Source organism: Paraburkholderia sediminicola, from assembly GCF_046026895.1.
GTDB classification, from domain to species: Bacteria; Pseudomonadota; Gammaproteobacteria; order Burkholderiales; family Burkholderiaceae; genus Paraburkholderia; species Paraburkholderia sediminicola_C.
Genome location: NZ_JAQQEU010000020.1, coordinates 57672 through 113580, shown reverse-complemented (window position 1 = coordinate 113580; position 55909 = coordinate 57672). Strand labels below are relative to the sequence as shown.

At 65.4% G+C, this 55909-nt stretch carries 51 protein-coding genes, 1 other RNA gene and 1 riboswitch (1 of these 53 running past the window's edge); of the genes, 28 read left to right on the top strand and 24 right to left on the bottom strand.

What is annotated here, in order from left to right; all coding sequences use genetic code 11:
- The 5 genes from PQR02_RS16705 to PQR02_RS16685 all read left to right on the top strand — a co-directional run.
- Positions 1-1155, top strand: the 3' portion of a protein-coding gene (locus tag PQR02_RS16705) for a sugar ABC transporter ATP-binding protein (RefSeq protein ID WP_408232816.1). 333 nt of this gene lie to the left of the window's left edge; the window shows 1155 of its 1488 coding nt (coding positions 334-1488); its start codon lies off the left edge, out of view; its stop codon occupies positions 1153-1155.
- Positions 1136-2149 carry an ABC transporter permease gene (locus PQR02_RS16700; protein ID WP_408232813.1) on the top strand — a complete coding sequence of 338 codons (1014 nt, stop codon included), beginning with the start codon at positions 1136-1138 and terminating at the stop codon, positions 2147-2149. The genes PQR02_RS16705 and PQR02_RS16700 overlap by 20 nt, the downstream gene beginning before the upstream one ends.
- Before the next feature lie 77 nt (positions 2150-2226).
- On the top strand, positions 2227-3189 hold the full coding sequence (locus tag PQR02_RS16695; protein WP_408232810.1) for a substrate-binding domain-containing protein: 963 nt from the start codon (positions 2227-2229) through the stop codon (positions 3187-3189).
- 88 nt (positions 3190-3277) lie between these two features.
- Entirely contained in the window at positions 3278-4327 is a 1050-nt protein-coding gene (locus PQR02_RS16690; protein ID WP_408232807.1) for a sugar phosphate isomerase/epimerase family protein, read from the top strand.
- Between the two features lie 108 nt (positions 4328-4435).
- Positions 4436-5587, top strand: coding sequence for a Gfo/Idh/MocA family protein (locus PQR02_RS16685; protein WP_408232804.1), 1152 nt, complete (start codon positions 4436-4438; stop codon positions 5585-5587).
- Between the two features lie 75 nt (positions 5588-5662).
- Here the strand turns inward: PQR02_RS16685 and PQR02_RS16680 are convergent, their stop codons facing one another.
- From PQR02_RS16680 to PQR02_RS16670, 3 genes are all read right to left on the bottom strand, one after another.
- Complete coding sequence (locus PQR02_RS16680) at positions 5663-5923, bottom strand: hypothetical protein (protein ID WP_149671581.1); 261 nt, start codon at positions 5921-5923, stop codon at positions 5663-5665.
- 109 nt (positions 5924-6032) lie between these two features.
- On the bottom strand, positions 6033-7193 hold the full coding sequence (locus PQR02_RS16675) for an ABC transporter substrate-binding protein (RefSeq protein WP_408232800.1): 1161 nt from the start codon (positions 7191-7193) through the stop codon (positions 6033-6035).
- Positions 7194-7228: 35 nt separating this feature from the next.
- Positions 7229-8170 carry a CysB family HTH-type transcriptional regulator gene (locus PQR02_RS16670; protein WP_408232797.1) on the bottom strand — a complete coding sequence of 314 codons (942 nt, stop codon included), beginning with the start codon at positions 8168-8170 and terminating at the stop codon, positions 7229-7231.
- Between the two features lie 220 nt (positions 8171-8390).
- Here PQR02_RS16670 and PQR02_RS16665 point away from each other — a divergent pair, with 220 nt between their 5' ends.
- From PQR02_RS16665 to PQR02_RS16635, 7 genes are all read left to right on the top strand, one after another.
- Positions 8391-10070 (top strand): nitrite/sulfite reductase, encoded by a 1680-nt coding sequence (locus PQR02_RS16665; RefSeq protein WP_408232794.1) that lies wholly within the window; start codon positions 8391-8393, stop codon positions 10068-10070.
- Positions 10071-10092: 22 nt separating this feature from the next.
- A complete protein-coding gene (locus tag PQR02_RS16660; protein WP_408232792.1) occupies positions 10093-10632 on the top strand; it encodes a DUF934 domain-containing protein in 540 nt (179 codons plus the stop codon).
- A complete protein-coding gene (locus PQR02_RS16655) occupies positions 10629-11375 on the top strand; it encodes a phosphoadenylyl-sulfate reductase (protein WP_408232790.1) in 747 nt (248 codons plus the stop codon). Before PQR02_RS16660 ends, PQR02_RS16655 begins: the two co-directional genes overlap by 4 nt.
- A 112-nt stretch (positions 11376-11487) precedes the next feature.
- Entirely contained in the window at positions 11488-12450 is a 963-nt protein-coding gene (gene cysD / locus PQR02_RS16650) for a sulfate adenylyltransferase subunit CysD (RefSeq protein WP_408232787.1), read from the top strand.
- Between the two features lie 117 nt (positions 12451-12567).
- Positions 12568-13884, top strand: a complete 1317-nt coding sequence (locus tag PQR02_RS16645; RefSeq protein ID WP_408232784.1) for a sulfate adenylyltransferase subunit 1 — start codon at positions 12568-12570, stop codon at positions 13882-13884.
- Between the two features lie 64 nt (positions 13885-13948).
- Positions 13949-14704, top strand: coding sequence for a uroporphyrinogen-III C-methyltransferase (gene cobA, locus PQR02_RS16640; RefSeq protein WP_408232840.1), 756 nt, complete (start codon positions 13949-13951; stop codon positions 14702-14704).
- A gap of 197 nt (positions 14705-14901) precedes the next feature.
- Entirely contained in the window at positions 14902-16077 is a 1176-nt protein-coding gene (locus tag PQR02_RS16635; RefSeq protein WP_408232781.1) for a GGDEF domain-containing protein, read from the top strand.
- 54 nt (positions 16078-16131) lie between these two features.
- Here the strand turns inward: PQR02_RS16635 and PQR02_RS16630 are convergent, their stop codons facing one another.
- From PQR02_RS16630 to lptF, 3 genes are read right to left on the bottom strand one after another with little or no spacing between them, the layout of a single operon-like run.
- The gene (locus PQR02_RS16630; RefSeq protein WP_408232778.1) at positions 16132-16512 is read right to left on the bottom strand and encodes a sirohydrochlorin chelatase; all 381 of its coding nucleotides are present in this window, start codon (positions 16510-16512) and stop codon (positions 16132-16134) included.
- Positions 16513-16523: 11 nt separating this feature from the next.
- Entirely contained in the window at positions 16524-17672 is a 1149-nt protein-coding gene (gene lptG / locus PQR02_RS16625; RefSeq protein WP_408232775.1) for an LPS export ABC transporter permease LptG, read from the bottom strand.
- Between the two features lie 3 nt (positions 17673-17675).
- Positions 17676-18773, bottom strand: coding sequence for an LPS export ABC transporter permease LptF (gene lptF, locus PQR02_RS16620; RefSeq protein ID WP_408232772.1), 1098 nt, complete (start codon positions 18771-18773; stop codon positions 17676-17678).
- Between the two features lie 137 nt (positions 18774-18910).
- On the opposite strand from lptF, the gene PQR02_RS16615 reads away from it, so the two are divergent.
- The 3 genes from PQR02_RS16615 (at position 18911) to PQR02_RS16605 (ending at position 21735) form a co-directional block, all read left to right on the top strand.
- Entirely contained in the window at positions 18911-20437 is a 1527-nt protein-coding gene (locus PQR02_RS16615) for a leucyl aminopeptidase (protein ID WP_408232769.1), read from the top strand.
- A gap of 70 nt (positions 20438-20507) precedes the next feature.
- A complete protein-coding gene (locus tag PQR02_RS16610) occupies positions 20508-20924 on the top strand; it encodes a DNA polymerase III subunit chi (protein WP_408232766.1) in 417 nt (138 codons plus the stop codon).
- A gap of 106 nt (positions 20925-21030) precedes the next feature.
- Entirely contained in the window at positions 21031-21735 is a 705-nt protein-coding gene (locus PQR02_RS16605; protein ID WP_408232763.1) for a DUF2486 family protein, read from the top strand.
- A 66-nt stretch (positions 21736-21801) separates the two neighbouring features.
- Here PQR02_RS16605 and PQR02_RS16600 read toward each other — a convergent pair whose 3' ends face one another.
- The gene (locus PQR02_RS16600; RefSeq protein ID WP_408232760.1) at positions 21802-22140 is read right to left on the bottom strand and encodes a c-type cytochrome; all 339 of its coding nucleotides are present in this window, start codon (positions 22138-22140) and stop codon (positions 21802-21804) included.
- A 122-nt stretch (positions 22141-22262) separates the two neighbouring features.
- Positions 22263-23936, bottom strand: a complete 1674-nt coding sequence (ilvD, locus tag PQR02_RS16595) for a dihydroxy-acid dehydratase (RefSeq protein WP_408232757.1) — start codon at positions 23934-23936, stop codon at positions 22263-22265.
- 179 nt (positions 23937-24115) lie between these two features.
- Between ilvD and PQR02_RS16590 the strand changes: the two genes are divergently transcribed.
- Entirely contained in the window at positions 24116-25102 is a 987-nt protein-coding gene (locus tag PQR02_RS16590; RefSeq protein WP_408232754.1) for a LysR family transcriptional regulator, read from the top strand.
- Between the two features lie 130 nt (positions 25103-25232).
- Positions 25233-26138 (top strand): prolipoprotein diacylglyceryl transferase, encoded by a 906-nt coding sequence (gene lgt / locus PQR02_RS16585; RefSeq protein WP_408232751.1) that lies wholly within the window; start codon positions 25233-25235, stop codon positions 26136-26138.
- A 121-nt stretch (positions 26139-26259) separates the two neighbouring features.
- Here lgt and PQR02_RS16580 read toward each other — a convergent pair whose 3' ends face one another.
- The 5 genes from PQR02_RS16580 to PQR02_RS16560 form a co-directional block, all read right to left on the bottom strand.
- The gene (locus PQR02_RS16580) at positions 26260-26991 is read right to left on the bottom strand and encodes an SIMPL domain-containing protein (RefSeq protein ID WP_408232748.1); all 732 of its coding nucleotides are present in this window, start codon (positions 26989-26991) and stop codon (positions 26260-26262) included.
- Between the two features lie 222 nt (positions 26992-27213).
- Positions 27214-27675 (bottom strand): EVE domain-containing protein, encoded by a 462-nt coding sequence (locus PQR02_RS16575; RefSeq protein ID WP_408232745.1) that lies wholly within the window; start codon positions 27673-27675, stop codon positions 27214-27216.
- A gap of 133 nt (positions 27676-27808) precedes the next feature.
- Positions 27809-27990: non-coding RNA, 6S RNA (ssrS, locus tag PQR02_RS16570), on the bottom strand.
- A gap of 102 nt (positions 27991-28092) precedes the next feature.
- Complete coding sequence (locus tag PQR02_RS16565) at positions 28093-28407, bottom strand: cell division protein ZapA (RefSeq protein WP_408232742.1); 315 nt, start codon at positions 28405-28407, stop codon at positions 28093-28095.
- Positions 28404-28760, bottom strand: coding sequence for an ATPase (locus tag PQR02_RS16560; protein WP_408232739.1), 357 nt, complete (start codon positions 28758-28760; stop codon positions 28404-28406). Before PQR02_RS16560 ends, PQR02_RS16565 begins: the two co-directional genes overlap by 4 nt.
- Positions 28761-28968: 208 nt before the next feature.
- A riboswitch (cobalamin riboswitch) is annotated at positions 28969-29229 on the top strand.
- A gap of 91 nt (positions 29230-29320) precedes the next feature.
- Here PQR02_RS16560 and PQR02_RS16555 point away from each other — a divergent pair.
- The 6 genes from PQR02_RS16555 to cobC are packed head-to-tail and all read left to right on the top strand — an operon-like array spanning position 29321 to position 35694.
- Positions 29321-31279: a TonB-dependent receptor domain-containing protein gene (locus PQR02_RS16555; RefSeq protein ID WP_408232736.1), complete on the top strand. Its 1959-nt coding sequence runs from the start codon at positions 29321-29323 to the stop codon at positions 31277-31279.
- Positions 31280-31306: 27 nt separating this feature from the next.
- Positions 31307-32368 carry a FecCD family ABC transporter permease gene (locus PQR02_RS16550; RefSeq protein WP_408232733.1) on the top strand — a complete coding sequence of 354 codons (1062 nt, stop codon included), beginning with the start codon at positions 31307-31309 and terminating at the stop codon, positions 32366-32368.
- Positions 32368-33207, top strand: a complete 840-nt coding sequence (locus PQR02_RS16545; RefSeq protein WP_408232730.1) for an ABC transporter ATP-binding protein — start codon at positions 32368-32370, stop codon at positions 33205-33207. Before PQR02_RS16550 ends, PQR02_RS16545 begins: the two co-directional genes overlap by 1 nt.
- 37 nt (positions 33208-33244) lie before the next feature.
- Positions 33245-34306 (top strand): nicotinate-nucleotide--dimethylbenzimidazole phosphoribosyltransferase, encoded by a 1062-nt coding sequence (cobT, locus tag PQR02_RS16540; protein WP_408232727.1) that lies wholly within the window; start codon positions 33245-33247, stop codon positions 34304-34306.
- Between the two features lie 36 nt (positions 34307-34342).
- Entirely contained in the window at positions 34343-35119 is a 777-nt protein-coding gene (locus PQR02_RS16535; RefSeq protein ID WP_408232724.1) for an adenosylcobinamide-GDP ribazoletransferase, read from the top strand.
- On the top strand, positions 35104-35694 hold the full coding sequence (cobC, locus tag PQR02_RS16530; RefSeq protein WP_408232721.1) for an alpha-ribazole phosphatase: 591 nt from the start codon (positions 35104-35106) through the stop codon (positions 35692-35694). Before PQR02_RS16535 ends, cobC begins: the two co-directional genes overlap by 16 nt.
- A 6-nt stretch (positions 35695-35700) precedes the next feature.
- Here the strand turns inward: cobC and PQR02_RS16525 are convergent, their stop codons facing one another.
- The 4 genes from PQR02_RS16525 to cobU form a co-directional block, all read right to left on the bottom strand.
- Positions 35701-36621, bottom strand: coding sequence for a cobalamin-binding protein (locus tag PQR02_RS16525; protein ID WP_408232718.1), 921 nt, complete (start codon positions 36619-36621; stop codon positions 35701-35703).
- Positions 36622-36708: 87 nt separating this feature from the next.
- Positions 36709-37740, bottom strand: a complete 1032-nt coding sequence (cobD, locus tag PQR02_RS16520; protein ID WP_408232715.1) for a threonine-phosphate decarboxylase CobD — start codon at positions 37738-37740, stop codon at positions 36709-36711.
- A gap of 16 nt (positions 37741-37756) precedes the next feature.
- Complete coding sequence (cbiB, locus tag PQR02_RS16515) at positions 37757-38692, bottom strand: adenosylcobinamide-phosphate synthase CbiB (protein WP_408232712.1); 936 nt, start codon at positions 38690-38692, stop codon at positions 37757-37759.
- The gene (cobU, locus tag PQR02_RS16510; RefSeq protein ID WP_408232709.1) at positions 38692-39246 is read right to left on the bottom strand and encodes a bifunctional adenosylcobinamide kinase/adenosylcobinamide-phosphate guanylyltransferase; all 555 of its coding nucleotides are present in this window, start codon (positions 39244-39246) and stop codon (positions 38692-38694) included. Before cobU ends, cbiB begins: the two co-directional genes overlap by 1 nt.
- A 412-nt stretch (positions 39247-39658) precedes the next feature.
- On the opposite strand from cobU, the gene PQR02_RS16505 reads away from it, so the two are divergent.
- Positions 39659-41128, top strand: a complete 1470-nt coding sequence (locus PQR02_RS16505) for a cobyric acid synthase (protein ID WP_408232837.1) — start codon at positions 39659-39661, stop codon at positions 41126-41128.
- 138 nt (positions 41129-41266) lie between these two features.
- On the top strand, positions 41267-41683 hold the full coding sequence (locus tag PQR02_RS16500; protein WP_408232706.1) for a DoxX family protein: 417 nt from the start codon (positions 41267-41269) through the stop codon (positions 41681-41683).
- A gap of 220 nt (positions 41684-41903) precedes the next feature.
- Here PQR02_RS16500 and PQR02_RS16495 read toward each other — a convergent pair whose 3' ends face one another.
- The gene (locus tag PQR02_RS16495; RefSeq protein WP_408232703.1) at positions 41904-42323 is read right to left on the bottom strand and encodes a PaaI family thioesterase; all 420 of its coding nucleotides are present in this window, start codon (positions 42321-42323) and stop codon (positions 41904-41906) included.
- 207 nt (positions 42324-42530) lie between these two features.
- Between PQR02_RS16495 and PQR02_RS16490 the strand changes: the two genes are divergently transcribed.
- Positions 42531-43169 carry a ParA family protein gene (locus tag PQR02_RS16490; protein ID WP_408232700.1) on the top strand — a complete coding sequence of 213 codons (639 nt, stop codon included), beginning with the start codon at positions 42531-42533 and terminating at the stop codon, positions 43167-43169.
- A gap of 154 nt (positions 43170-43323) precedes the next feature.
- Here PQR02_RS16490 and panD read toward each other — a convergent pair whose 3' ends face one another.
- The 4 genes from panD to PQR02_RS16470 form a co-directional block, all read right to left on the bottom strand.
- Positions 43324-43710 (bottom strand): aspartate 1-decarboxylase, encoded by a 387-nt coding sequence (gene panD, locus PQR02_RS16485; RefSeq protein ID WP_094783245.1) that lies wholly within the window; start codon positions 43708-43710, stop codon positions 43324-43326.
- Between the two features lie 42 nt (positions 43711-43752).
- The gene (panC, locus tag PQR02_RS16480; RefSeq protein WP_408232695.1) at positions 43753-44586 is read right to left on the bottom strand and encodes a pantoate--beta-alanine ligase; all 834 of its coding nucleotides are present in this window, start codon (positions 44584-44586) and stop codon (positions 43753-43755) included.
- A 196-nt stretch (positions 44587-44782) separates the two neighbouring features.
- Positions 44783-45658 carry a segregation and condensation protein A gene (locus PQR02_RS16475; RefSeq protein ID WP_408232692.1) on the bottom strand — a complete coding sequence of 292 codons (876 nt, stop codon included), beginning with the start codon at positions 45656-45658 and terminating at the stop codon, positions 44783-44785.
- Positions 45659-45662: 4 nt separating this feature from the next.
- Positions 45663-45848 (bottom strand): DUF3460 family protein, encoded by a 186-nt coding sequence (locus PQR02_RS16470; protein ID WP_007175923.1) that lies wholly within the window; start codon positions 45846-45848, stop codon positions 45663-45665.
- 228 nt (positions 45849-46076) lie between these two features.
- On the opposite strand from PQR02_RS16470, the gene PQR02_RS16465 reads away from it, so the two are divergent.
- Both PQR02_RS16465 and PQR02_RS16460 read left to right on the top strand, forming a co-directional pair.
- A complete protein-coding gene (locus tag PQR02_RS16465; protein WP_408232688.1) occupies positions 46077-47921 on the top strand; it encodes an autotransporter assembly complex protein TamA in 1845 nt (614 codons plus the stop codon).
- A 28-nt stretch (positions 47922-47949) separates the two neighbouring features.
- Complete coding sequence (locus PQR02_RS16460) at positions 47950-52338, top strand: translocation/assembly module TamB domain-containing protein (RefSeq protein WP_408232685.1); 4389 nt, start codon at positions 47950-47952, stop codon at positions 52336-52338.
- Positions 52339-52482: 144 nt separating this feature from the next.
- Here the strand turns inward: PQR02_RS16460 and metG are convergent, their stop codons facing one another.
- Both metG and PQR02_RS16450 read right to left on the bottom strand, forming a co-directional pair.
- A complete protein-coding gene (gene metG, locus PQR02_RS16455; protein ID WP_408232682.1) occupies positions 52483-54621 on the bottom strand; it encodes a methionine--tRNA ligase in 2139 nt (712 codons plus the stop codon).
- A 404-nt stretch (positions 54622-55025) separates the two neighbouring features.
- Positions 55026-55679 carry a YiaD family glycine zipper/OmpA-like lipoprotein gene (locus PQR02_RS16450; RefSeq protein WP_408232679.1) on the bottom strand — a complete coding sequence of 218 codons (654 nt, stop codon included), beginning with the start codon at positions 55677-55679 and terminating at the stop codon, positions 55026-55028.
- Positions 55680-55909 lie beyond the last annotated feature (230 nt).

Here is a 55909-nt window from a genome sequence, read left to right as displayed (position 1 = left end):
GTCGACGACGCCGCGATGCGCGCCGACGCCGCGCGTTATCTCGCGCAGGTCGGGCTGGAGAAAGCGCCGGACACGCGGGTGCGCGAGCTGATCGTCGCGGAAAAGCAGATGGTGGAGATCGCGAAGGCGCTGTCGCGCCGCGCGCGTCTGCTGATCATGGACGAGCCGACCGCCACGCTCACGCCGTCGGAGACCGAGCGGCTTTTCACGCTGATGGCGAAGCTCAAGGCCGACGGCGTGACGATCGTCTACATCTCGCACAAGCTCGACGAAGTGGAGCGCATCACCGACGAAGTGATCGTGATGCGCGACGGCCGCTTCGTCGCGCGCGGCGAGACGGCGGCGCTCGCGCGTCAGCAGATGGCGAACCTGATGGTCGGGCGCGAGCTGTCCGACATGTTTCCCGACAAGCTCACCGTGCCCGCCGACGCGCCGCTCGCGTTGAAGGTGGACGGGCTCGCGGTGCCCGAGTGGGTCGAGGACCTGAGCTTCGACGTGCGCGCGGGCGAAGTGCTCGGCTTCGCGGGCCTCGTCGGCGCGGGCCGCACCGAGGCGTTCGAAGCGATCCTCGGCTTGCGCAAGCGGACCGCGGGGCGCATCGAGATCGCCGGGCGGCGCGCCGATCTGAAGAGCCCGCGCGACGCGATGCGCCACGGTCTCACGTATCTCAGCGAGGACCGCAAAGGCAAGGGCCTGCACGTGGACCTGAGCCTGCAGGACAACGTCACGCTGATGACGCTCGAACGCTACGCGCATCCGCTGCTCGACATGAAGGCGGGGCGCGCCGCGTTGACGAAGGCGGTCGGCGAATTCGGCATCCGCACCGGCGACCTGTCGAGCCGCGCGCGCATGCTCTCCGGCGGCAATCAGCAGAAGCTCGCGCTCGCCAAGTTCCTGCAGCCCGAGCCGAACGTGATCGTGCTCGACGAGCCGACTCGCGGCGTCGATGTCGGCTCGAAACGCGACATCTATTTTTTGATTCATCGGCTCGCGGCGCAAGGCCGCGCGGTGATCGTCATTTCATCCGAACTGATCGAGCTGATCGGCTTGTGCCACCGCGTCGCCGTGATGCGCGCGGGACGCCTGCAAGCCACGCTGACGCTCGACCATCTCACCGAAGAGGAGTTGATCGCTCATGCGACCGGCACCCACTGAAGCCGTGCGATCCGGCCGCGCGCTGCGCTTCGCGCATCGACTGTATGCGCTCGGGCCGCTCGTCGGACTGATTTTGCTGTGCATCGTCGGCACGCTGCTGAACCGCGACTTCGCGACGCTCGACAACCTGATGAACGTGCTCACGCGCACGTCGTTCATCGGCATCATCGCGGTCGGCATGACCTTCGTGATCATCTCGGGCGGCATCGATCTGTCGGTCGGCTCGATGGCGGCGCTGATCGCGGGCAGCATGATCTGGCTGATGAACGGGCTCGCGGCGGGCGCGGCCGGTCACACGTTCGCGCCGCTCGTGATCGTGACGATCGGCATGGTCGCGGCGCTCGTGCTCGGCGGACTGTTCGGCTGCGCGCACGGCCTGTTGATTACCAAAGGACGCATCGAGCCGTTCATCGTCACGCTGGGCACGCTGGGCATCTTTCGCGCGGTGCTCACGTGGCTCGCCGACGGCGGCGCGCTGACGCTCGACAATTCGTTATCCGATCTATACGGGCCGGTCTACTACGCGAGCCTGTTCGGCGTGCCGGTGCCGATCTGGGTGTTCCTCGTGGTGGCGGCGGGCGGCGCGCTGATCCTCAATCGCACCACCTTCGGACGGCACGTCCAGGCGATCGGCTCGAACGAACAGGTCGCGCGCTATGCGGCGATTCGTGTCGACACGGTGAAGATCGTCACGTATGTGCTGCTCGGCATTTGCGTCGGCGTCGCGACCGTGCTGTACGTGCCGCGGCTCGGCTCGGCCACGCCGACCACCGGCCTCTTGTGGGAGCTGGAGGCGATCGCTTCGGTGGTGGTCGGCGGCACCGCGCTCAAGGGCGGCGAAGGACGCGTGATCGGCACGGTGATCGGCGCGATCCTGCTGTCGGTGATCGCCAACATTCTGAATCTGACCAGCATCATCAGCGTGTATCTGAACGCGGCGGTGCAGGGCGTGGTGATTATCTTCGTCGCGTTCGTGCAGCGCGGACGGCGATAGTGTTAGTGCTTCAAGTCGCAACAACGGCAAGTCCGGGAATCGGGGCGCCCGAACGCCTCACTAAAGGAGACACAACCATGAAGCAGGTCATTCGAGCGGTCGGCGCCGGCATGCTGGCGTTGGGGATACTGGGCACGGCGGGGCTCGCGCGTGCCGACGACAAGGTCACGCTGGGCGTCGCGATTCCGACAGCCGACCACGGCTTCACGGGCGGCATCGTCTGGTGGGCGAACAAGGCGAAAGCCGATCTGGAGAAAGCGCATCCCGACCTGAAGGTGATCGTGAAGACGGCAGCCGGCGCGCCCGAACAGGCGAACCAGTTGCAGGATCTCGTGACGGTCAACAAGATCAACGCGCTGGTGATCTTCCCGTTCGAATCGGCTTCGCTCACGCAGCCGGTCGCGCAGGTGAAGAAGAAGGGCGTGTACGTGACGGTGGTCGACCGCGGCCTGACCGACACGAGCGCGCAGGATGCGTACGTGGCGGGCGACAACACCGCGTTCGGCAAGATCCCCGCCGAGTATCTGGCCAAGGCGCTCGACGGCAAGGGCAACATCGTCGCGCTGCGCGGCATTCCGACCACGCTCGACAACGAACGCTGGGCCGCCTTCACCGGCGTGCTGAAGAACTATCCGGACATCAAGATTCTCGACGGCAAGTACGCGAACTGGAATCGCGACGACGCGTTCAAGGTGATGCAGGACTATCTGACGCGCTTCAAGCACATCGACGCCGTGTGGGCCGCCGACGACGACATGGCGGTCGGCGTGCTGAAGGCAATCGATCAGGCCAAGCGCGATGACATCAAGATCGTGTTCGGCGGCGCGGGCTCGAAGGGCATGGTGAAGAATGTGATGGACGGCGCGCCGATGATCAAGGCCGACGTGTCGTACTCGCCGAAGTTCATCTACGACGCGATCAAGCTGACCGCCGAGGCGCGCCTGAAGGGCGAGAAGCTGCCGCCGACCACGATCATTCCCTCGGTGCTGATCACGAAGGAAAACGCGCAGCAGTACTACTTCCCGGACTCGCCGTTCTGAGCCCGAGTCCTCGCGCGCGCGCCGTGCCGGCGCCGGACTTTGCGCCGGCCAAGCGCGGCGGGCGCGCGCCCGTACGAGGAACCTGACGATGAAAACCATCAAAGGGCCGGCAATTTTTCTCGCCCAGTTCATGGGCGACGAGGTGCCGTTCGACAATCTCGCGCATCTGGCGGAGTGGGCCGCGAGTCTCGGCTTCAAGGGCATTCAGGTGCCGTGCGACCCGCGCCTGATCGACCTGGAGCAGGCCGCCGCGAGCCAGAGCTATTGCGACCAGTTGCGCGAGACCGCGGACGACGAGGGGGTGACGATCACCGAACTCTCGACGCATCTGCAAGGCCAGCTGGTGGCCGTGCATCCGGCGTACGACGCGCTGTTCGACGGCTTCGCCGCGCAGCGGGTGCGGGGCGACCCCGCCGCGCGCACGCAGTGGGCGATCGGGCAGATGAAGCTCGCGGCGCAGGCGTCGCGACGTTTGGGCTTGAGCACGCACGTGTCGTTTTCCGGCGCGCTGGCATGGCCGTATCTGTACCCTTGGCCGCAGCGTCCGGCGGGACTCGTCGAAGCGGCGTTCGACGAGCTCGCGCGCCGCTGGACGCCGATTCTCGATGCGTTCGACGAGGCCGGCGTGGACGTGTGCTACGAATTGCATCCGGGCGAAGACCTGCACGACGGCGTGACCTTCGAGCGTTTTCTCGATGCGGTGAAGCAGCACGCGCGCGCCAACATCCTCTACGATCCGAGCCACTTCGTGCTGCAGCAGCTCGACTATCTTGCGTTCATCGACATCTATCACGAGCGCATCAAGGCGTTTCATGTGAAGGACGCGGAGTTCCGGCCGAATGGCAAGCAAGGTGTGTATGGCGGATATAGCGGCTGGGTCGAACGCGCGGGGCGCTTCAGATCACTCGGCGACGGACAGATCGACTTCGGCGCGATCTTCTCGAAGATGGCGCAATTCGATTTTCCCGGCTGGGCCGTGCTCGAATGGGAGTGTGCGCTCAAGCATCCGCACGACGGCGCGCGCGAAGGCGCGGAGTTCATTCGGCGGCACATCATTCGCGTCGCCGAGCATGCGTTCGACGATTTCGCGGGCAGCGGTGTCGACGACGCGCAGTTGAAGCGCGTGTTAGGTCTCTGACGGCAGTTTCGCGGGCGCGGTTTGCAGCGCTACGAGGCAGCACGCGGCGTGGCGGAGCGTGCTGCACACGCGAACTGCGCGGCGGTCAAACCCAAAGGAGTGAAGGCGATGCCACAAAGAAGGCTCAGGTTGGGTATGGTCGGCGGCGGCCAGGGCGCGTTCATCGGCGCGGTGCATCGGATCGCCGCGCGGCTCGACGATCGTTTCGAAGTGGTGGCGGGCGCATTATCGTCCGACCCGCAGCGTGCGCAAGCGAGCGCAGCCGAGGCCGGCATCGCGCGCAGCTACGCGGACTGGCGCGAGATGGCGCGCGCCGAAGCCGCCCGCGACGACGGCATCGACGCGGTCGCGATCGTCACGCCGAATCATCTGCATGCGCCGGTGGCGACGGCGTTTCTCGAAGCGGGCATCCACGTGGTGTGTGACAAGCCGCTGGCGATTTCGCTCGCCGAAGGCGAAGCGCTCGCGAAGCTCGCGCGCGAGAAGGGCAAGCTGTTTGCGCTCACGCATACGTATTCCGGCTACCCGCTGGTGCGTCATGCGCGCGAGCTGGTCGAGCGCGGCGAGCTGGGCGAGATCCGCGTGGTGCAGGTCGAATACGCACAGGACTGGCTGGCCGAACCGGTCGAGACGGGGGGCGCGAACAAGCAGGCCGGCTGGCGCACGGACCCCGCGCTGGCGGGGCCGGCGGGCTGTCTCGGCGATATCGGCACGCACGCGTATCAGCTCGCGGCCTTCGTCACGGGAATGACGCCTCGGGCGCTGGCGGCGGAGCTGCATACCTTCGTGCCCGGACGGCGCATCGACGATCACGTGCAGGCGATGCTGCGCTATGCGAACGGCGCGCGCGGCATGTTATGGGCGAGCCAGGTGGCGAGCGGCGCGGAGAATGGGTTGCGGCTGCGGGTCTATGGAACCAAGGCCGGCCTCGCTTTCGATCAGGAACAGCCGAACGAATTGTGGTTCACGCCGTTGGGCGGCTTGACCGAGCGGCTCACGCGCGGGCGCGTGAAAAGCGCGCTCGCCGCGCACGCGACGCGTGTGCCGCCCGGGCATCCCGAAGGTTATCTGGAAGCGTTCGCGCAGTTGTACAAGGACGCGGCGTTGCAGATCGAAGCATTGGACGAAGGCCGCGCGTTGCCTGCGGAAAGTCTTCTGCTCACGACAGTGGATGATGGTGTGGCGGGGCTGCGCTTCATCGATGCGGTGCTCGCGAGCAGCGCGGCGGACGGGCAGTGGCGCGAGATTGAAGGGGCTTGAGCCTAGGTGCGGAACGCTTTGTTCTCGCCGCTTGCGCGTCGCGCAGCGGCTGGCGCCGTGGTGCTCATCCCCGCGTCACCCGCCCTTGCTCTTCTTGATCTGCTCTTCAAACGCGATATCGAGCTTGCTCGCCTTGCGCGGTTTCTGCGGGCCGAACGCATCGACGAACTTGACGAAGTCGTCGAGCGTCAACGGATCGGAGACTTTCTTGTCCGTGCCGCTCGATTTATCGACCAGATAGAACAGGCCACCGGACAGGCTGATCGCGGCGAACTGCGGATTGCCGCTGCGCGTTTTCAGCCGTTCGACAGCGTGGATGGCTCGGGTGGTGCGCATGGTGGGGGACTGCTGATCGGGAACAGACTACTACTTTAACAATTTCGCCGCCGCCACGTCGCGCCCGGTGCCCGGCGTGGCGCGGCGGTGCGGCCCCCGGCTCGGCGGCCTATTGACTCAGATAGACGAACTTGCCGTTCCTGATCGTACCCATCACGCTCGCGCGCTGGTCCAGGCCCACGTGGTCCTTCGGGCTCGTGTTGACCACGCCGTTCGGCACGACCAGTTCGTGCGCGTGCTCCAGTTCGTCGCGCAACGCGACGCGGAATGCCGGCGTGCCCGGCTGCGCGGTCTTCAGTGCGCGCGCCACGGCGTCCTGCAAACGCGGATACACGCCCGCCGCATCGCCCGCGAACTGGGTCACGCTGCCCGCGCCGTACTTCGCCTCATACTCGTTGGTGAACGCGAGCGCCGCCTTCTTCGCCGGATGATCGGCCGGCAGCGAGCGCGCGACCACGACCGGCTGGGTCGGGAACAGCGTGCCTTCCACGTCCTTGCCGCCCAGCTTGATGAATTCCGGTGTGGCGATGCCGTGGGTCTGATAGATCGCCCCTTTGTAGCCGCGCTCGATCAGCGTGCGCTGCGGCAGCACGGTCGGCGTGCCGGCTCCGGCGATCAGGATCGCGTCGGGTTTGGCGGCCATCAGCTTCAGAATCTGGCCGGTCACGCTCGCATCCGTGCGGTTATAGCGCTCGGTCGCGACCAGCTGGACATGGCGCAGCGCCGCGAACTTGCTGAACTCGTTGAGCCAGCTCTCGCCGTAGCCGTCCGCGAAACCGATGAAGCCCACCGTCTTCACGTTGTGGTTCGACATGTAGCGCGTCATCACGTCGGCCATCGCGCTGTCGGTCTGCGCCATCTTGTAGGCCCAGACCTTCTTGCCTTCCTGCGGCTCCACCACGCTGGCCGAGCCGATCAGCGTGATCATCGGCGTCTGGCTTTCGGCGACCGGGTCGAGCGCGGCCATCGCGGCCGGCGTGATGTTCGGGCCGACGATCGCGTCGACGTGGTCCTCGTTGATCAGCTTGCGGATGTTGCGTACGGCCGCGCCGGGGTCGGACGCGTCGTCGAGGAAGATGTAGTCGGCTTTCTGGCCGGCGATCGTCGCGGGCCACATCAGCATCGCGTTCTTGCTGGTGATGCCGATCACGGCCGCCGGGCCGGTGCTCGACAGATCGATGCCGACTTTCAGGTCGGCATGGGCTGCGGTGGCGAGCAACAGCGCGCCGAGAGCGGCTACGCCGCGAAGTTTGTTGTTATGCGACTTCATCGATAAGGGTCTCCGTAGCAAGAAGCGTGGTGATATCAAAGTTCGTAGGTTTCGTGTTCGCCCTTGAGTGCCTGTTCGATCAGCTTGCGGTTCATGCTGGGCGACAGCAGTTCGACGAGCGTATACACGTAGCTGCGCAGATAGGCACCCTGTTTCAGCGCGACGCGCGTGACGTTGCTGCCGAACAGGTGGCCGACCGGCATCGCGCGCAAATGGCGGTCGCGCTCGGCGTTGAACGCGATATCCGCCATGATGCCGACGCCGAGGCCCAGTTCCACATAAGTCTTGATCACGTCGGCGTCGATCGCTTCCAGCACGATGTCCGGATGCAGCCCGCGCAGGCGGAACGCCTCGTTGATCTTGGTGCGGCCGGCGAACGCGTTGTCGTACGTGATCAGCGGATATTGAGTCAGATCATCCAGCGCCAACAGTTTGCGCTCGAGCAGCGGATGATCCGGCTGCATCACCGCGACGTGGTGCCACTGGAAGCAGGGCAGCGAAACCAGATCCTTGTAGTTGGCGATCGCCTCGGTGGCGATTGCCAGATCGGCCTGGTCGTGCAGCACCATCTCGGCGACCTGGGTCGGGCTGCCTTGCAGAATTGAAAGGTGGACTTTGGGAAAGCGTTTCTTGAACTCGGCGATCGCGGCCGGCAGCGAGTAGCGCGCCTGGGTGTGGGTGGCGGCGATCACCAGATTGCCCTGATCCTGGGCCGCGTAATCCTTACCGACGCGCTTGAGGCTCTCCACTTCCTGCAATATCTTCTCGACTGACTGCAAAATGATGCGTCCCGGTTCGGTCAGCGAACGCACGCGCTTGCCGTGCCGCGTGAAGATTTCGACCCCCAGCTCGTCCTCGAGCTCGATGATCGCTTTCGAAACGCCCGGCTGGCTGGTAAACAGCGCTTTGGCAGCTTCGGTGAGGTTAAAGTTCTGCCGCACTGCCTCGCGGACGAAGCGGAATTGATGCAGGTTCATATATAACCTCTCCGCATATAAAAAGAATTTTTTAGTCGTTTGAAATATAAGGGGAGTTTATTACGATCTGTCCATCTTTTTCAATATGGATATCTGTATTTGTCGTAAGCAAATGAGAGATCGGTCTGAACGCTCGTTTGCGGTTGCTGACCAAGACAGATGTTCAAGGCGCGGCGGAACCGGACTGCCGTGTATCAGCCAAAAAAATTGGGGTCCCCGAATGTACCAATACGATCAGTACGACCAGACCATCGTCGATGAACGAGTCGCGCAATACGCCGATCAGGTTCGCCGCCGCTTGTCGGGCGAATTGAGCGAAGAGGAGTTTCGTCCGCTGCGCTTGCAGAACGGCCTGTACTACCAGCGCCACGCGTACATGCACCGCATCGCGATTCCGTACGGCAACCTGCGCAGCGACCAGATGCGCGTGCTCGCGCAGATCGCGCGGGAACACGACCGCGGCTACGGCCATTTCTCGACGCGCTCGAACATCCAGTACAACTGGATCAAGCTCGAAGAAACGCCGGAAATCCTGCGCAAGCTCGCCGCCGTGCAGATGCACGGCATCCAGACCTCGGGCAACTGCATCCGCAACATCACGGCTGACCAGTTCGCCGGCGTGGCGCCGGACGAAGTGGTCGATCCGCGTCCGTGGGCGGAAGTCCTGCGTCAATGGTCGACCTTCCATCCGGAATTCGCGTGGCTGCCGCGCAAGTTCAAGATCGCCGTGTCGGGTTCGAAGGAAGACCGCGCGGCCGTGCAGATTCACGACATGGGCGTGTATCTGCGCAAGAACGAGCAGGGCGAGCTGGTGGCCGACATCCTCGCCGGCGGCGGCATGGGCCGCACGCCGATCATCGGCGCGGTGATTCGCCGCGATCTGCCGTGGCAGCATCTGCTGACGTACTGCGAAGCCGTGCTGCGCGTGTACAACCGCTATGGCCGCCGCGACAACATCTACAAGGCGCGCATCAAGATTCTCGTGAAGGCGTTGAGCCCGGAGAAGTTCTCGGCGCAGGTCGAAGAAGAATGGCAGCATCTGAAGGACGGCCCGTCCACGCTCACGCAGGCGGAAGTGGACCGCGTGGTCCAGTGCTTCCAGCCGCCCGTGTACGACAAGCTGCCGGACACGGACGCTTCGTTCGAAAACCATCTGCTGGAAAGCCGTGCATTCGCGCGCTGGGTCGAGCGTAACGTGCGGCCGCACAAGGTGTCGGGCTACGCGTCGGTGACGCTGTCGCTGAAGCCGACCACCATCGCTCCGGGCGACGCCACCGACACGCAAATGGAAGCGGTCGCCGATTGGGCCGACGAGTACTCGTTCGGCGAAATCCGCGTGTCGCACGAACAGAACCTGATTCTCGCCAACGTCAAGAAGCGCGACCTGTTCGCGCTGTGGGAAAAGGCCAAGGCGCAAGGTTTCGCGACGCCGAACATTGGCTTGCTGACCGACATCATCGCGTGCCCGGGCGGCGATTTCTGCTCGCTCGCGAATGCGAAGTCGATTCCGATCGCGCTCGCGATCCAGGAACGCTTCAACGATCTCGACTACGTGTACGACCTCGGCGACGTGTCGCTGAACATCTCGGGCTGTATCAACGCGTGCGGTCACCACCACGTCGGCAACATCGGCATTCTGGGCGTCGACAAGGACGGCTCGGAGTGGTACCAGGTGACGCTCGGCGGCGAGCAGGGCACGGGCGCCACCGGCGCGCACCTCGGCCGCGTGATCGGTCCGTCGTTCTCGGCGGAAGAAATGCCGGACGTGATGAGCAAGGTGATCGACACCTTCGTGGAGAACCGCCAGGAAGGCGAGCGCTTCATCGAAACGTACAACCGCATCGGCATCACCCCGTTCAAGGAACGCGTGTACGCCTCGCGTCAACCGGCTCACGCGTAACCGCGAAAAGGATACTGAACAGATGGCTTCTATCATCAAGAACCGCGCAATCGTCAACGATGACTGGACGCTCGTGCGTCCGGCGGAAGACGGCTCGCTGCCCGCGGTGAACGAGTTGCCGGCCGGCAAGCTGCTGGTGCCGCTCGCGTTGTGGCAAGCCGAACGCGACGCGTTGAGCGCGTCGCGCGGTGCGGCTGAGCTCGGCGTGTGGCTCGCGCCGGACAGCGAACCGGCGGACATCGCCGGCGACTTCGACAAGCTCGCGCTGATCGCCGTGGACTTCCCGGTGTTCCGCGACGGGCGTGGCTATAGCATTGGCCGCCTGTTGCGCGAGCGTTATGGCTACAAGGGCGAACTGCGCGCGATCGGCGACGTGCTGCGCGACCAGCTGACGTTCATGTTCCGTTGCGGCTTCGATTCGTATGCTCTGCGCGCGGACAAGGACTTCGACGACGCGCTCAAGGCGTTCGACGAATTCAGCTTCAACTATCAGGGAGCGGTGAATTCGTCGCCGCTGTTCCGTCGCCGCGCGGCGGGTGAACTGCAAAACGCGTCGGTATGAGCGACGTGCACACGCTCACGCCTGAACTCGCCGCGAAGGTGGAGCGCCTCGACGCGCTGCTCGACTCGATCGCCGCGCGTCACGCGAACGTGAAGCTCGCCAGCAGCCTCGCCGCGGAAGACATGCTGCTCACGCACGCCATCTTGTCGCGCGGCGTGAAGATCGGCATCTTCTCGCTGAACACGGGCCGCTTGCATGCGGAAACGCTCGGCATGCTCGATCGCGTGAAAGAGCGCTATGGCTACGAGATCGAACAGTTCCACCCGCAGACTGCGGCGGTCGAGGAATACATCGGCTCGCACGGTCTGAACGCGTTTTACGAAAGCGTCGATCTGCGCAAGCGTTGCTGCGAGATCCGCAAGGTCGAGCCGTTGAACCGCGCGCTGTCGGATGTCAGCGCATGGGTGACGGGCCAGCGCCGCGAGCAGTCGGTCACGCGCGCCGAACTGCACGAGGAAGAGCACGACGCCGCGCGCAACATCGCAAAGTTCAATCCGCTGACGGTCTGGACCGAGGCCGAGGTGTGGGATTACCTGAAAGCGTTCGACGTGCCGGTCAATCCGCTGCACGCACGCGGGTATCCGAGCATCGGCTGCGAGCCGTGCACGCGCGCGATCCGTCCTGGCGAGGACAGCCGCGCCGGGCGCTGGTGGTGGGAGTCGCGCGATACGAAGGAATGCGGACTGCACATCACGACGATTACCCCGATTGCGATCGAGCGCAGCGAAAACGCTTCGGTCTGAGGTTTCGTACACTGATGACCCGGCTGGCAGTCCGAACGCCGCATATACCGATTTGAATAGTTCCGCCAGGGCGAGCAACCGCTCGCCGGGCGAATCAACGAAGGACCCAGATATGAGCACCACGCTCGATTCCACTGTGAACGCTCCGCTTGCCAACACGGCAAACCGTATGGATCACCTTGATTGGCTCGAAGCCGAGTCGATTCACATCCTGCGCGAACTGGTCGCCGAATGCAGCAAGCCCGCGCTGCTGTTTTCGGGCGGCAAGGATTCGGTGGTGGTGCTGCACCTCGCGCTGAAGGCCTTCGGCATCGGCGCGAATCGCAAGACCGTGCTGCCGTTCCCGCTCGTGCATATCGACACCGGCCACAACTATGACGAAGTGATCGACTTCCGCGATCGTCGCGCGCAGGAAATCGGCGCGGAACTGGTGGTGGGCCACGTCGAAGATTCGATCAAGCGCGGTACCGTGCGTCTGCGCCGCGAAACGGATTCGCGCAACGCCGCGCAAGCCGTGACGCTGCTCGAAACCATCGAACAGCACGGCTATACCGCGCTGATCGGCGGCGCGCGCCGCGACGAAGAGAAGGCCCGTGCGAAAGAGCGCATCTTCTCGTTCCGCGACGAGTTCGGCCAATGGGACCCGAAGGCGCAACGCCCGGAACTGTGGAGCCTGTACAACGCGCGTCTGCATAACGGCGAACACCTGCGCGTGTTCCCGATCTCGAACTGGACCGAACTCGATGTGTGGCAGTACATCGCCCGCGAACAGCTCGAACTGCCGTCGATCTATTACGCGCATCAACGCGAGATCGTGCGCCGCAATGGCCTGCTCGTGCCGGTCACGCCGCTCACGCCGATGCGCGAAGGCGAGACCAGCGAAACCGCGCTGGTGCGTTTCCGCACCGTCGGCGATATCAGCTGCACGTGCCCGGTGGAAAGCGATGCGGACGATCTCGAGAAGATCATCGCCGAAACGGCCGTGACCGAAATCACGGAGCGCGGCGCGACGCGGATGGACGATCAGGTCTCCGAAGCCGCGATGGAACAGCGTAAGAAGCAAGGTTATTTCTAAGCGCACATGGGGACCGGAGTAAGTGCTTCGCTCTAAATCCGGTTGACCGCAACAAGTTGCATGGGACCAGAGTAAGCGCTGAAGCGCTAACTCTGGTCGACAGAGGGTAAGACAATTATGAGCAGTATTCATCATCCAGAAGACCTCGGCGTGCTGCGTTTCATCACCGCGGGCAGCGTCGACGACGGCAAGAGCACGTTGATCGGCCGCCTGCTGTACGACAGCAAGGCAGTCCTGAGCGACCAGCTCTCGGCGCTGTCGCGCGCGAAGAACAAGCGCACCGTCGGCGACGAAATCGATCTGTCGCTGCTGACCGACGGCCTCGAAGCCGAACGCGAGCAGGGCATCACGATCGACGTCGCGTACCGCTATTTCGCCACGGCCAAGCGCAAGTTCATCATCGCCGACACGCCGGGTCACGAGCAGTACACGCGCAACATGGTGACGGGCGCGTCGACCGCGCATGCGGCGATCATCCTGGTCGACGCGACGCGCGTGACGTTTGTCGACGGCGTCGCGCAACTGCTGCCGCAAACCAAGCGTCATAGCGCGATCGTCAAGCTGCTCGGCTTGCAGCACGTGATCGTCGCGATCAATAAGATGGATCTGGTCGAATACAGCGAAGCGCGTTTCGACGAGATTCGCGATGCGTATGTCGAACTCGCGCGTCAGCTGGGTCTGACCGACGTGCGTTTCGTGCCGGTGTCGGCGCTCAAGGGCGACAACATCGTGACGGCGAGCGAGAGCATGCCCTGGTACGCGGGCGAGCCGCTGCTGGACCTGCTCGAAGCGTTGCCGGTCGAGATTCCGACCGGCCAGGCGCTGCGTTTCCCGGTGCAATGGGTGGCGCGCCAGGACGGCAGCCAGGCCGACGATTTCCGCGGCTACATGGGCCGTGTCGAAGCCGGCGAAGTGAAGCTCGGCGACACGATCGTCGTGCTGCCGGCTAATCGCGAAGCGACGGTAGCCGAGATCATCGCGCCGGTGGTGGGCGGCACGGCCGCGGTGGATCGCGCGTTCGCGGGTCAGACCGTGACGATCCGTCTCGCGGAAGACGTCGACGTATCGCGCGGCGACACCTTCGTGCTGCGTGAAGCGGCGCCGGAGCCGGCGAAGAAGCTCGAAGCGGACCTGTGCTGGTTCGACGACACGCCGCTGTCGACGCAGCGCAAGTATCTGCTGAAGCAGACCACCAACACGGTGTTCGCGCGCATCGGTGCGATCAAGGAAGTGCTCGACGTGCATACGCTATCGCAGGCGACCGATCGCAAGGAGCTCGCGATGAACGACATCGGCCGCGTCGCGTTGACGTTGCAGAAGCCGCTGGTGTGCGACGTGTACGATTCGCATCCGGGCACGGGCGCATTCGTGCTGATCGACGAGGCGACGCACCACACCGTCGCGGCCGGGATGATCCGGGCGTTTTCGGCGTAAAACGGGCGATGGGCGCGCGGCGTGGCAGCGCGGCGCCGGCGCCCTAACCAAGAGGTTGATGCAAATGGGTAAGGTTTATCTGATCGGCGCGGGGCCGGGTGCCGCGGATCTGATTACGGTGCGTGGCGCACGGCTCCTCGCCGCCGCCGACGTGGTGCTGCACGACGCGCTGGTCGAGCCGGCCATGCTCGACTATGCGCCGGCGCGCGCGCGGCGCATTGCGGTGGGCAAGCGCTGCGGTCAACTGTCGACCGCGCAGCAGTTCATCAACAAGCAGATCGTGGATGCCGCTCTGGAACACGATGTGGTGGTGCGTCTGAAGGGCGGCGACCCGATGCTGTTCGGCCGCGCCGATGAAGAAATGCGGGCGCTGGAAGCGGCGGGCATCGAATATGAGGTCGTGCCCGGCATTACCGCAGCGCTCGCGAGCGCGGCCTCGCTGAAGCGTTCGTTGACGCTGCGGGGCGTCTCGCGCAGCGTGGCGCTGGCTACGTTCAGCCGCGCGCCCGGGTCTGATGAGATTCGCGAGCAGGTGAACGCGGATTCGCTGGTGTTTTACATGGGCCGCGATAGTGGCGTTGAGATTGCGCAGCAGTTGATCGACGCCGGCAAGCCCGTTTCCACGCCGGTGGCGATCGTCGAGGCTTGCAGCACGGAACGCGAACGCATGCTCACGCTCACGCTCGAGGCGCTTGCCGCGGGCGACGCGCAGCGTTGGGTCGATGCTTCGCAGCCTAGCTTGCTGATGATCGGTGAGGCATTCGCTGCCCGGCAGCTCGAGGTGGTTCGTTCGGCGGATGGAATGTTGGTGGCCGCCTGAGTTTTTGTGGTTGCCTGCGCGGTGGTCGAGCTTGTGTTTCCGCTGCGCCGGTTTCCTTTCCCATACGTGTTCCCGCGTTGCTGGGAGTTCGCGCGGCGGCGTGACCGCCGAACTCAGTCCGCGATCATGCTGTGATATTTTTCAGCGTAAAATGCAACGCCGCCGTTATATATCGGCGTAGAGCCCTTACGCCAGCAATGCACGTCGACCTTCTCACCCTCTACTTCCTTTCGATCGGAACTCTTCTCGCCAGCGCCGGCATGACGTTCTGGGAGCATCGCGTTCATCCCAAGCGCAGCAGGGAATTGAGAATACTGGCCGCGGGATATGCGACGCTTGCCATCGGCTGTGCGGCAGCGACTTTGCGTAGCGTGCTGCCCGGTGCGTCAGGCGCCGCCATTAGCAATCTCATCATCGTCGGCGGATATCTTCTGGTCCTGCATGGCGTCGCATCCTTGAGCGGCCGGCAACACCGTGCGGGTTCGATCGGGCTGCTGGTCCTGCTGGCGCTAACGTGGGTGGTGGGCGCGCGCTGGCAGGATACCGTCTGGAACTATGTCAGCTCGATACCCATCGCACTGGTTTCCGGCATGACGTCTCGCGAGCTGCTGCGAAGCGACGGGATCAAGTGGGTGCAGTCGCGGCATATCGTCGTGTGGGTGACGGGCATCCATGCGGTCTTCTATGCGTTCCGGGCCTTCATCCTGCCTTGGCTGGCGAGCGTGTATGGGCCGAACATGCTGTCGATCGCCGGCAAGATCACGATGTACGAGGGCGTCCTGTATTCGGTCATTCTGCCGATGACGCTGCTGCGGTTAATCCGCGAGGAAACGCACGGCCAGCTTTTGCGGGAATCCCAAACGGATTATCTGACCCATCTCGGCAATCGCAGGTGGTTCTTTGAAGAGGGCGCGCAGGTCATCCGCGACAGGGCAGGTCGCCGGCCCATTTCACTGCTCACGTTCGACCTCGATCACTTCAAATCGATCAATGATCGCTACGGTCACAAGGCTGGCGACGAGGTCCTGAAGTCGTTTGCGGAAGTCGTGCGCAGCGTGGTGGGGCCGCAAGCGCTGGTCGCGCGCATTGGGGGAGAGGAGTTCGTGGCTTTGTTGCCCGACCATGATGGTCCGCGCGCCAAAGAGGTGGGCGAAAACGTCGTCACGCATTTCGCCCGGACGGTTGCTCACAGGGTGGACGGCGTGGCGATCCAGGCCACGGTCAGCGTCGGCCTCGCTGAGTCCGAAAGCGAAGCGCCCGCGCTTGCCGACCTGCTGGCAGCCGCCGACGAGGCGCTATATCGCGCGAAATCGCTGGGTGGTAACCGGCTTGAATGGACGCAGACCGGGGCACGTTTGGCGGCCGCCTGTTGATGACGTGGCAGACCACGTCTGCCAAAGCCACAGTCTGAGAAAAGACGACCGGAATCAAACCTGCCGCAAGCAATATTGCGCGACCGCATCGAGAACCGCTTCATCCTCTCCGACCGCCACCGCGCACCTGATCTCGACGCCCGCGTGCAGCGCGCGACACCGCTCGATCGCATCAGGCAGATCCTTTCTGATATGCCCGCCTTGCCCGAAAAACACCGGCACGACGGTAATCACATCACAGCCCTGAGCAACAAGCCCACTCACCGCAGTGGGCAGATCCGGCTCCATCAACTCGAGAAACGCCAACGTCACCGGCCCGGCGGCAGCACCCGTCGCACGCACGGCCTTGAGCTTCTCCGCGAGCCGCTCGAACGGCTCGCGCCAGCGCACATCCCTCGCGCCATGCCCGAACAGCACCAGCCCGTGCGTTGTCATGACATCCGCTCCTAATGGCGGTCAACCCACTTCAGCCCGACCAGTCCGAGCACCAGATACACCAACCCCGGCGTCGCCGCGGTCAATGGCGCGGGCCACGTATTCAACGTGCCGATATGCGAGAACAGCGTATTGAACAGCTGGAAACTCATCCCCAGCATGATCCCGCCGAACACCTTCACACCGACCACGCCAGCCCGCGTATGAAGATACGCGAACGGCAGCGACAAGACCAGCATCACGAACACCGCGAACGGATACAGCAGCTTGCGCCACAGCGCGATTTCATAGCGCTGCGTGTCCTGGTGATTCTCGGTCAAATGCTGGATGTAGCGGAACAGGTTGAACATCGACATGCGGTCCGGTGACACCAGCAGCACCGACAGAATCTGCGGCGTCAGTTCGGAGCGCAGTGAATACTCCGGCAACGACACCTGCTTCGCGCGATACACCGGATTCAGTGCATCGGCCGGCGTGCCCGGAGGAGGGGGGACGTCGAGCAGTTGCGTATCGGTCACGCCCGTCAGTTGCCAATGGCCCGGCGGCTGATACCGGCCGCTTTCGGCGGTGCGCACGTTCGACAGACGGAACTTCGAATCGAACTCGTAAATGCGCACATTGGCGATCGTCGCGTCGGGCTTCAACTCGCCGACGTTGACGAAACGCGTCACCTGCTCGCCGTCCGCGCGCGCGGTCAGCGTGTCCTTGACCCACACGCCTGACTGGAAGTTGCTCGACACCGACGAACCCAGCGCCTCGAGCCGCACGCGCTCCGACAGTTGATCCGTGTACGGGCCGACCACTTCGCCGATCAGATACGTGAGGAACACGAGCGGAATGCCGATCTTCAGCAGCGAGCGCAACGACCGATTGGTGGCGAGGCCGGAGACGCGGAAGATCGTGTACTCGGAGTTCGCCGCCATCTGCGCGAACACGTAGATCGCGCTGATCAGCGCGGCGACCGGAATGATTTCATAGAAGCGCGACGGCGTTTGCAACGCGACGCGCAGCACCGCGTACTGGAATTTGTAGTTGCCGTGGCCGACCGAATTCAGTTCGTTGATCAGGTCGAAGAAGAAGAACAGACCCGAAAACGCGAACAGAATGAAGATGAACGTTAGATAGATCTGACGCGCGAAATATCGCTCATAGATGCGCATCGGTCAGGCTCCCTGCGAACGGCTGAACATGGCCCGCGTGAAGAGCGGACGGTTGCGCACGCGCATCCAGAAGATGAACGCGACGATCGCCGCCACGATGACGTGCAGGATCACGAGCCCCACCCCGAACGACATCTTGCCCTGCTCGATCCACGACTGCACCACGTTCAGCAGATTCGAATACGTCAGATAGATCAGCACGGCCATCACCAGATTGATAGTGCGGCTGCGGCGCGGATTCTGATGCGCGAGCGGAATGGCGAGCAGCATCAGGTTGATCGCGATCAGCGGCAGCCCCGCGCGCCATGCGAATTCGGCGAGGTTTTCGTTGGTGGGGTTGCGCAGCAATGCGAGCGTGGGCGTGCCGGTGGTGGTCGGCGTATTGACGACCGGCTGACTCTGGATCTTCACGCCGTAGCGCTCGAACTCCATGATGCGGAAGTCGGGGTGCCCAGGCTCGCCGTCATAGCGGCGGCCGTTTTCCAGCACGACGAAGCGGTCGCCGTTCTTGTGTGTTTCGGTATGGCCGTACTTCGACACCACCACGTTGACCTTGCCGCCTTCCGTGCTGGTCACGAACACGTTCTCCACGCGCCCCTGGTCGGGTGACATCTTTTCGATGAAGAACACCCGGTGGGTGGTGGCCGACTCGCGGAACTGGCCCGGCGCGAGCAGCGAAACTTCGTCGCGCTGCTGGAAGCGCGCGCGGATCAGCTTGCTCTGCTGGTTCGACCAGGGCCAGCCGACGAACACGAAGAACATGATGAGAATGATGATCGGCGTGGCAAAAATGCCGATCGGCTTGATGAACCGTGTCAGGCTGACACCCGAGGACAGCCACACGACCATCTCGGAGTCTTTGTACCAGCGCGTGAGGACGAACAGGATCGACACGAACAGCGTCGCGACGAGCATGATCGCCAGATAGCCGATCACGGTCAGGCCGATCAGGACCAGCACGTCGCGCGGGTCGATCTCGCCCGAGGCCGCGAAGCCGACGATACGGATCATCATCGTCGTCAGCACGAGCGTGAGGAGAACCAGGAACACGGCACCAGCCGTATACGCGAGTTCGCGCTGGAGGGAGCGTTCGAAGATCATTATTGATGAGGAGAGGGGGCGCTCTCGGCGATGTGCGGGTTGCTTCCCGTCACGCCTCCGGTGCAGCCGCCGCGGGAAAAATAGCGGATAATTGCGGCTTTCATCCTAAGCCCAGATTTTATCCGAGGACAAGCGCGATGGACTTTAGCATAAAAGCCTGTGATTGGACCAAGGGCTCGTCAAACGGTTTCCTGACCGGCAAATCCGATTGCATCGTTATCGGTGTGTTCGAGTCGCAAACGCTCTCGGGCGCCGCGCTTGAGATCGACGCCGCCACCAAGGGGCTCTTGACGCGCATCATCAAGGCCGGCGACATGGACGGCAAGGCCGGCACCACGCTGTTCCTGCATGAAGTGTCGGGCATCGGCGCGTCGCGCGTGCTGCTGGTCGGTCTCGGCAAGCAGGACGCCTTCAGCCAGAAAGCTTACGGCGACGCCGTGCGGGCCGCCTGGCGCGCGCTGCTCGGCACCAGGATCGTTCAGGTCACGTTCACGCTGGCCCAGTTGCCGGTGCTCGAACGCTCGGCCGATTGGGGCGTGCGCGCCGCGATCCTCGCGCTGCGCGAGCTGACCTACAAGTTCACGCAGATGAAGAGCAAGCCGGACAACTCGGCGCGCGCGTTGAAGCGCGTCGTCTTCAGCGTCGACACCGGTGACGAGAAAACCGCCAAGCTGGCCGCCAAGCAGGGCGCGGCGCTGGCCAACGGCATGGACCTCACGCGCGACCTCGGCAATCTACCGAGCAACGTTTGCACGCCGACCTACCTCGCCAACACCGCGAAGAAGCTCGCCAAAGACTGGAAGCTGAAGGTCGAGGTGCTCGGCGAGAAGCAGTGCGAGGCGCTCAAGATGGGCTCGTTCCTGTCCGTCACGGCCGGCTCGGTCGAGCCCGCGCAGTTCATCGTGCTGCAGTACCAGGGCGGCGCTGCGAAGGCCGCGCCGGTGGTGCTGGTCGGCAAGGGCGTCACGTTCGACACGGGCGGCATCTCGCTGAAGCCGGGCGAAGGCATGGACGAGATGAAGTACGACATGTGCGGCGCCGGTTCGGTGCTGGGCACGTTGCGCGCGGTCGCCGAAATGGGCCTGAAGATCAACGTGGTCGGCATCATCCCGGCGGTCGAGAACATGCCGTCGGGCACCGCCACCAAGCCGGGCGACATCGTCACCAGCATGAAGGGCCTGACGATCGAAGTGCTGAACACGGACGCCGAAGGCCGCCTGATCCTGTGCGACGCGCTCACATACGCCGAGCGCTTCAAGCCGGCCGCGGTGATCGACATCGCCACGCTGACGGGCGCGTGCATCATCGCGCTCGGCCATCACAACAGCGGGCTGTTCTCGAAAGACGACGCGCTGGCGGGCGAGTTGCTCGACGCGTCGCGCGAAGCGTCCGACCCGGCCTGGCGCCTGCCGCTCGACGACGAGTACCAGGACCAGCTGAAGTCGAACTTCGCGGATGTCGCGAACATCGGCGGCCGGCCGGCGGGCAGCGTGACGGCGGCGTGCTTCCTGTCGCGCTTCACCGACGCGTACCCGTGGGCGCATCTGGATATCGCCGGCACCGCGTGGAAGGGCGGCGCGGCGAAGGGCGCCACCGGCCGGCCGGTGCCGTTGCTCGCGCAGTTCCTGATCGACCGGGCCGCGGACGGTCGCGCCGCGCAATGACGCATTGCAGTAAGCCCGCGGGCGCGGCAAGCCTGGCAAGCGCGGCGACGGCAGCAGCGCGGAGCCGCCGATGACGAGAATCGATTTTCACTCGAACGTCGGCGATTCGCTGCTGTATGCGTGCCGCCTGATCCGCAAGGCGTATCAAGCGGACCAGCCGACCATCGTGCTGGCCGAGCCCGCACGCCTGCGGGAGTTCGACGAACAGTTGTGGACCTTCGCGCCGCTCGACTTCGTGCCGCACTGCATGGCGGGCACGCCGCTCGCCGCGCAAACGCCGATCGTGCTGGCCACGAGCCTCGACGACGTCCCGCATCACCAGGTGCTGCTCAATCTCGGCGCGACAGTACCCGCGCAATTCGCGCGTTTCGAAAGATTGCTGGAAGTGGTCGGTAACACACACGACGAACTGATTGCGGGTCGCGAGCGTTATCGCTTCTATCGCGATCGCGGCTATGCTTTGAACAACTACAAGCAAGGCAGCTAGGCTTCATTCCCTCTGCAGCGGGTCGTGTGCGCCGGGTTCGTCGTCTGACTGACGGATGCGGCGCGGGCAGCCTGCTGCGGCTTCGACTCACACACGGAGAGAGCACGTGTCCGATCCCAACGATAACTCGATTCCGGTTCTGCACGAGATTCTCGTCCCCGGCCGCGCGGCGCCGGCGCATCCGGAGCCGGAGGGCCAAACGGCAGCCGGACCCGAGGCGCTGCGCGGACCCGGCTTCAAGACCGAACCGGTGTTCGCGCCGCAGCCGGCGCATGCGGACGAACCTCGTCTGCCCGCGGATGCGGAGCCCGTGCTGGCTCCGCAGCCTGTGCTTGCGCCGCAGGAGCTGCGCTCGCCTGAGCCCGTTCTGTCGCCCGAGCCCGCTCACGACGACGCTCGCGGAACCCAGCCCGGCACCGCGCACGCGGTCGAGGCGGAACCGCTGACGGCCCCTGAAGCCGCGCCTGTCCTGGCGGACGTCTTCGATCGCGCCGAACCGGCGGCCCCGCTCGAAGCGGGCGCCACCGTGCCGCCGGATATCGCGCGCGACACGGACACCTCAGCGTTGTTGCAGGCGGATCTCGACGCCGACGCGATCGCGGAACGTCTGCGCAGACGCTTTGCCGGCTTCCTCACGGGCGATGGGCGCGGCATCGTCGAAGCGCGTTGCCGCGATGCGTTGCAGGAGCACACCACCTTGCTCGTCAGTCAAATCACGCGCGAAGTGGCGCTGACGCTCGAAAGCGAAATGACCGGCTGGGTGCGCGAAGCGGTGGAAGAGGAGCTTGCGCGGCGCTCGGGCCGCGCTTGATCGAGTGAGAGTGAGGCGGCGTCCTGATGGACGCCCGAAGCGGGCGCCTTCAGCGAGGCGCCCGTTTCATTTGAGGGTCAACACCCAGGCCGCCAGCGCGGCCGCCTGATCGGGTGTGAGCTGCGTATTCGCGGGCATCGGCACCGGACCCCATACCCCCGTGCTGCCGTCCAGGATCTTGTGCTTCAGATAAAGCGCGGCGTCTTCGCGTCCGGCATATCTGGCCGCGACCTCGTGCAGCGCCGGCCCCATGAACGAGCGCGTGACCGAATGGCAACTCATGCAGTTCTCCTGCTGGGCCAGCGCGAGGCCGGCGGAGGCCTCGGCATGCGCTGCCCGACTGCCGGCGCTCGATAGCGCGCCCAGCAGCACGGCCGCGAGCGCCGCATACGACATTGATTTCATTATGGTCTCCGTCGGTGCAGGGGCCCGACTCGTGGTGCGAGCATTATAGAAGGAAAGGGGCGCACGGTTTCCCGTGCGCCCCTTCGTGCTCCTACGCGCTTTTACGCAGCTTGCCGGCGCATTCAGCCCGTCACCGCGCCCTTGTTCGCCGGCAGCGCCAGCGCGAAGTACTTCGCCAGCACGCCGCGCGTGTAGCGCGGCTTCGGTTGCTGCCACGCGGCACGGCGGCGCTGCAGTTCGGCGTCGTCGACGTTCAGTTGCAGCAGCAGCTTGTGCGCGTCGATCGTGATCGAATCGCCTTCCTGCACGAGCGCGATCGTGCCGCCCGCGAACGCTTCCGGCGCGACGTGGCCGACCACCATGCCCCACGTGCCGCCCGAGAAGCGGCCGTCGGTGATCAGGCCGACGCTCTCGCCGAGACCCTTGCCGATGAGCGCCGAAGTCGGCGCGAGCATTTCCGGCATGCCGGGCCCGCCCTTCGGGCCGAGGTAGCGCAGCACCACCACGTCGCCGGCGACGATCCTGTCGGCCAGAATCGCTTCCATGGCGCTTTGCTCGTCGTCGAACACGCGGGCCGGGCCGGTGATCACCGGGTTCTTCAGGCCGCTGATCTTGGCGACCGCGCCGTCCTCGGCCAGGTTGCCCTTGAGGATCGCGAGATGGCCTTCGTCGTAGAGCGCCTGATCGATCGGGAAGATCACTTTCTGATCGGCGCGTGGCTTGCCTGGCACGTCCTTCAACTCTTCAGCGAGCGTCTTTCCGGTGATGGTGATGCAGTCGCCGTGCAGCAGCCCCGCGTCGAGCAGGATCTTCATGACTTGCGGGATGCCGCCTGCCTTGTGCAGATCGGTCGCCACGTACTGGCCGGACGGCTTCAGGTCGCAGATCACCGGCACTTTCTTGCGCATGCGCTCGAAGTCCTCGATGGTCCATTCCACTTCGGCCGCGTGCGCGATCGCCAGATAGTGCAGCACGGCATTGGTCGAGCCGCCGGTCGCCATGATCAGCGCCACGGCGTTCTCGATCGACTTCTTCGTGATGATGTCGCGCGGCTTCAGGTCCTGCTTGACCGCTTCGACCAGGACGCGGGCCGATTCGGCCGCCGAGTCGACCTTCTCCTCGTCCGGATTGGCCATCGTCGACGAATACAGCAGCGACATGCCGAGCGCCTCGAACGACGAACTCATCGTGTTGGCGGTGTACATGCCGCCGCACGAACCCGTGGACGGGCACGCGTTCTTTTCGATCCCTTCGAAATCTTCCTGCGACATCCGGCCCGCCGTGAATTCGCCGACCGCTTCGAACGACGACACGATGGTCAGGTCGGTGCCCTTCCAGTTGCCCGGACGGATCGTGCCGCCGTACACGTAGATGCCCGGCACGTTCATGCGCGCGAGGCCGATCATGCCGCCCGGCATGTTCTTGTCGCAACCGCCGATCACGACCACGCCGTCCATCCATTGGCCTTGCACGCAGGTCTCGATGCAATCGGCGATCACTTCGCGCGACACCAGCGAGTACTTCATGCCTTCGGTGCCCATCGACATGCCGTCCGAGATCGTCGGCGTGCCGAAAATCTGCGGATTGGCGTCGGCGCGCTTGACCGCCACCACGGCGGCGTCGGCGAGCCGCTGCAGGCCGGCGTTGCACGGCGTGATGGTCGAGTGGCCGTTGGCGATGCCGATCATCGGCTTGTCGAAATCTTCCTTCTGGTAGCCGAGCGCGTAGTACATCGAGCGGTTCGGCGAACGCGCCACACCTTGCGTGATGTTCTTCGAACGACGGTTGTATGCCATGGGGATCTCCAATCTGTTTTGTTTTGAGCCGGGCCGGGGCTGGCCGTATTGCGGAGGCTGGCGGATGGGTCAGCGCGTCAGTTCAGTGTAGTTCCGGCTCGTGGCGCAAGGATGGAGTTTTGCGAACCGTGTGTCCAATATATTATTCAGGCGCGATTAGGTCGTAAAATGTATTAATCATGCTGCCCGCCACTCCTGACCTGCGCCAGTTGCGCTATTTCGTCACCGTCGCCGAAGAGAAGCATTTCGGGCGCGCGGCCGCGCGCCTGTCAATGACGCAGCCGCCTTTGTCGCAAGCCATCCGCGCGCTGGAAGAGACGCTCGGCGTTGCGTTGTTCGCGCGCACCAAGCGTTCGGTCGAGCTCACGCCGGTCGGCGCCGCTCTGCTGCCCGAGGTCGAGCGCCTGCTGGCGAGCGCCGAGGGTCTGCGGCCGCTCGCGCAGAGCCTCGCGCGCGGCGAGGCGGGGGTCTTGTCGCTGGCGTTCGTGTCCACGGCGGACTACGGCTTGTTGCCGCCGCTGCTGCGCGATTTCGGCGCGCGTCATCCGCGGGTGCGGCTCGAACTGACCGAGGCCACCAGCGACGTGCAGGTGGGCGAACTGATGGCTGGGCGCATCGACGCCGGCCTCGCGATCGCGCCGCTACCCTCGCGCTACAGCGCGCAGCTCGCATGGCTGCCGATCGCGCGAGAGCCGCTGGTGATCGCGATGTCGACGGATATGGCCGCGCGCGTGAGCAGCGCCGCCGGGGCCGGCGGCTGCGAGCCGCGCGCCGAGTGGCTGGACGCGCCGGTCAGCCTGCGCGATGTCGCCGACGCGCCGCTCGTGATCTTCCCCAGACGTCTGGCGCCGGGCTTTTATGACATCATTATGGATTGCTACGGCGTGGCGGGCCTCGCACCCCGGGTCGGCCAGGAGGCGATCCAGATGCAAACCATCGTGAGCCTCGTATCGGCCGGCATGGGCGTCGCACTGGTGCCGCAATCTTTGCGTAATCTGCGCCGCACGGGCGTCGTGTACCGGCCGCTGTCCGAGTCGGTGCCCGCGATCGAAACGGGGCTGGTCTGGCGAACGGACGAGGTGAGTCCGGTGCTGGCCGGTTTCATCGACATCGTGCGCTCGCACGCCGCCACCGGTCACGCGCAGTCCGTCGCGCCGCGTGTCTAGCGGGCCGCCGTGAACGGATCGCCGGCCGCGCCGTCAAATGCATGCGCCGAACGGGCGCGCGCCGCAGGCCGCCCCCGGAAAATTCATTGGACAACTCCGCTTCTGAACCTGAACTGCCCATAACAACACGATGCTCATTCACCCCAATTTCGACCCCATTGCCATTCATCTGGGGCCGCTCGCCGTGCGCTGGTATGGACTGATGTACCTCGTCGCGTTCGTCGCGGCGATCGTCGTCGGCCGGCTGCGGCTGCGTTTGCCGTACGTCGCCGCGCAAGGCTGGACCGTCAAGGACATCGACGACATGCTGTTCTACGGCGTGCTCGGCACGATACTCGGCGGCCGGCTCGGCTATGTGCTGTTTTACAAGGCGAGCTTTTACTTCGCGCATCCGCTCGACATCTTCAAGGTGTGGGAGGGCGGCATGTCGTTTCATGGCGGCTTCCTCGGCGTGACGCTCGCGATGGTGCTGTTCGCGTATCAGCGCAAACGCTCGTGGCTGCAGGTCACCGACTTCGTCGCGCCGATGGTGCCCACCGGGCTCGCGGCGGGGCGCCTGGGCAATTTCATCAACGGCGAGTTGTGGGGCCGTGTGACCGATCCGTCCGCGCCGTGGGCGATGCTGTTTCCCGGTGCCGCGCCCGACGACGCCGCGTGGCTCGCCGCGCATCCGCAACTGGCCGCGCAATGGCATCTGAATGACGTGTTCGCGCAATATCACATGCTGCCGCGGCATCCGTCGGAGCTGTACGAGATTGCGCTCGAAGGCGTCGCGCTGTTTTTCGTGCTGTTCTTCTTCTCGCGCAAGCCCAAGCCGTTGGGCGCGATTTCCGCGGTGTTCCTGATCGGCTACGGCCTCGCACGCTTCACGGTCGAATTCGCGCGCGAGCCGGACGACTTCCTCGGCCTGTTGGCGATGGGCCTGTCGATGGGCCAATGGCTGTCGCTGCCGATGATTCTCGCGGGCATCGGCATGCTGGTGTGGTCGTATCGCCGTGCGCGCCGCGAACCGGCGCAAGCGGTCAGCGCGAGCTGAGGGCTACCTACGGTTTATCGTAGTCAGAGTGCTCGATGAAAAAACGCCACGGCATGCCGTGGCGTTTGCTTTTGCAGCAGCACAGCGGCGCATGCGAATGCCCGCCGCACCACCCCGCGCGTCACTTCATCTGCACCGAGCCCGATACGTTGACCGTCACCGTCGACGTGCCGCCTTCGAGCGGCATGGGTGCCATGCCCTTGGCGTCGGCGCCCATCGCGCGCGCGCTCATCATCATCATGGGACGCGGCATCACGCCGCTGTGATTGACGTTGACCTCGCGAATCGAATAGCCGCTGAAGCCGAACGCCTGCGCCGACGATGCAGCCTGGTCGCGGAACGATTTGATCGCTTCGCCGCTGAGCTTCTGTTCGGCGGCGCGCTGCGCTTCGGGCGATAGCGAGAACTGCACGTTGCCGACCTGCATGATCGAGGCCATCTGGCCCGCGAGCTTGGACGCCGCGCCGAAGTCGCGCGATTCGAGCACGACTTCCGTGCGGCCGCGCCACGTGGAAATGCGCCCGTCACGATCGGTGGACGGGAAGATCGAGAACGCACCCGTGCGGGCCGTGACGCCACTCACGCCGCGCGCTTTTTGCAGCGCCGAATCGGCGCGCTGGTTCAGCGTGGCGGTGAGCGTGGAAGGGTCGCTGGCTTCCTGCTCGTAGAACAGCGTGATATTGACGACGTCTTGCGGCACTTCCGCGCTGGCCTGCGCGTTGAGCGACAGTACGCCCGCGGGCTGCGCCTGCATCACGCCTTGGGCGCGCGCCATGGCCGGGAACAGTGCGAGCGCGACAGGCGTGGTGCACGCGAATGCGAGTGCGAGTGCCCGTGCGGTTGTTTTCGTCATGGCTGAACTCCTTGCTTGAACGGGGTTGTGCCCGAGGGGCGCAAACGCCGTGCAGTGGCACGACGTTTGCGGTTCGTTTCTTTAGGCGTGCGCAACCTGGGCTTGGTTCCTTGGGTCGGCGTCGCCGCCGACATGAGCGCTGCGTTTGCGCGTACTGTGTTCATTCGCGACACACGACCCAGCGCCAACGGCTCGTCCTCCACTAGTTCAACGTAATAGACGTCAAACGAGCCGCTTGGTAATGAAGCGCCATTCGGCCTCGGTCACGGGTGTGATCGACAGGCGATTGCCTTTGGCGAGCACGCGCATGTCCCGCAATTCTTCATGCTCGCGCAGTGCGGCAAGCGGAATCAGCGGAATCTTCTTCTTGAACACCACGTCGACGAGCAACCAGCGCGGCGTTGTTTCCTGCGACGACTTCGCGTCGTAGTACGGGCTCTTCTTATCGAACTGGGTCGGGTCCGGATAAGCGGTGGACGAGACTTCCGCCAGCCCGGCAATGCCGGGTTCAGGACAGCTCGAATGATAGAACAGCACGCCGTCGCCGACCTGCATCATGTCGCGCATGAAGTTGCGCGCCTGGTAATTGCGTACGCCGGTCCACGGCAACGTGTGATGCGGTGCATTGGCGAGATGGTCGATGCTTGCTTCGTCCGGTTCGGACTTCATTAGCCAGTAGCGCATGAATCGAATTGAACGTTAGAGGTTAGACGATGCACAAGAAAATCGCAGCCTAATGAAACGCCAACGAGACGCCCAGCAAAAGCGGCGCCCAAAGAAAAACGGCACCGGACCGAAGTCCGATGCCGTTCCAGATAAGGTCCCCGCCTTAGCCGCTAGGCCGGCATCCTGAACCGGGGGTTCAGAATTGGTCGCAGTTAGCAACACTTCGGGTACATCAGACAGAGTGACGCGCACACCCGTGCTACAAATTTCCGCAACCGTGCACATGGCATTGGTTCAAGGAATATATGACCTTGGCGAACCAGGCAGGGAAGCTAAACCGATGAAGCTTTAACGATTGAACTCAAACGTTTGCCGAGACTTGCTCGCGTACTTCGTTTGAATCCGCAGCCGATCTCGGGACCGGCCGGCAGATAGTTACTGCATGCTGTACTGCTCGATCACAGTACCCAGTTGTTCGTTCATTTGCTGCATTGTACGCCGGATTTCCTCAGCGGGAAATGCTTCTCCGTGTCGAACGCTGGATTGCAGCCTAAGCAGTTCCGATGCCAGCGACAGCGCAGCCATCACAGCAATGCGATCCGTGCCGCGCACGTTGCTGTTATTGCGGATCTTCGACATTTCGGCGTCGACGCGAGCGACTGCTTCGAGCAGCGCGCCTTCCGTTTCCGGTGAGCACGCGAGACGATAGGGCACGTCGAGGATCGAGACTTCGATCTGCTTGGTGGTCATGCGTTTTCTCCGTGGCGGGTAACGTCGCTCTCCGCTTCGACTGCGTGCTGAGCGGGCTCGAGCAGATCGAGCTGGTTATCCGGCTCGCTGCTCGCGCGCGCTCGCGGCAGTTTCTCGAGAATCGCATTCAGGCGCACCTGAGCGTCGTCGATCTTGGCGGACAGCGTGTCGCGTTCCGCTTGCAGCGCGTCGCGCTCCTCGCGCAACAGCGCAAGTTCCGTGCGCGTTGCTTCCGCTTCGGCACGCGACTGCGCGAGCTGCTCTTCGAGCGCGAGCCGCGCTTCATGGTGGCGCTGGCTGATCGCAATCAGCTTGCCGATATTCTGTGAGAGTGATTCGAGTTCGGTGAGCATGTGCTGCGTCCTCTAAAGACATCGCATTTTAGCGCGGAATATTGCAGGTTCCGACAATTGTCTCGTTTCGAGACGTAACAACATCGCTTTGTGCAGGCTTTTACCGACCATATGATGAAAAAGTACTCGCCCGTCGGACAATAACCTGCACTTTACAGAAACAGGGTGCGCGCGCATCGGCCTTTCTTGACGCACTTCGAGCCCGCTCATACACTGCGCGCACTCTGGTGCCCGCGCGCGCTTGTCTACAGTGCGCGCAGTTAAACGGGAAGCAGAACGCGCCGTTCATATGAACTGAACCCGCGAAACTGCGCTGCCCCCGCAACGGTAAGCGACCGCATTCGTCATGCAGGTCGATCCCAGCGCGTGTTCGAAGTTCAACATGCGAGTGTGCCACTGCGCGTTACGCGTGGGAAGGCGGGATCGATGTGTCGCCAGCCCGGATACCGGCCAGAGGGAGAGGTACGTCCCCGCGAAAATGTTGATGGCGTGGGTGGCCTCGTTATGCATCGGCCTGCGGGGAAGCGGGCCGCGCCCGCTATTCACAGGAATGCCATCCCATGCTGTGCCCCATCGCCCGCGCGACATTGCTCGCTTTCGCGGGCTTGCCGCTCGTCGCGCATGCTCAGGCTGCTGCGTCGTCCGCTGCTTCAGCGTCCGCTGCTGCGTTTGCGCCCGCAGTTTCTGCTGCATCTGCAACGCCGTCTTCATCTTTGTCCGCAACCGATGCGGATGCCGCCTCGGCGAATGCATCGTTCACCGTGTTGTCGCCGGTCGTCGTCACCGCGGAACGCGGGCCGCAAGCGCTCGCCGATGCGATTCCGCAGACCTCACTATTCGATCAGCAGGATATCGCCGACACCACCTCCACCGACTTGCCCGGGCTGCTGCAACTCGCACCCTGTGCGCAAATCTCGCGCACAGGGGGCTCAGGATCGACGGCGAGCCTCTATTTGCGCGGTGCTTCGTCGACCCAAACGCTGTTGCTGATCGACGGCGTGCGGGTCGATTCGGTGAGTCTCGGCGCGCCGCAACTCGGGCAGATTCCACTCGACCAGATCGGTCACGTCGAAGTGGTGAACGGCAACGTGTCCGCGTTATACGGGTCGGGCGCGATCGGCGGCGTGGTCCAGGTGTTCACGAAAGTCGGCGGCGACCATCCGCCGCGTTTCAACTTTTCGCTCGGCTACGGCAGCTATCACACGCAGACGCAGCAGGCGGGCGTGAATGGCGCGCTGGATCAAGACGGCCGCACGACCTTCAGCATCTCGCTCGCACGCACGAAGGACGACGGCTTTTCGTCGCTTGATCCGCAGCAGGCGCCCAACGCTAATCCGAACGCAAACGGCTATCTGAACGAGAGCGTCTCGGCTTCGTTGCGTCACAAGTTCAGCCACCGATGGGACGCCGGCATCAGCTACTTGCAGTCGAACGGCAACAACAGCTACGACAACGCCTACGGCATGCCCACCGATCTGAACAACCTGTACAGCAAGGTGCGCCAGGCGTCGGTGTTCGCGAACGGCAAGCTCACCGACTGGTGGACCACGCACTTCATCGTCGCCGAAGGCGATGACCGCAGCGTGTCGAACACTAACGGCGTATACAACGGCCGCTTCGATACCGACAATCGCCAGTACACATGGCAGAACGATTTCGCGTTCGCCGCGCAGCAGAAGTTGCAGGTCGGCTACGAGCATCTCGACCAGAGCCTCGACTCCGACACGTTCGCCGCGCCGGACCGTCGTGTGGATTCGGGCTTCGTCGGCTATACGGGACGCTTCGGGCGCAACCAGATCCAGGCCAACGTGCGCCACGATCAGTATTCCGATTTCGGCGGGGCGAACAGTTACTATCTCGGCTACGGTTTCGACATCACCGGGCACTGGAAGGCAACCGCAAGCTACGCGGATTCGTTTCGCGCGCCGAGCTTCGACGATCTGTACTATCCAATCAGCGGCAATCCGTCGATCCAGCCGGAGCGCAGCCACTCGATCGAAGCGGCGTTGCAGTTCGCGTCGAGCGCACTCGGCGTGATGCGTGTGAGCGCATTCCAGACCCGCTATTCGAATCTGATCGACTACGCGCAGGTGACGCCCAGCATCTATCTGGCCGAAAACGTCGGCCATGCGAAGGTGCAGGGGCTCGAAGGATCGTGGAGCGGGCAGGTCGGCAAGACGGACGTGCGCGCGTCGCTGACGCTGCAAAATCCCGTCGACCTCGACAACGATGCCGACCTCTTGCGGCGCGCGCGGCGTTTCGGTTCGCTGGCGGTGAATCGCAGCATCGCGGGATGGCGCGTCGGCGGCGAGTGGATCGTGAGCGGCCCGCGCGAGGACAGCAGCGGCAAGCTGGGCGGCTACGGCATCGTGAATGTGTCGGCGCGCTACAACATCACGAAAGCGTGGTACGTGGCCGCGCAAATCCAGAACCTGTTCAACAAGGACTATGAAACGGCCTACTCGTATAACTCGCCGGGACGCGGTGCGTATGTCACGGTCGGTTGGCAGCAGCAGTGATGGCTGCGCCGCGTTGAGGTCGCGCGGATGAGCCGTCATGCGAACTCGTTGCCCGCGACCCTGCGCGTGATGAGCGCGAGGCGCGCGGCCGCGATCTGGCTCGCGCTCGCGGTGATCGCGCTGGCCGTGCTGATGGCGTCACTCGCGCTGGGCAGTGTGCCGCTCGCGCCTGGGCGCGTGCTGGCGGCGCTGCTGCCGTCGCACGCGTTGCCGCCCGGGTCGGCCGCATCGTCCGATCTTGCCGGCGAGATCGTGCGCACGCTGCGTTTGCCACGCGCGGTGGCGGGCTTCGCGTGCGGCGCGTTGCTCGCGTTGGCGGGCGCGCTGTTACAGGTGCTGTTGCGCAACCCGCTCGCCGAACCGTATGTGCTGGGCGTGTCGGGCGGCGCGGCGACGTTCGCGCTCTTCGCGATGGTCGCCGGCTGCGCGTGGTGGCTCGTCGACGCCAGCGCGTTCGCTGGCGCTTTCGTATCGATCCTGCTGGTGCTCGGCCTCGCGCGCCGCGAGCTGTGGCGCGGCGAGCCGCAGGACACGTCGCCGCGTTTGCTGCTGACCGGCGCGGTGATCGCGGCGGGGTGGGGCGCGCTCATCACCCTGCTGCTCAACGTCGCGCCCGACAGCCGTTTGCGCGGCATGCTGTTCTGGCTGACCGGCGATCTGAACGGCGGCGCGATGCCGTGGACGGCGCTCGCCGCGCTCGTCGTGGCATTGCTGGCGATCGTACCGGCGGCGCCGCGTCTGAACGTGCTGCTGCGTGGCGACGCAGCCGCGCAGGCGTTGGGCGTCGCGGTGCTGCCGCTGCGCTTGCGCGTGTATCTGGTGGCGTCGCTCGCGGCGGCGGCTGCCGTGACGACGGCGGGCACCATCGGCTTTGTCGGCCTGGTGGTGCCGCATATGTTGCGGCTCGCGTTCGGCAACGATCAACGCATGCTGCTGCCGGCCACGGCGCTCGGCGGCGGCGTCGCGGTGATGGGCGCGGACCTGATCGCGCGGACCGTGATCGCGCCGGCGCAATTGCCGGTCGGCGTGATCACGTCGATCGTCGGCGTGCCGGTGTTCCTCTGGATGCTGTTGCGCAGGCGCCGATGATGCAATCACCCGCCACCGTGTCCCATCCTGCTCTGAGCGTGCAACATCTGACCTTGCGCGCCGGCGCGCGCACCTTGCTCGACGCGTTCACGCACACCTTCTATGCGGGCGAGATCTGGTGCGTCGCCGGGCCGAACGGCGCGGGCAAGACTACGTTGCTGTCGACGCTCGCGGGTCTGTCGCCGCCGGCGGCGGGCCATGTCGAACTGGACGGCGTGCGCGTGTCCGACTGGCGTGCGCTGCCGCTCGCGCAGCGCCGCGCGCTGATGCCGCAAAGCGCAGCCGACGCGTTCAGCGCGAGCGTGCTCGACATCGTGCTGCTGCATCGCTTTGCGCATCTGAGCGGCTGGGGCTGGGAGCGCGCGGCTGATCGCGCCGCCGCGCACGCCGCGCTGGATCTGTTGGGCCTCGGCGCATTCGCCGCACGCGACGTGCTGTCGTTGTCGGGCGGCGAGCGCCAACGCGTGGCGCTGGCGGCGGTGCTATGCCAGGACGCGCCGCTTTTGCTGCTCGACGAACCGTTGTCGCATCTCGATCTGCATCATCAGATCGACTGTCTCGAAGCGCTCGCCGCCTGGACACGCGAACCGGGGCGCACCGTGATGTTTTCCTGCCACGATCTGAATCTGGCGCGCCGCTTCGCAACGCACGCGCTGCTGCTCGACGGCGAGGGCGGCGCATATGCCGGAGCGGTGCACGACGTGCTCACGCCCACGTTGACGAGCCGGGCGTTCGGTTATCCATTGATCCTGATTCGCGACGGCGAACACGAGGCGCTGATTCCCGCGCCGCGTGCGCGTCACGAATCGCCTGCCGGCAATGACTTGCCAGCAGGCTAGCCGTTGCCTCCCTTCACTCTCTTTCCAGACCACGTCCATGACTTCTTTGCCACGCCCGGCCGGTTTGTCCGAAGTCGCCGCGCTCGATCAATCGCTGCGCGCCGAGTTGCAACACATCATCGATACCAAGACCAAGCCGCCCGGCAGTCTTGGCCGGCTTGAAACGCTCGCGCGTCAGATGGGCCTGATCCAGCGCACCACGCGGCCTACGGTGCAGCGCCCGGCGATGATCGTGTTCGCCGGCGACCACGGCATTGCCGCCGAAGGCGTGAGCCCGTATCCGCAAGCGGTGACCGCGCAGATGGTCGCCAATTTTCTCGCGGGCGGCGCGGCGATCAATGCGTTGAGCCGGGTCGCCGGGCTCGAACTCGAAGTGGTCAACGCGGGCATCGCGACGCCGCTTGCGTCGACGGATGGACTTGTCGACATGCCGGTGGCGCGCGGCACGCGCAACTTCGCGCATGAGCCCGCGATGACGTCCGGGGAGGCGCTCGCCGCGATGCAGGCGGGCGCGGCGCGCGTGCGGCATCACGCGGCGCTCGGCACCAACGTGATCGGCTTCGGTGAGATGGGGATCGCGAACACGTCGTCGGCCGCGTGCCTGATGAGCCGGTTGTGCGGCGTGCCGATCGACGAATGCGTCGGCCGAGGCACCGGTCTGGACGACGCGGGGCTCGCGAAAAAGCGCAATGTGCTCGCGGCGGCGCTCGCGCAGCATGCCGCGGCGATCCGTCCGCTCGACGTGCTCGCCACTTTCGGCGGCTTCGAGATCGCGATGATGGCGGGCGCGTATCTCGCGGCCGCCGAAGCGCGCATGACGATCCTGGTCGACGGCTTCATCGCGAGTTCGGCGCTGCTGGTCGCCGATGTACTCGCGCCGAACGTGCGCGAGTACTGTGTGTTCGCGCATGCGTCGAACGAGGCGGGGCACCGGCGCATGCTCGATCATTTCGGCGCGCTGCCGTTGCTCTCGCTCGACATGCGGCTCGGCGAAGGCACCGGCGCGGCGCTTGCCGTGCCGCTGCTGCGCGCGGCGGTGGCGTTCGTCAACGAGATGGCGAGCTTCGATTCGGCCGGCGTCGCGAATCGCGAAGCTTGACGCGCTTCACCACAACGAACCTGCATTCGGCCGCTCATGAACCCCCTCGCGGAACTGCGCTATTTCTTCACGGCGCTCGGTTATTTCACGCGCGTGCCCGTGCCGCGCTGGGTCGGCTTCGAGCCGCACTATCTGAATGCGGCAGCGCGATATTTTCCGTTGGTCGGCGGGCTGGTCGGCGCGTTCAGCGCGCTCGTATACCTGGCGGCGCTGCATGTGTTTCCGGCGGGCGTGGCGGTGCTGCTGTCGATGGCCGCATCGCTGCTGGTGACAGGCGCCTTTCACGAGGACGGTCTCGCCGATTGCGTCGATGCGTTCGGTGGCGCATATAAGCGCGACGATGCATTGCGCATCATGCATGACTCACGCATCGGCGCTTTCGGCGCCATCGCGCTGGTGATCGCGCTCGCATTGAAGTGGCAGACGCTAGCGGCGTTGCCGCCGCTGCGCTCCGCAAGTCTGATGATTGCCGCGCATGCGGCGAGCCGTGCTTGCGCGATCAGCTATCTGGCCACGCTCGACTACGTGCGCGCCGAAGGCAAAGCCAAGCCGGTCGCGCAGCGTCTGAGCGGTCCGTCGTTGCTGTGCGCGGCGCTGTTCGGTCTGCCGTGGTTGCTGTGGCCGAACGGACCAGGGGCGCCGGATTGGCGCTTCGCGGGCTCGATGCTCGCGGTGCTGATCGCGCTTCGTCTTGTGATGGGCCGTTACTTCGTTAGACGCATTGGCGGTTATACCGGCGACTGCCTTGGCTTCGCGCAGCAGATTTTCGAATTGAGCATCTACCTGGTGGGGCTTGCATGGATATCGTCCTGATTCGTCATCCCGCCGTCGCGCTCGATGCGGGCGTGTGCTACGGCCACAGCGATGTCGCGCTCGCCGACGCCGCCGAGATCTCGGCGAGCGTGCTCGCGCTGAAGCTCGCCAAACTGCAGGTGCCGGCGCCGCGCGTGTTGATGTCGAGTCCATTGACGCGTTGTTCGGCGCTCGCCGCCGAGATGGCGAACGATTTCGGCTGCGTGCTCAGTCACGACGACCGGCTAAAGGAAATGAACTTCGGCGATTGGGAGACGCAGCGCTGGGACCAGATTGATCGCGCGCTGCTCGACGAATGGGTCGCCAATTTCGAACACGCGCGCGTGCATGGCGGCGAGAGCGTCGCGCAATTCGTCGGGCGGGTGCGCGCGTGGCTCGATGCGTTCGCGCAAACGCGCGAGCTGTCGCCCGCGTATGTGGTCACGCATGCCGGCGTGATGCGGGTGATCGCGTCGCTGGTGCTGGACGTGGCGCTTGAGCGTTGCTTGAGATGGTCGCTCGATATGGCCGGGATCGTCTGGCTGCGTCGTGACGACGAGTCGCAGCAGTGGGTGCTGGCGCGCTGGAACGCGTGAGCCGCGTCACTGTGCGGCAGCTTTTCTGCGCGAGCGCGCCGTTTCCAGGTCTTCGCACAGCTGCTGCGCGCCCTGCGCGATGCGCGGCGCCGGCCGGTTGATGAGATCGCCGTCGATCGCGAACAGGTTGTGGTGCGCGACCGCGGTCAGCCCCGGCCATGCGCGCCATGTGTCGAGCTGCGGCAAGCGGGTGTCGGGCGGGGTCGCGCCCGGCGCCGCGGTGACGATCGCCTCGGGGTTGGCGGCGAGCACCGCTTCGGTCGAGACGGTCGGCACCAGGGGCTGAAGTCCTGCGAACACGTTGCGCCCGCCGCACAGCGTGATGACGTCGCTGACCATATGCTCGCCGTTGAGCGTCATCAACGGCTTGTCCCACACCTGATAGAACACGCTCACGGGCGGCCGGTTCGCATACTGCGTGCGCAGGCGCGCGATGTCGCGGCGATAGGCGGCAGCCGCCGTATCGGCGCTCGGCGACGTGCCGAGCAAGTGGCCGAGCTTCGTCAGCGACACGGCCACGTCGTCCAGATGATGCGGCTCGCTGAAGAACAGCGGCACGTGCAGTTCGCGCAGACGATCGAGTTGCCGCTGCGCATTGCCGTGCCGCCACACGACGATCAGATCGGGCCGCAACGCGACGATGCGCTCGAGGTCGAGCGCCTTGTTGTCGCCGACGCGCGGCAGTTGCTTCGCTTCGGGCGGGTAGTCGCTATACGACACCGCGCCGACTATTTTTGCGCCGCCGCCCGCCGCATACAGTAGTTCGGTGACGTGCGGCGCGAGGCTGATCACGCGTTGCGCCGGTGCCGACAGCGTGACGGTTGCGCCGGTGTCGTCGGTGACGGTGATCGCGGCGTGCGTGGGCAGCGCGGTCGTGCAGAACACAGCGGCGACGAGGTTCGGAACGAAGCGGGCGAGACGGGTCATCGGGCCGGGATGTTGAAATCGCGTTAGGCGTGTGGCGGACATGATGAGCGCGAGGGAGCGGGGCGAGGCCGCGTGTGCTGCGTCATCTCAAGCGGCTCGCGTGGGGTCGATGGCCTGCACCGCCGCGCGCAAGCTTTCGTCGAAGCGCGCCCATTCGCGACCGCTCGCGGGCAAGCCGAAACGCACGCTGCCCGACGCTGCGAAAAGCCGCGTCCACACGCCGCGTTGCGCCAACGCTTCGTGCAAGGCGGCGGCGCGCGCGTCGTCGGTCCACGCGAAGAGCGGGGTGCGGTGCGTAGCGAAACCCCGAGCATGGAGGAGGCCGGCCAGCCGCGCGCTTTCGCCGTCGAGCCGCACGAGCATGTGCCGTTGCCACGCTTCGTCGGCGAACGCGGCATTGACCGCGTGACGCGCGGGTCCGCTAACCGTCCACGCGCCCAGCGACCGGCGCAACGCGTCGAGCAACGCGGGCGCGCCGAGCACGAACCCCGCGCGCACACCGGCGAGTCCGAAGAATTTGCCCGGCGAGCGCAACACGATCAGGCCGTCGAGATGCGTGCTTGCCGCGAGCGAGGCCGTCGGCATCGTATCGGCGAAGGCTTCGTCGACCAGCAGCGTGCCGCCGCGCGCGCGCAACTGGGCATGCCAATGCAGCAGCTTCCCGGCGCTCAGATGCGCGGCCGTCGGATTGTTAGGATTCACGACGACCACGTGAGTGAGCGTGTCGGGCAAGCCGTCGCAGCGCACGTCGAGCGGCGCGACACGATGCCCGGCCCGTGCGAACGCGGGTGCATATTCGCTGTACGTGAGCGGCGCGATGCCGACCGTCGCGCGCGGCAGTAGCGCGGGCAGCGTGCGGATCGCCGCCTGGCTGCCGGCGACGGGCAGCACGTGCGCCGCATCCGGTGCGCCGTAGTAGCGCGCGGCGCAGGCAGCGAAGCCGTCGCCTTCGTCGGGCAGGCGGCGCCAGGCATCGGCGGGAACCGGCGGCACGGGATAGCCGTGCGGATTGATCCCGGTCGACAGGTCGAGCCACTGCGCGTACGGAATCCCGTAGCGCTCGGCCGCTTCGTGCAGATTGCCGCCGTGAACCACTCCGTCGTTTGCCGCGTTGCTCATCGGGTCTGCCATGCGATCAACCATGAAAGGGCACGCTCAGCAATGCGAGCACGATCAGCGCCGCCAGCCACAGAATGATCGTCCGCTCGACCAGCGCCAGCGCGGCCGTCACGTGACTCGCCTGCGCGGGATGTCCGAAGCCCAGCGTCGGCCGGTGTTCGAGCGCGCCGTGATACACCGCCGGGCCGCCGACCAGCACGTTCAGGCTGCCGGCGCCCGCCGCCATCACCGGGCCTGCATTCGGACTGTCCCAGCGCGGCGCCTGCTCGCGCCAGCAACGCCAGGCGGTGTGCGTGTCGCCGAGCAGCGCGTAGCTGGTGGCGGTCAGACGCGCGGGAATCCAGTTGAGCACATCGTCCAGACGCGCCGCGGCCCAGCCGAAGCGCAAATAGCGTGGTGTCCGGTAGCCCCACATCGCATCGAGCGTGTTGGCGAGGCGAAAGCCGAGCGCGCCGGGACCACCCGCGATCGCGAACCAGAACAGCGCGCCGAAGATCGCGTCGTTGCCGTTTTCGAGCGCCGATTCGACCGCTGCGCGCGACAGCGCGGCTTCATCGGCTTGCTCGGTGTCGCGCGACACGATCTGCGCGGTCAACTGGCGCGCTTGCACGAGATCGTGCTGGGTGAGAGCCCGCGCGATCGGCGCGATGTGATCGTGCAGGCTGCGCGCGCCGAGCGCGAACCACAGCAACGCGACATGCACCGCGCAAGCCGCGAAAAATGGCAGCACCGCGACCAGCCACCACGCGATCAGCACCGGCGGCAGCACCGCGAGCGCCCATGCGGCCAGCCCCTTGAGCCGCAAGCGGCGGCCGGTGTTGAAGCGCTTTTCCAGGCGCGCGGCCCAGCGGCCGAAGCCCACCAGCGGATGCGCGGCGCGCGGTTCACCGAACCAGCGGTCGATGGCCACGCCCGCGGTCGCCAGCGTCGCGATCAGAGGAAGTGACAGCATTACGCGCGGCCCGCTGTTTTCAATGCGAGCGGCAAGCCCGCGACCATCATCGTGGCTGTTGTGCTCAACTCGGCGATGCGCTGATTGAGGCGGCCGAGTTCGTCGACGTAAAGACGCGTGGCCGCGCCAAGCGGCACCACGCCCAGGCCGATTTCATTGCTGACCACGAGCACTTTGCCGCGCGCGCCGGTGAGCGCGGCTTCGAGCGCGGCGACCTGCGCGTGATATCGAGCGAGCGGCAGCGCCTCGCCTTCGGCCGGGCATAGCAGGTTGGCGAGCCACAGCGTCAGACAGTCGATCAGCAGGCAATGGCCGGGCGCGTCGCTTTGCATGACGGCGCCGGCGAGATCGACACCCGCTTCGACGAGGCGCCAATGCGCGGGACGCCGCGCGCGATGATGCGCGATGCGCGCGCTGAATTCGGCGTCGTCGGCGACGCGGGCGGTGGCGATGTAGGTGACGGGGAGGGCGCTGTCGCTGGCGAGCTGCTCGGCGTGCACGCTCTTGCCCGAACGGGCGCCGCCGAGAACGAAGGTGAGGTCGCGGGGAGTCATCGTGTGATTGTACCGGCGTGCAGTGCGGCCCGGCGCGATGGGATAATGCCGCGGGCTCGATGTTTTGTTGCTGCATGATGCGCGGCGGTGGGTTGCGGGGGCTGCTTTTTGCCGGCTCGCTGGCGCGCAAGCCGTTGCCGCATCTGCCGCGTTCAATCGAGTAGCGACGCGGCGATTCGCGACGCCGGAATAGACGCTGCGCTTAAGCGCCCTTGCTCAGTCGATCTCCTGCTGCGGCTGCGTTATTGCTTCGTCATGGTTGCATGGCCGCTCGCCGCTTCGCCCTCGTTCACTTCTTCTACTTGCCGCACCACCTTTTCACCGCCGACTCCCGACTCCCGTGACCACCACCCCGACTCCGCCCTCAACCCCGACCCCGCACGCAGCCACCCCCGTGCCGCGCGGCACGCTGATGATCCAGGGGACCACGTCCGACGCCGGCAAGAGCACGCTGGTCGCCGGTTTGTGCCGTCTCGCACGCCGCGCCGGCGTGCGGGTCGCGCCGTTCAAGCCGCAGAACATGGCGCTCAACAGCGCGGTGACGGTCGATGGCGGCGAGATCGGCCGCGCCCAGGCGTTGCAGGCGGTGGCCGCCGGGATTGCCGCGCATACCGATCTGAACCCGGTGCTGCTCAAGCCGACCAGCGATCGCGGCGCGCAGGTGATCATCCACGGCAAGGCGCGCATGAATCTCGACGCGCGCGCGTATCACGACTACAAACCCGTCGCGTTCGAGGCGGTGCTGGAATCGTATGCGCGTCTGCAAGCGGCCTACGACACGATCTTCGTCGAAGGCGCGGGCAGTCCGGCGGAGATCAATCTGCGCGAGCGCGATATCGCCAACATGGGTTTCGCAGAAGCCGTCGATTGCCCGGTCGTGCTGGTGGCCGATATCGATCGCGGCGGCGTGTTCGCGCATCTGACCGGCACGCTGGCGTGTCTGTCGGCGAGCGAGCAGGCGCGGGTGCGCGGTTTCATCATCAACCGTTTTCGCGGCGATATCGGTTTGCTGCAGCCGGGACTGGACTGGCTCGAAGCGAAAACCGGCAAACCGGTGCTCGGCGTCGTGCCTTATCTGCACGGGCTGACGCTCGACGCGGAAGACATGTTGCCGCCCGAGTTGCGCGCGGCGCACAGCGGCGGCCCGGGACGGATGTTGCGGGTGATCGTGCCGGTGCTGCCGCATATCAGTAATCACACGGATTTCGACGCATTGCGCGCGCATCCTCAGGTCGATTTTCACTACGTGCGCAGCGGCACACCGGCGCCGCCGGCCGACCTGATCATCCTGCCCGGGTCGAAAAACGTGCCCGGCGATCTGGCGTTTCTGCGCGCGCAAGGTTGGGACGCAGTGCTGCAAAGGCATCTGCGCTACGGCGGACGCGTGATCGGCATTTGCGGCGGCATGCAGATGCTCGGGCGCGAAGTGGCCGATCCGCATGGCGTGGAAGGCGCGCCGGGGACGTCGGCCGGGCTCGGCTGGCTCGACTACGCGACGGTGCTCACGCGCGAGAAGACGCTGAAGAACGTGACTGGGCGCCTTGCGTTGCCCGGTTCGCCCGAAGTGGCCGGCTACGAGATTCACATGGGCGAGACGCGCGGCCCGGCGCTCGACGCGCCCGCGTTGCAGTTGGAAAACGCGCAGGGGACGCGCGCCGCGCATCCGGACGGCGCGATCTCCGCCGACGGGCAGATTCTCGCCACCTACGTCCACGGCCTGTTCGACACACCGGCCGCGTGCGCCGCATTGCTCGCGTGGGCGGGGCTGAACGATGCCGAGAAAATCGACTACCCGGCGCTGCGTGAGGCGTCGCTGGATAGGGTGGCCGATACGCTTGCCGAGCATCTCGATCTCGCGAAGTTGTTTGCGGCGATCGGTTGATAGGAGTCGGCAAAATGTGGCGATTAACTCTTATAGGGAAATAATCAAACTATCGGAGAGGGTTTTTCGGCTCAGTTAGTTCGAATAAAGTTCATCCCATCGACGGCTGCCGGCCGTTCTCTCCATCAAGGACTCTCCATGAACTCGGACCGCTTTCCCGATCTGGCCGCGTTGCTGCTGCGCGTTGCCTTGGGTGTGCTGTATCTCGCCCACAGCCTGCAAAAGATTTTCGTCTTCACGCTGCCCGGCACCGCGCAGTTTTTCGTTTCGCTCGGCTTGCCGGGGTGGCTGGGCTATCTGACGGCGTTCGTCGAACTGCTCGGCGGCATCGCGCTGCTGCTCGGGGTGCAGGTGCGCTGGGTCGCGCTGGCGCTGCTGCCGTTCATGCTCGGCGCGATGTCGGCGCATATGCACAACGGTTGGGGTTTCGCGTCGCCGAACGGCGGCTGGGAATATCCGGCGTTCTGGGCGGTGACGCTGGTGGTGCAGGCGCTGCTCGGCGGCGGGGTGCTGGCGATGAGCAGCGTGAAGGCGTCGCGCGCGGCGGTTGTTTGAGAGTGGTATCGGTCGGGGCTCGCGGCGGGCGGATCAGTTGGAAAAGCCGCTGATCTTTGACCGGTCCAGCCGACGACCGCAGACCGCGAAGCCAAATATCCCCTACCGCCTGATCCCACCGCGCCAACAAAAAAAGCACGCGCCATCAGGCCGCGTGCTTTTCTACACTGAACGTTTCGTCACGTCTGCGGAGGAGGACGGCCCACGCCGTCCCCATCACTCAATACAACACCATCTGCGTGCAGCGAAACAGGGCCATCGTCTTGCCGTTCGGATCGGTCACCGTAGCGTCCCACACTTGCGTGCTGCGCCCCAGGTGCACGCCCTTCGCGACCGCGTGTATCGTCCCCTCGGTCGCCGTGCCGAGAAAATTGCTCTTCAGCTCGATGGTCGTGAAATTGCGCGCCGTTTCCGGCAGATGCGCAAGACATGCGTAGCCGCAGGCGGTGTCGGCGAGACCGATCACGGTGGCCGCGTGCAGGAAGCCGTTCGGGGCGAGCAATTCGTCGCGCACGGTCAACTCCGCGCTCAGCATGCCTTCTTCCAGCGACAGCACGCGCAGGCCCAGCAAGCCAGGCAGCCTGCCTCGCTGGCGTTCGTGCAGGCGTTCGATGGTGTATTCCGGGCGCAGCTTGGTCATGAGATGGGGGTCCTTGATGAAAAAACCGGCAGGGTAAAGCGGTCGATTCGCCGCCGGGGGCTTCGCCGCGCTGCATTTGTCGATATTATCAACGGCTGGATCGGCGGGTGAACATGAAAGGTACGGATCGGAACCCGCCGGCGCAAGTCAGAGTAAACAGCGCGGCAAACCGGCTGGCGGTGCCCAGCCTTCTTTCCGGGAGAATTCATGACGGTGATCGTGGTGGCGAATCCGAAGGGCGGCGTGGGCAAAAGCACGCTATCGACCAATCTGGCCGGTTATTTCGCCGCGGCCGGCGAATGGGTCGCGCTGGCCGACCTCGACAAGCAGCAGTCCGCACACGCGTGGCTGGCGTTGCGGCCGGCTACGCTGCCCGCCATCGAAAACTGGGAAGTCAATCAGGACGCGCCCGCCAAACCGCCCAAGGGTCTGGAGCACGCAGTCGTCGACACGCCGGCCGGCTTGCACGGCAACCGCCTGACCATCGCGCTGGATCTCGCCGACAAGGTGATCGTGCCGCTCCAGCCATCCATGTTCGACATTCTTGCCACCCAAGACTTTCTCGAGCGCCTGGCGAAGGAAAAAGCAGTCAGGAAAGGCGCGATCGAAATCGGTGTGGTCGGCATGCGCGTCGATGCGCGCACGCGCTCGGCGGAGCAACTGCACCGCTTCGTCGAAGGATTGAAGCTGCCGGTGCTAGGCTTTTTGCGCGACACGCAGAACTATGTACAACTGGCGGCCCACGGCCTGACGTTGTGGGACGTCGCGAAAAGCCGCGTGGAGAAGGATCTGGAGCAATGGCAGCCGATCCTCGACTGGACCAACGGCAGCAGCAAGAAGGGCTGAAGCGGGGCAGCAGGCGGCTGTGGCCGCCCGCGCCAGCCGCTAGCCGCGCGGGCGCCCGCGTGGCGAACCGGGTGAACGCGCAGATCCGGTGTGTAAAACAAGAGTGCCGGGCGAACGCGAAGAGCCAGTCTGAACCGGCGAACTCCCGCCTGGCTCAGGTCCAGTTCTGCGTCGGCACGTGATCGCGGCTGCCCTTGATCCTGTTGTTCTCGTCGACGAACACCAGGTCCGGCTTCCAGCCCGCCTTCAATTCCGCTTCATCCACCACCGCGAACGCCGCGATGATCACCAGATCGCCCAGTTGCGCGCGCCGCGCGGCCGAGCCGTTCAGCGAAATCATGCCGCTGCCGCGTTCGCCCTTGATCGCGTAGGTCGAGAAGCGCTCGCCGTTGTTGATGTTCCAGATGTCGATCCGTTCGTTTTCGACGATGTTCGCCGCTTCCAGCAAGTCTTCGTCGATCGCGCACGAACCTTCGTAGTGCAGCTCGCAGTGCGTGACCGCGACGCGGTGGATCTTCGACTTCAGCATGTTGCGTTGCATGACCAATCCTGTGTGGCTTCGGTTACGGCTTCAGTGACCGCTTCAGATTTCGAGGTTGTCGATCAGACGGGTCGCGCCCAGTTTGGCCGCGGCCAGCACGACCAGTTGCGCGTCGGCGTCCTGCGCGCCGGGCGGGAGCAGGTCCGAGCGCCTGCGCACCGCGACGTAGTCGGGCTGCCAGCCGCGCGCGGCCAGCGAGGCCATCGCCGCCTGTTCGACCTTGGCGAAGTCACGCTCGCCGGACAGCACCGCATCGCGCACGCGATTGAGTTCGGCGGCCAGCGTCGGCGCCTCGGCGCGCTCGGCGGCCTGCAGGTAGCGGTTGCGCGAGCTGAGCGCGAGGCCGTCGGCGTCGCGCACGGTTTCGGCGGCGATGATGTCGGTCGGCAGCGCGAACTGGTGGCACATGCGGCGCACGATCATCAGCTGCTGGTAGTCCTTCTTGCCGAACACGGCGACGCGCGGCTGCACGCACGACATCAGCTTCATCACCACCGTGCACACGCCCTGGAAGAAGCCGGGACGGAATTCGCCTTCGAGGATGTCGCCGAGATCATGCGGCGGATACACGCGGTATTCCTGCGGCTCCGGATACAGATCCTTCTCGGTCGGCGCGAACAGCACGTAGACGTTTTCCTTCTGGAGCTTTTCGATGTCCGCTTCCATCGTGCGCGGGTATTTGTCGAAATCCTCGTTCGGACCGAACTGCAGGCGGTTGACGAAGATGCTCGCCACCACCGGGTCGCCGTGCTGGCGCGCGAGGCGCATCAGCGACAGATGGCCCTCGTGCAGATTGCCCATGGTCGGCACGAAGGCCGTGCGATTCTGGCCGCGCAACTGGTCGCGTAATTCATGGATCGAGCTGATGACTTTCATGATCGGACTGGGATTTCCTCGCGCGGCGCGCGACTCGGTTGGCGCAAGACTTCAAGGAATCGCGCGGGCCGCCGTCTCGTGACGGATGACGGGTTTGGAGCGCGGGATTGTAGTGGATTTGTGCACGCGGCGCACCAGATCGAGGCAACCCGGCGCGGCGCGTGCCGCCGCGCCGGTGCCGGATGCCGCGCCGGTTTCAGGCCGGCAGGTAGGCGAGGCGCACATACATCGGCGCGAACGGCTCGGCCTGGGTGATTTCGACGAGCGACTCGCGGCACAGTTCGAGCACGGCGATGAAATTCACCACCACGACCGGCACGCCCCTGGTGGTGTCGAACAGGTCGGAGAACTCGATGAAGCGCGCGTTCTGCAACTGCCGCAGGATCGAACTCATGTGCTCGCGCACCGACAGCTCCTCGCGCGAAATCCTGTGATGCTGCACGAGCTTTGCGCGCTTGATCACGTCGGCCCACGCGGCGCGCAGGTCTTCGCTGTTCACGTCGGGAAAGCGCGGGGTGATGCTTTGCTCGATGTAGACCTCGGCGCGCAGGAAGTCGCGCCCGAGTTGCGGCAACTGGTCGATGCGCTGCGCGGCGAGTTTCATCTGCTCGTATTCGAGCAGGCGGCGCACCAGTTCCGCACGCGGATCTTCGGCCTCTTCGCCGCTGTCGGCCTTTTTCACCGGCAGCAGCATGCGCGACTTGATCTCGATCAGCATCGCGGCCATCAGCAGATATTCGGATGCGAGTTCGAGATTGGTCTGGCGCAACTGGTCGACGTAACCGAGGTATTGCACCGTGACATCCGCCATCGGGATGTCGAGCACGTTGAAGTTCTGCTTGCGGATCAGGTACAGCAGCAGATCCAGTGGTCCTTCGAACGTTTCGAGAAACACCTCGAGCGCGTCGGGCGGGATGTACAGGTCCGTCGGCAGCTTGAAGAGCGGCTCGCCGTACAGGCGCGCAAACGCGATGCCGTCGACGGTGTCGGGCGTCGAATCAGTGGCGGGCGTGGCCAGCGCGGCGTCGGCGGGGGCCGCCGGCGCGCCGTGTGCCTCGTCGGCGCGGCTCACGCTCTTAGAAGTTTTGATAGTACGAGTAAGGCGTCTGTTCTACGCGCGACGCCTTCTGCTCGGCGCGTTCTTCCAGATCGATCGGCTGCTTGTCCCACAGCAGCGCGCGGCCGCGGCGTTGCTCGGCTTCCAGATTGGGCTTCTGTTGCTTGAGCTGGTTCAGGAACTGGGTGATGTCCGATTGATACATGGCTCGACGTCCGTGGGTGGGTGAGGTGGCTGCTGCCCGGTGGAAACCCGGGGGCGCGGCGCCGTTATTCCGGAATTTTACCGCATGCGCCGCGCGCGGTCGAAAAACGACGGCGGCGCCTCGTTTAGAGGGTTCGCGGCGCGCCGATGTGGTCAAATAGCATGCCTTGCCCGCCGCCGCGCGGACGGGCGCGAGAAAGAATTCATCAACCAAGGCCGGAGGTCCTGCTTGGCGGGGTGTGCGATCGACAAGCCGCATTTGCGGCGCGGCAACGCCGGTTCGGGGCGCGGGCGGGTTGCGCCCCTGTCGCACGTATTGCGTTGCTTGCGCGCGTGGCTGGCCTTCGGCATCGTCGTGCTGACGCTGGCCGCCGGCACCGCGCAGGCCGCGCGCACGCCGGCCAGCTACAAGGTCGACGTGGTGGCCACGCCGCGCTCGCTGCGCAAACTGCTCGAGCAGCATCTGGATATTGCGCGCTTCGCCAAACGCCCCGACATCAGCGACGACCAGTTCGCTTTCCTGATTACCGCCACGCCGCAGCAGGTGCGCGATCTGGCCGCGACGCAGGGCTATTTCACGCCGGTCGTGCGCACCGACGTGCGCACTGTCGACAACACGCGCCACGTGACAGTGAACGTCGATCCCGGCCCGCAAACCATCGTCAAGTCGGTTGAGCTGACATTTCAAGGCGCGGTGCTTACCGAGGACACGGCGCAGGAAAACGCTACCCGCTTCGCGTTTTCGCTGCACGAAGGCCAGCCGTTCACGCAGGGCGACTGGGACGACGCTAAGAACGCGTCGCTGCGGGTGCTGCAGTCGCGCCGGTATCTCGCCGCGAAGATTTACCACTCCGAAGCGCTGATCAATCCGCGCACTCGTGAAGCCAGGCTGTCGGTCGTCTATGACAGCGGACCGACCTTCACGATGGGTCAGCTGGATGTGTCGGGCACGCGGCGCTATCCGGAATCGATCGTCCACAACGTCAATCCGATTTCCCCCGGCGATGTCTACGACACGCGCCGCGTGGCCGAATTGCAGCGGCAGTTGCAGAACACGCCGTACTTCGCGAGCGTCGCGATCGACCTCGACAACGACCCGGCCAAGCCGATCGACACGCCGGTCCACGTCAAGGTGTCCGAATTTCCGTTCCACAGCTTTCGCGGCGGCGTCGGCTATTCGACCGACAACGGCCCGCTGGTGCAGGGCGCGTTCTCGTATCTGAACACGTTCGGCAAGGCGTGGCCGTTCACGGTCGAAGGCCGCGCCGACAAGACCCAGCAGTACGGGCAAATCCAGTTGTCGATGCCGCCGGGGCCGCGCGCGTGGACCAATAGCGTGCTGGCGTCCTATACCACCACCGACGTGTCCGACACGCGCATCTACAGCATCCGGGGCGGCGTGCAGCGCTCCCGCAGCTCGCAGTTCCTCGACTACAACTACTCGCTCCTGTACTACCAGGACCGGCTCGACCAGAACACGGCGCCGCCCACCACGGCCCACGCGCTGGTACCGGCCTGGTCGTGGACCCGCCGCGACACCGACGACCCGCTGTTCCCGCGCCGGGGCAACCTGATCCACGTCGAGGCGGGCTTCGCGATCAAGGGTGTGCTGACCGACCAGACGTTCATCCGCGGCTATGCGCGCGGTCAGCAGTACCTGCCGATCGGCCATGACGACATCGTGCTGATCCGCGCCGAGTTGGGCGGCGTGTTCACGAGCGGCAGTTCGAGCGGCATCCCGGCTTCGCTGCTGTTTCGCGCGGGCGGTTCGAACTCGGTGCGCGGCTACGGGTTTCAGAGCATCGGTAACGACGTCGGCGGGTCGGTTCTGCCGACCAAATATCTGGTCACGGCGGCGGCCGAGTATCAGCACTGGTTCTCGCACAATTGGGGCGCGGCCGCATTCTTCGATATCGGCACCGCCACCGACACCTGGGGCGAAAAGGTTTTTTTTCCCGGCGTCGGCGTCGGGGCGCGCTGGCGCAGCCCGGTCGGGCCGGTCAATGTCGACCTTGCCTACGGGATCCGCAACCACAGCGTGCGGCCCTATCTGACGCTGGGCATCGCTTTCTGATGAACAACCGCTTTGACTCGAATCGCGCATGACCACGGACGCAGCCGACCCACCCTCCGCGCAGCCGCCTGGCGACAGTCCGCCCGGCCAGCAGCCGCCCTCCGGGCCACCGCCCAGGCGCGGGCTCGGCCGCGTGCTGCTGAAAACGTTCGCATCGACGGTGGCCATGCTGGTGCTGCTGCTCGCGCTGGTGGTCGGCCTGCTATACGGCGCGCTGACCACGGAGCGCGGCACCGCCTATGCGTGGCAGGCGGCGGTCAAGCTGCTGGGCGGTAAGCTCGGCGGCACGCTGGAAGGCGGCACGCTGGCCAACGGTGTGCAGCTGCGGCAAGTGCGCTGGCGCAGTCTCGACGGCAGCGGCACCGATATCCAGATCGACCGTGTGGCGGGCCGCTGGGCGCTCGCCCGCGAGCCGTGGCGCTTCACCGTCGACTACCTGCACGTCGGCACGATCGACGCGCGGATCGGCGCGTCGTCGTCGACCAGCAGCGAGCCGCTGAAGCTGCCGCAGAACCTGCGCTTGCCGATGCAGCTCGAGATTCGCGACGTGCGGGTCGACACGCTGCTGCTGCATCAGGGCGCGTCGACGACCGAGCTGTCGCGCTTCGCGTTTCATGGACGCAGCGACGGACGCCATCACGAGGCCGCGATCGAACGGCTCGACACGCCGTTCGGCGCGCTGACGGCGTCGGCGAAACTCGACGGCGTGCGGCCGTTTCCGCTGACCGGCGAGGTCGGCTATGCGGGTAAGGTCAACGATGAGGCGGTCGCCGTGGGCGGCCATCTGAGCGGCTCGCTCGAACAACTGGTCGCCGAACTCGATGCCACCGGCATGAAGCTCGCCGGCCATGCGCGGGTCGAGGCCACGCCGTTCGGCGCGGTGCCCCTGCAACGCGCGACGCTGACCTTCGATCACGTCAATCCGCAAGCCTTTGCGCCCGGCGCGCCGCTGGCCGATCTGGCGGTGCGCGCGGATTTGCAGCCGGTGGAGCAGGGCGGCGCGGCAGCAAGCGGAGTCGGGGCGGCGAGTTCGGCTAGCGGCGCGGTAGCGGGTGCTGCGCGCCACCCCGCCAGCGCGCCCGTTCAAAGCAGCGCCGCCGCCACCGACCACACCGCCAGCCTCACGCAGCCTCCCGCCACCCGCCACGGCGGACACGGCGCCGCGGCCCACGCCGACGGCCCACGCGCGGCGGGCTTCGCGGTCGCCGGGCACGTGTCGATCGTCAACGCCAAGCCCGGCGCGATCGACCAGCACCTGCTGCCGCTGATCGACGCCAACGCCGATGTGCGGCTCGACGCCCAGGCGCAGCATCTGTCGAACCTGAACGTGCGGATCGTCAAAAACGCGCGGATCACCGGCGGCGGCACGTTGACGGGCCGGCGCGGGCAGTTCGATCTGCGCGTCGCCGGCCTGGACCTGAACGCGCTGCAAGCGACGGTGCGGCCCACGCAGTTATCCGGGTCGGTCGGCATCCGCCTGAACGACGACATCCAGAGCCTCACACTCGATCTCGCCGACCCGCGCGCCGCGTTGCGCGCCCAGGGCAAGGTGACGTTCGACCCGGCCCGGATGAGCTTCAACGACGTGCGCATCACGTCGGGCCGAGGCCGCATCGATCTGTCCGGCGCGCTCAAGCACGACGCGAATTCCACCTACAACCTGAAGGCGCAACTGACCGATTTCGACCCGCTGACGCTGACTTCGCAGATGCCGTCGCGCACCCCGGTGACAGCGCCGTCGCCCGCGGCGGGCAGCGCCCAACGCGCGCGGGCCGCGCCCGCCGCGCCCGCCGCGCAGGCCGTGGCCGAGGCGGGCAGCACGGCCGGCGCGAAAAGCGCGGCGCCCGGCGATCAGGCCGCCGCGATGGCGAAAAACACCGCCAAAGCCGCAGTGCAGACCGAAGTGCTTCAGCGCAGAACGCCGCCGCCCGCGCGCAAGATCGAAGCGCGCGTGAACGGCACCCTCACCGCGGCCGGCATGCTCGGCCCGGTCTTTACCACCCGGGCCGAATTCAAACTCGGCCCGAGCGTCTACGACAACCTGCCGCTGACCGGCGGCGGCACGATCCAGCTGGCCGGCTCGCGGATCTTGCCGAGCCGCGCGAATCTGTCGGTGGCGGGCAACCAGGTCGATCTGCAGGGCAGCTTCGGCGCAAGCGGCGACCGCCTGCGGTTTCGCGTCGATGCACCGCAGCTCGAGCGGCTCGGCTTCGGCCTCGCGGGCGTCGTCGCCGCCGATGGCGACGTCACCGGCTCGTTTGCGCATCCGAACGTCGTGCTGAACTACAAGGCCGACAGCGTGGTGTTCGGCAGCAACCGGCTGGGCCATGCGCAAGGCCACGCCGAGTTGCGCGACGGCGCGAACGGCGCGCTCGCCTTCACCACCGACGCGCGCAATCTCAGCGCGGGCGGCGTCGATCTGGCCACGCTCACGGCGCGCCTGTCCGGCACGCGCGCCCATCACACGCTCGAAGCCGCCGCGACCGGCAAGCTGCAGGACCGTCCGCTGTATCTGACGCTCGCCGCCAACGGCAAGCTGACCGAAGCGCGCGACGGCACGCGCTGGGACGGCACGGTCACGCGTCTGCAAAACAAAGGCACCCCGGCGCTGAATCTGCAATCGCCGCTCGCCGTGAGCGCCGCGCCGAGCCGGCTGACACTCGGCACGACCCGCCTGAGCATCGAAGGCGCGGTGCTGAGCCTGAAATCGTTCGCGTTCGATTACGGCAAAATCCAGTCGGCGGGCAGCTTGACGGACGTTTCGGTCGCGCGCTTACAGGAGTTGCGCCACGAGATCACCGGCGAGCCGCCGCACGTCAGGACCGATCTGGTGTTCGACGGCGACTGGGACTTCTCGCTCGGCGCCACCGCGACTGGCCACATCCAGTTGCGGCGGCGCAGCGGCGACGTGACGGTCGAAATCGGCCGCGGCCTCGCGTCGATGGGGATTGCCGACATCAGCACGCGCGCCGAATTCACCGGCGGCAACCGGCTCAACGCAACGCTGCACGCGCAGGCGAGCCGGCTCGGCGTGATCGACGCCGACGCGCACACCACGCTGGTCATGCGCGACGGCCTGCTGACTTTCAACGAAGAAGGCGCGTTGTCGGGCAACGTGAAAGCCGATGTGCCGTCGCTGAAAACGACCGGCGGCCTGTTCGGCCCGAGCTATCTGCTCGACGGGCGTCTCGCGCTCAAGCTCGCGCTCGGCGGCACCGTGGCCAGGCCGAGTCTGACCGGCGCGCTGACCGGCGACGGCCTGTCCGCGACGGTGGTCGACCAGGGCGTGCAGCTAAAGGACGGCGTGGTGCGCATTGCGCTGTCGCAGAACCTGGTGGACTTCCAGCAGGTCGAGTTCCACGGCGGCAGCGGCACGCTGCGCGCCACCGGCCGCGTGCGCCTGGACGGCGCGGAGCCGGACGTGACCGCGAGCATCGTCGCGGACAAGCTCGAACTGTTCGCGGCGCCGGATCGCAATCTGTCGCTGTCGGGCAGCGCGAGCGTTGCGAATGGCGGCGCGGAGCGCGGCATGGCGATCAACGGCAAGTTCGTGGTCGATCACGCGTTGTTCGATCTGCCCGAGCAGGCCGCGCCGCGCCTGGGCGACGACGTGGCGGTGATCCGTCCGGACGGCACCATATCGGGCGGGCAGCCCCGTCCGGTGGCGGGCGGCAATCAGCCGGTCAGCCCGTTCGCGCCGCGCGCCAACGTCGAACTGAGCCTTGGCAATGATTTCCGCTTCCGCGGGAAGGGCGCCGATCTCGGCCTGACCGGCACGATCACCGCGATGAGCGCGCCGAACGTGCCGCTGCGCGCGGTCGGCAACGTGCGCGTCACGCAGGGTTCGACCTACACCGCGTTCGGCCGCAAGCTGACCATCGAGAACGGCTTTTTCACGTTCAACGGTCCGGTGACCAACCCCGGCATCAACATTCTGGCGATGCGCCGCAATCAGCAGGTCGAGGCGGGCGTGCAGGTGTCGGGCACGGCGCAGTCGCCGGTGGCGCGGCTGGTCTCGGAGCCGAGCGTGCCGGATAACGAAAAGCTCTCGTGGCTGCTGTTCGGCCACGGCACCGATCAGGGCAACAACCTCGGCCAGCAAAGCACGATGACGACGGCGCTCGCGCTGCTCGGCAGCACGACCGGCCAGCGGATCGCCCAGACCGTCGGGCTCGACGAGTTTTCGATTGGGCGCAGCGAAGTCGGGCTGACCGATCCGCAAGTGGTGATGGTGTCGAAGGCGATCAACGAGTGGCTCGTGATCGGTTACGAGCAAGGATTGCAGTCGGCGAGCAACGCGATCAAGGCGACCATCAACCTGACGCGCTACTGGTCGGTGGTGGCGTACGGCGGCACGTTCTACGGGGCCGATGTGCTGTACACGCGGCGGTTCGACCGGTTCAAGTCGTTGTGGTGATGCTGCCACCGGATGCGCCGCTCGGCCCGCCGCCGCTCGGCCCGGCAAGAGCCCGCGCCAAAAAAAACGGCACGCTTTTCAAAGCGTGCCGTTTTTTCATGCAGGGTTCACGGCGCAAAAGCCCGCGACCGACGCCCGCGCGCGCTACTTCACGCGCATGCCCGGTTTCGCACCGCTGTCCGGTTCGAGCACGTACAGGCCCGGTTCGGCTTTCTCGTCGGTGGCCGAGGCCGCCAGCACCATCCCTTCGGACAGGCCGAACTTCATCTTGCGCGGCGCGAGGTTCGCCACCATCACCGTCAGCTTGCCGACCAGCTGCTCCGGCTGATACGCCGACTTGATGCCGGAGAACACGTTGCGGGTTTTCTCCTCGCCGACGTCGAGCGTGAGTTGCAGCAGCTTGTCCGAACCCTCCACTGCCTTGCAGTCGACGATCTTCGCCACGCGCAGATCAATCTTCGCGAAGTCGTCGATCGAGATCACGCCGGGCGTTTCGTCGTTGCCGGCCGCCGTGGCCGCGGCTTTGGCCTTTGCCTTGGTCTTCGCGTCAGCGGGCGCCGCCGCTTCCGGCGTGGCTTGCAGCGAATCGCGATTGGCCGCCAGCAGCGCTTCGATCTGCTTCGGATCGACGCGCGTCATCAGATGCTTGTACGCGTTGATCGGGCGCGCGGAGCTGAGCGGCACGTTGGCGTCGGCCCACACCAGCGGCTCGATGCCGAGGAAAGCCTCGACCGCTTCGGCCAGCTTCGGCAGCACCGGCTTCAGCGCGAGCGACAGCAGGCGGAACGCCTCGATGCTCACGCTGCAGGTTTCATGCAGTGCGACCGCGTTCGCCGGGTCTTTTGCCTGATCCCACGGCTTGGCCGTGTCGACGTACGCGTTGACCGCGTCGGCCAGTTCCATGGTGTGGCGCAGCGCGCGGTTGTACTCGCGCGCCTCGTAGTTCGCGGCGATCTGCGGCAGCGCGGCGCGCAGCGTGGCGAGCAGCGGGTGCTGCATCGCGCTGTCCTGCACGCGGCCTTCGAAACGCTTGATCAGGAACCCCGCGGCGCGGCTTGCGATGTTCACGTATTTGCCGACCAGATCGCTGTTCACGCGCGCCTGGAAGTCGTCGAGGTTCAGGTCGAGGTCTTCCATCGTGCTGTTCAACTTGGCCGCGAAGTAGTAGCGCAGCCATTCGGGATTCAGGCCCGTGTCGATCACGCTTTGCGCGGTGATGAAGGTGCCGCGCGACTTCGACATCTTCGCGCCGTCCACGGTCAGGAAGCCGTGCGCGAACACGTTGGTCGGCGTGCGGTGGCCCGAGAACTCCAGCATGGCCGGCCAGAACAGCGTGTGGAAATACAGAATGTCCTTGCCGATGAAGTGGTACTGCTCGGCCTTCGAACCCTGGCGAACCCACGCGTCGAAGTCGATGCCGCGTTTTTCGGCGAGGTTCTTGAAGCTCGCGTAGTAGCCGACCGGCGCGTCCAGCCACACGTAGAAATACTTGCCCGGCGCGCCCGGGATTTCGAAGCCGAAGTAGGGCGCGTCGCGCGAGATATCCCAGTCGGCGAGTCTGGCTTCGCCGGCGTCGCCGAGCCATTCGCGCATCTTGTTGGTGGCTTCCGGCTGCGCCAGGCCCCCGACCCACCGACGCAGGAAATTCTCGCAGCGCGGATCGGACAGGCGGAAGAAGTAGTGCGTGGAGGTCTTGCGGATCGGCGTGGCGCCCGAGACGACCGAGTACGGATTGACCAGCTCGGTGGGCAGGTAGGTCGAGCCGCATACTTCGCAGCTGTCGCCGTACTGGTCCTTCGCGCCGCATTTCGGGCATTCGCCCTTGATGAAGCGGTCCGGCAGGAACATTTCCTTGACCGGGTCGTACGCCTGTTCGATCTCGCGCGCCTCGATCAGGCCCGCTTCCTTGAGCGCCAGATAGACGTTTTCGCTGAGAACGCGGTTCTCTTCGGAATCGGTCGAGTAGTAGTTGTCGAACGAAATTCCAAAGCTGTCGAAATCGCGCTTGTGTTCCTGCCACACGCGGTCGATCAACTGCTTCGGCGTGAGCCCTTCTTTTTCCGCGCGCAGCATGACCGGCGTGCCGTGCGTGTCGTCGGCGCCCACGTAATAGACCTCGTGACCGTGCATTCGCAACGTCCGGGCCCAGATGTCCGTCTGAATATATTCGACCAGATGGCCGATATGAATTTGCCCATTCGCATACGGAAGGGCCGACGTGACGAGAATCTGGCGACGGCTCGACGGCGCGCCTGCGGAGAGATCGGTTGCGGGTGCTGACATAAGGATGGTGGGAGCCTGCGGTGGGACGAAAGGTTGATTCTAGCAGGGCGGCCGTCCGACGCGGATGGGCTGCGTGGGCGCGCGGCGGGGTTGTCGCGGTGTGGACGGGCGTGACACCCGGGTGTGGAAAGCGAGAAAACCGAGGTGCGAAAACCGGGGTGCGAAAACCGCGCGGCCAAAAAAAACCGGGGTGATTAAACCCCGGAGCAACAACGACAAGAGGAGAATGGTGACGCGGCGGCTTCGCCAGCCACGTACCGTAAAGACAGACCGCGGATTTCCGGCAGAGTTCGAAATTTTTTTCGTCTTCGTACGAGATTTCCTTCTGGCGCTTTTTACGGCCGCGGCGGGCGGCGCGGGCGAGCCCCGCCCCCCGCCTTCGTCATGCTCCTGAAGTCCCGTCCTTATTGCGTTGTGTGCTGCGCGGTGGCGCGCAGATAGATTTCGACGCGACGGTTCGCCGCACGGCCGGCTTCGGTATTGTTGTCGGCGATCGGCTGGTTCGGGCCCATGCCGGTCGCGGACAGGCGCTGCGGCGGGATGCCGCGTTGCGCGAGGTAGCCCGTCACGCTTTGGGCGCGATTGACCGACAGCGTCTGGTTATATTGCGGCGAGCCGGTGCTGTCCGTGTGGCCGACCACTGCGGCGACGACTTCCGGATTCTGCTGCAAGGTTTGCGCGAGCTGGTCCAGCACAGGCGCGAACGACGGCTTGATCGCGTAGCTGCTGGTGTCGAACGTGACCGAGCTCGGGATGTTCAGCTTGAGCGAGCCGTCCGGCTGCTCGGTGATCTGCGTGCCGGTGCCCTTGGTGGCGCCCGACAGGCGGTTGTGAATGTTTTGCCAGTTGTAGCCGGTAACGCCGCCGACCGCCGCGCCGACGCCCGCACCGATCGCCGCGCCCTTGCCGCCGCCGAAAATGGCGCCGAGCGCCGCGCCCGTACCGGCGCCCACGCCGGTGCCGACGGCGGTGTCGGTGCCCTGTTGAGTGGCGCAGCCTGCCAGCAGCGAGCCGGCGACGGCGAACACAGCCACGCGAGTCATGATTTTTGCATTCATTTTGAATTCCTCTTGAGTGAAGCGAACAAACCAGCGGGTAACATGTTCACGGGAGTGAGCGGCCCAAGCTTTTCGGCGAACGTGACGGCATGACTGCAAGCGCTCGAACGACCTGAATCCTACGCTTTTCATCGCGCCGGTCCGACAGCGAAGAAGGGTCTTCCGGCAGGGCTTGGCGTCAGCCACTACAATAAGGCTTGAAGTACCGAGCGATGCGACCCCCATGGTGT

What these genes read in the sequence shown, in the direction of transcription:
- PQR02_RS16575 (WP_408232745.1), bottom strand. Translation starts at nt 27,675, where the DNA reads ATGCGCTACTGGCTAATGAAGTCCGAACCGGACGAAGCAAGCATCGAC.
- PQR02_RS16600 (WP_408232760.1), bottom strand. Translation starts at nt 22,140, where the DNA reads ATGAAATCAATGTCGTATGCGGCGCTCGCGGCCGTGCTGCTGGGCGCG.
- PQR02_RS16695 (WP_408232810.1), top strand. Translation starts at nt 2,227, where the DNA reads ATGAAGCAGGTCATTCGAGCGGTCGGCGCCGGCATGCTGGCGTTGGGG.
- PQR02_RS16505 (WP_408232837.1), top strand. Translation starts at nt 39,659, where the DNA reads ATGATCCAGGGGACCACGTCCGACGCCGGCAAGAGCACGCTGGTCGCC.
- PQR02_RS16535 (WP_408232724.1), top strand. Translation starts at nt 34,343, where the DNA reads ATGAACCCCCTCGCGGAACTGCGCTATTTCTTCACGGCGCTCGGTTAT.
- lptG (WP_408232775.1), bottom strand. Translation starts at nt 17,672, where the DNA reads ATGCGCATCTATGAGCGATATTTCGCGCGTCAGATCTATCTAACGTTC.
- PQR02_RS16450 (WP_408232679.1), bottom strand. Translation starts at nt 55,679, where the DNA reads ATGAATGCAAAAATCATGACTCGCGTGGCTGTGTTCGCCGTCGCCGGC.
- PQR02_RS16635 (WP_408232781.1), top strand. Translation starts at nt 14,902, where the DNA reads ATGCACGTCGACCTTCTCACCCTCTACTTCCTTTCGATCGGAACTCTT.
- PQR02_RS16675 (WP_408232800.1), bottom strand. Translation starts at nt 7,193, where the DNA reads ATGAAGTCGCATAACAACAAACTTCGCGGCGTAGCCGCTCTCGGCGCG.
- PQR02_RS16525 (WP_408232718.1), bottom strand. Translation starts at nt 36,621, where the DNA reads ATGACCCGTCTCGCCCGCTTCGTTCCGAACCTCGTCGCCGCTGTGTTC.
- PQR02_RS16470 (WP_007175923.1), bottom strand. Translation starts at nt 45,848, where the DNA reads ATGTATCAATCGGACATCACCCAGTTCCTGAACCAGCTCAAGCAACAG.
- cobT (WP_408232727.1), top strand. Translation starts at nt 33,245, where the DNA reads ATGACTTCTTTGCCACGCCCGGCCGGTTTGTCCGAAGTCGCCGCGCTC.
- panD (WP_094783245.1), bottom strand. Translation starts at nt 43,710, where the DNA reads ATGCAACGCAACATGCTGAAGTCGAAGATCCACCGCGTCGCGGTCACG.
- ilvD (WP_408232757.1), bottom strand. Translation starts at nt 23,936, where the DNA reads ATGGCATACAACCGTCGTTCGAAGAACATCACGCAAGGTGTGGCGCGT.
- PQR02_RS16680 (WP_149671581.1), bottom strand. Translation starts at nt 5,923, where the DNA reads ATGCGCACCACCCGAGCCATCCACGCTGTCGAACGGCTGAAAACGCGC.
- PQR02_RS16495 (WP_408232703.1), bottom strand. Translation starts at nt 42,323, where the DNA reads ATGACCAAGCTGCGCCCGGAATACACCATCGAACGCCTGCACGAACGC.
- cysD (WP_408232787.1), top strand. Translation starts at nt 11,488, where the DNA reads ATGAGCACCACGCTCGATTCCACTGTGAACGCTCCGCTTGCCAACACG.
- PQR02_RS16500 (WP_408232706.1), top strand. Translation starts at nt 41,267, where the DNA reads ATGAACTCGGACCGCTTTCCCGATCTGGCCGCGTTGCTGCTGCGCGTT.
- PQR02_RS16580 (WP_408232748.1), bottom strand. Translation starts at nt 26,991, where the DNA reads ATGACGAAAACAACCGCACGGGCACTCGCACTCGCATTCGCGTGCACC.
- cbiB (WP_408232712.1), bottom strand. Translation starts at nt 38,692, where the DNA reads ATGCTGTCACTTCCTCTGATCGCGACGCTGGCGACCGCGGGCGTGGCC.
- PQR02_RS16665 (WP_408232794.1), top strand. Translation starts at nt 8,391, where the DNA reads ATGTACCAATACGATCAGTACGACCAGACCATCGTCGATGAACGAGTC.
- cobU (WP_408232709.1), bottom strand. Translation starts at nt 39,246, where the DNA reads ATGACTCCCCGCGACCTCACCTTCGTTCTCGGCGGCGCCCGTTCGGGC.
- PQR02_RS16630 (WP_408232778.1), bottom strand. Translation starts at nt 16,512, where the DNA reads ATGACAACGCACGGGCTGGTGCTGTTCGGGCATGGCGCGAGGGATGTG.
- cobD (WP_408232715.1), bottom strand. Translation starts at nt 37,740, where the DNA reads ATGAGCAACGCGGCAAACGACGGAGTGGTTCACGGCGGCAATCTGCAC.
- PQR02_RS16560 (WP_408232739.1), bottom strand. Translation starts at nt 28,760, where the DNA reads ATGCTCACCGAACTCGAATCACTCTCACAGAATATCGGCAAGCTGATT.
- PQR02_RS16545 (WP_408232730.1), top strand. Translation starts at nt 32,368, where the DNA reads ATGCAATCACCCGCCACCGTGTCCCATCCTGCTCTGAGCGTGCAACAT.
- PQR02_RS16685 (WP_408232804.1), top strand. Translation starts at nt 4,436, where the DNA reads ATGCCACAAAGAAGGCTCAGGTTGGGTATGGTCGGCGGCGGCCAGGGC.
- metG (WP_408232682.1), bottom strand. Translation starts at nt 54,621, where the DNA reads ATGTCAGCACCCGCAACCGATCTCTCCGCAGGCGCGCCGTCGAGCCGT.
- PQR02_RS16490 (WP_408232700.1), top strand. Translation starts at nt 42,531, where the DNA reads ATGACGGTGATCGTGGTGGCGAATCCGAAGGGCGGCGTGGGCAAAAGC.
- lgt (WP_408232751.1), top strand. Translation starts at nt 25,233, where the DNA reads ATGCTCATTCACCCCAATTTCGACCCCATTGCCATTCATCTGGGGCCG.
- PQR02_RS16655 (WP_408232790.1), top strand. Translation starts at nt 10,629, where the DNA reads ATGAGCGACGTGCACACGCTCACGCCTGAACTCGCCGCGAAGGTGGAG.
- panC (WP_408232695.1), bottom strand. Translation starts at nt 44,586, where the DNA reads ATGAAAGTCATCAGCTCGATCCATGAATTACGCGACCAGTTGCGCGGC.
- PQR02_RS16645 (WP_408232784.1), top strand. Translation starts at nt 12,568, where the DNA reads ATGAGCAGTATTCATCATCCAGAAGACCTCGGCGTGCTGCGTTTCATC.
- cobA (WP_408232840.1), top strand. Translation starts at nt 13,949, where the DNA reads ATGGGTAAGGTTTATCTGATCGGCGCGGGGCCGGGTGCCGCGGATCTG.
- PQR02_RS16460 (WP_408232685.1), top strand. Translation starts at nt 47,950, where the DNA reads ATGACCACGGACGCAGCCGACCCACCCTCCGCGCAGCCGCCTGGCGAC.
- PQR02_RS16565 (WP_408232742.1), bottom strand. Translation starts at nt 28,407, where the DNA reads ATGACCACCAAGCAGATCGAAGTCTCGATCCTCGACGTGCCCTATCGT.
- cobC (WP_408232721.1), top strand. Translation starts at nt 35,104, where the DNA reads ATGGATATCGTCCTGATTCGTCATCCCGCCGTCGCGCTCGATGCGGGC.
- PQR02_RS16610 (WP_408232766.1), top strand. Translation starts at nt 20,508, where the DNA reads ATGACGAGAATCGATTTTCACTCGAACGTCGGCGATTCGCTGCTGTAT.
- PQR02_RS16660 (WP_408232792.1), top strand. Translation starts at nt 10,093, where the DNA reads ATGGCTTCTATCATCAAGAACCGCGCAATCGTCAACGATGACTGGACG.
- PQR02_RS16555 (WP_408232736.1), top strand. Translation starts at nt 29,321, where the DNA reads ATGCTGTGCCCCATCGCCCGCGCGACATTGCTCGCTTTCGCGGGCTTG.
- PQR02_RS16590 (WP_408232754.1), top strand. Translation starts at nt 24,116, where the DNA reads ATGCTGCCCGCCACTCCTGACCTGCGCCAGTTGCGCTATTTCGTCACC.
- PQR02_RS16700 (WP_408232813.1), top strand. Translation starts at nt 1,136, where the DNA reads ATGCGACCGGCACCCACTGAAGCCGTGCGATCCGGCCGCGCGCTGCGC.
- PQR02_RS16690 (WP_408232807.1), top strand. Translation starts at nt 3,278, where the DNA reads ATGAAAACCATCAAAGGGCCGGCAATTTTTCTCGCCCAGTTCATGGGC.
- lptF (WP_408232772.1), bottom strand. Translation starts at nt 18,773, where the DNA reads ATGATCTTCGAACGCTCCCTCCAGCGCGAACTCGCGTATACGGCTGGT.
- PQR02_RS16670 (WP_408232797.1), bottom strand. Translation starts at nt 8,170, where the DNA reads ATGAACCTGCATCAATTCCGCTTCGTCCGCGAGGCAGTGCGGCAGAAC.
- PQR02_RS16615 (WP_408232769.1), top strand. Translation starts at nt 18,911, where the DNA reads ATGGACTTTAGCATAAAAGCCTGTGATTGGACCAAGGGCTCGTCAAAC.
- PQR02_RS16550 (WP_408232733.1), top strand. Translation starts at nt 31,307, where the DNA reads ATGAGCCGTCATGCGAACTCGTTGCCCGCGACCCTGCGCGTGATGAGC.